At 61.6% G+C, this 56,441-nt stretch carries 53 protein-coding genes and 1 other RNA gene (2 of these 54 only partly in view); 28 read left to right on the forward strand and 26 right to left on the reverse strand.

Annotated elements, in window-relative coordinates; genetic code table 11:
* The 3 genes from V3W27_RS02130 to V3W27_RS02140 all read left to right on the forward strand — a co-directional run.
* Positions 1–933, forward strand: the 3' end of a protein-coding gene (locus V3W27_RS02130) for an ATP-binding cassette domain-containing protein (RefSeq protein WP_027610459.1). 978 nt of this gene lie to the left of the window's left edge; 933 of the gene's 1,911 nt are visible here — the last part of the coding sequence; the start codon falls outside the window, past its left edge; it ends in the stop codon at positions 931–933.
* Complete coding sequence (locus V3W27_RS02135; RefSeq protein WP_098966213.1) at positions 933–1,514, forward strand: mechanosensitive ion channel family protein; 582 nt, start codon at positions 933–935, stop codon at positions 1,512–1,514. The genes V3W27_RS02130 and V3W27_RS02135 overlap by 1 nt, the downstream gene beginning before the upstream one ends.
* A gap of 202 nt (positions 1,515–1,716) precedes the next feature.
* Positions 1,717–2,349: a LysE family transporter gene (locus tag V3W27_RS02140; protein WP_027610461.1), complete on the forward strand. Its 633-nt coding sequence runs from the start codon at positions 1,717–1,719 to the stop codon at positions 2,347–2,349.
* 188 nt (positions 2,350–2,537) lie between these two features.
* Here V3W27_RS02140 and V3W27_RS02145 read toward each other — a convergent pair whose 3' ends face one another.
* From V3W27_RS02145 to V3W27_RS02165, 5 genes are all read right to left on the reverse strand, one after another.
* Positions 2,538–3,281, reverse strand: a complete 744-nt coding sequence (locus V3W27_RS02145; protein WP_330205811.1) for a penicillin-binding protein activator LpoB — start codon at positions 3,279–3,281, stop codon at positions 2,538–2,540.
* Positions 3,282–3,284: 3 nt separating this feature from the next.
* On the reverse strand, positions 3,285–3,872 hold the full coding sequence (gene lpoB / locus V3W27_RS02150; RefSeq protein ID WP_003229365.1) for a penicillin-binding protein activator LpoB: 588 nt from the start codon (positions 3,870–3,872) through the stop codon (positions 3,285–3,287).
* A 36-nt stretch (positions 3,873–3,908) separates the two neighbouring features.
* Positions 3,909–4,283: a YcfL family protein gene (locus V3W27_RS02155; RefSeq protein ID WP_027610463.1), complete on the reverse strand. Its 375-nt coding sequence runs from the start codon at positions 4,281–4,283 to the stop codon at positions 3,909–3,911.
* A gap of 15 nt (positions 4,284–4,298) precedes the next feature.
* Positions 4,299–5,693, reverse strand: a complete 1,395-nt coding sequence (locus V3W27_RS02160; RefSeq protein ID WP_330205812.1) for a COG3014 family protein — start codon at positions 5,691–5,693, stop codon at positions 4,299–4,301.
* A gap of 241 nt (positions 5,694–5,934) precedes the next feature.
* Complete coding sequence (locus V3W27_RS02165; protein WP_330205934.1) at positions 5,935–7,314, reverse strand: COG3014 family protein; 1,380 nt, start codon at positions 7,312–7,314, stop codon at positions 5,935–5,937.
* 128 nt (positions 7,315–7,442) lie between these two features.
* On the opposite strand from V3W27_RS02165, the gene V3W27_RS02170 reads away from it, so the two are divergent.
* From V3W27_RS02170 to V3W27_RS02180, 3 genes are all read left to right on the forward strand, one after another.
* Positions 7,443–8,345 (forward strand): LysR family transcriptional regulator, encoded by a 903-nt coding sequence (locus V3W27_RS02170; protein WP_330205813.1) that lies wholly within the window; start codon positions 7,443–7,445, stop codon positions 8,343–8,345.
* Between the two features lie 86 nt (positions 8,346–8,431).
* Positions 8,432–10,327, forward strand: coding sequence for an FTR1 family protein (locus V3W27_RS02175; protein WP_330205814.1), 1,896 nt, complete (start codon positions 8,432–8,434; stop codon positions 10,325–10,327).
* Between the two features lie 108 nt (positions 10,328–10,435).
* On the forward strand, positions 10,436–10,891 hold the full coding sequence (locus tag V3W27_RS02180) for a YaiI/YqxD family protein (RefSeq protein ID WP_098966204.1): 456 nt from the start codon (positions 10,436–10,438) through the stop codon (positions 10,889–10,891).
* A 130-nt stretch (positions 10,892–11,021) separates the two neighbouring features.
* Here the strand turns inward: V3W27_RS02180 and elbB are convergent, their stop codons facing one another.
* Together elbB and V3W27_RS02190 are read right to left on the reverse strand one after the other, a co-directional pair.
* Positions 11,022–11,690, reverse strand: coding sequence for an isoprenoid biosynthesis glyoxalase ElbB (elbB, locus tag V3W27_RS02185; protein WP_330205815.1), 669 nt, complete (start codon positions 11,688–11,690; stop codon positions 11,022–11,024).
* A 279-nt stretch (positions 11,691–11,969) separates the two neighbouring features.
* Positions 11,970–12,620, reverse strand: a complete 651-nt coding sequence (locus tag V3W27_RS02190; RefSeq protein WP_027610469.1) for a DedA family protein — start codon at positions 12,618–12,620, stop codon at positions 11,970–11,972.
* A gap of 207 nt (positions 12,621–12,827) precedes the next feature.
* On the opposite strand from V3W27_RS02190, the gene hemB reads away from it, so the two are divergent.
* Both hemB and ppk1 read left to right on the forward strand, forming a co-directional pair.
* Entirely contained in the window at positions 12,828–13,841 is a 1,014-nt protein-coding gene (hemB, locus tag V3W27_RS02195) for a porphobilinogen synthase (protein ID WP_007968446.1), read from the forward strand.
* A gap of 18 nt (positions 13,842–13,859) precedes the next feature.
* Complete coding sequence (gene ppk1, locus V3W27_RS02200; protein ID WP_041072035.1) at positions 13,860–16,085, forward strand: polyphosphate kinase 1; 2,226 nt, start codon at positions 13,860–13,862, stop codon at positions 16,083–16,085.
* Between the two features lie 170 nt (positions 16,086–16,255).
* Here the strand turns inward: ppk1 and ppx are convergent, their stop codons facing one another.
* The 5 genes from ppx to V3W27_RS02225 form a co-directional block, all read right to left on the reverse strand.
* A complete protein-coding gene (ppx, locus tag V3W27_RS02205; protein ID WP_027610472.1) occupies positions 16,256–17,758 on the reverse strand; it encodes an exopolyphosphatase in 1,503 nt (500 codons plus the stop codon).
* 235 nt (positions 17,759–17,993) lie between these two features.
* Positions 17,994–18,731: an amino acid ABC transporter ATP-binding protein gene (locus V3W27_RS02210; protein WP_095137640.1), complete on the reverse strand. Its 738-nt coding sequence runs from the start codon at positions 18,729–18,731 to the stop codon at positions 17,994–17,996.
* Complete coding sequence (locus V3W27_RS02215) at positions 18,718–19,368, reverse strand: amino acid ABC transporter permease (RefSeq protein WP_095137639.1); 651 nt, start codon at positions 19,366–19,368, stop codon at positions 18,718–18,720. Before V3W27_RS02215 ends, V3W27_RS02210 begins: the two co-directional genes overlap by 14 nt.
* Positions 19,365–20,033, reverse strand: coding sequence for an amino acid ABC transporter permease (locus V3W27_RS02220; protein ID WP_027610474.1), 669 nt, complete (start codon positions 20,031–20,033; stop codon positions 19,365–19,367). Before V3W27_RS02220 ends, V3W27_RS02215 begins: the two co-directional genes overlap by 4 nt.
* A 22-nt stretch (positions 20,034–20,055) precedes the next feature.
* Positions 20,056–20,841 (reverse strand): transporter substrate-binding domain-containing protein, encoded by a 786-nt coding sequence (locus tag V3W27_RS02225; protein ID WP_134784931.1) that lies wholly within the window; start codon positions 20,839–20,841, stop codon positions 20,056–20,058.
* A 256-nt stretch (positions 20,842–21,097) separates the two neighbouring features.
* On the opposite strand from V3W27_RS02225, the gene V3W27_RS02230 reads away from it, so the two are divergent.
* The 6 genes from V3W27_RS02230 (at position 21,098) to V3W27_RS02255 (ending at position 28,462) form a co-directional block, all read left to right on the forward strand.
* A complete protein-coding gene (locus V3W27_RS02230; RefSeq protein ID WP_027610476.1) occupies positions 21,098–21,805 on the forward strand; it encodes a FadR/GntR family transcriptional regulator in 708 nt (235 codons plus the stop codon).
* 120 nt (positions 21,806–21,925) lie between these two features.
* Positions 21,926–22,255: a thioredoxin TrxA gene (gene trxA / locus V3W27_RS02235; protein WP_003177349.1), complete on the forward strand. Its 330-nt coding sequence runs from the start codon at positions 21,926–21,928 to the stop codon at positions 22,253–22,255.
* A gap of 247 nt (positions 22,256–22,502) precedes the next feature.
* On the forward strand, positions 22,503–23,762 hold the full coding sequence (gene rho / locus V3W27_RS02240) for a transcription termination factor Rho (RefSeq protein ID WP_003229334.1): 1,260 nt from the start codon (positions 22,503–22,505) through the stop codon (positions 23,760–23,762).
* 195 nt (positions 23,763–23,957) lie between these two features.
* Positions 23,958–25,958 carry an acyltransferase family protein gene (locus V3W27_RS02245; RefSeq protein ID WP_330205816.1) on the forward strand — a complete coding sequence of 667 codons (2,001 nt, stop codon included), beginning with the start codon at positions 23,958–23,960 and terminating at the stop codon, positions 25,956–25,958.
* A gap of 69 nt (positions 25,959–26,027) precedes the next feature.
* Positions 26,028–27,494, forward strand: a complete 1,467-nt coding sequence (gene ubiD, locus V3W27_RS02250) for a 4-hydroxy-3-polyprenylbenzoate decarboxylase (RefSeq protein WP_330205817.1) — start codon at positions 26,028–26,030, stop codon at positions 27,492–27,494.
* Entirely contained in the window at positions 27,494–28,462 is a 969-nt protein-coding gene (locus tag V3W27_RS02255) for a CDP-6-deoxy-delta-3,4-glucoseen reductase (RefSeq protein WP_330205818.1), read from the forward strand. Before ubiD ends, V3W27_RS02255 begins: the two co-directional genes overlap by 1 nt.
* Before the next feature lie 49 nt (positions 28,463–28,511).
* Here the strand turns inward: V3W27_RS02255 and V3W27_RS02260 are convergent, their stop codons facing one another.
* Positions 28,512–28,985, reverse strand: a complete 474-nt coding sequence (locus V3W27_RS02260) for a sn-glycerol-3-phosphate transporter (RefSeq protein WP_330205819.1) — start codon at positions 28,983–28,985, stop codon at positions 28,512–28,514.
* A gap of 354 nt (positions 28,986–29,339) precedes the next feature.
* On the opposite strand from V3W27_RS02260, the gene V3W27_RS02265 reads away from it, so the two are divergent.
* Positions 29,340–30,008 carry a gamma-glutamylcyclotransferase gene (locus V3W27_RS02265; protein WP_047596692.1) on the forward strand — a complete coding sequence of 223 codons (669 nt, stop codon included), beginning with the start codon at positions 29,340–29,342 and terminating at the stop codon, positions 30,006–30,008.
* Here the strand turns inward: V3W27_RS02265 and glpT are convergent.
* Positions 29,984–31,333 (reverse strand): glycerol-3-phosphate transporter, encoded by a 1,350-nt coding sequence (gene glpT / locus V3W27_RS02270; protein WP_330205820.1) that lies wholly within the window; start codon positions 31,331–31,333, stop codon positions 29,984–29,986. The genes V3W27_RS02265 and glpT overlap by 25 nt on opposite strands.
* 225 nt (positions 31,334–31,558) lie before the next feature.
* Between glpT and V3W27_RS02275 the strand changes: the two genes are divergently transcribed.
* Together V3W27_RS02275 and V3W27_RS02280 are read left to right on the forward strand one after the other, a co-directional pair.
* Entirely contained in the window at positions 31,559–32,188 is a 630-nt protein-coding gene (locus tag V3W27_RS02275) for a flagellar basal body-associated protein FliL (protein WP_330205821.1), read from the forward strand.
* 177 nt (positions 32,189–32,365) lie between these two features.
* Positions 32,366–32,980, forward strand: coding sequence for an energy transducer TonB (locus V3W27_RS02280; protein WP_330205822.1), 615 nt, complete (start codon positions 32,366–32,368; stop codon positions 32,978–32,980).
* Positions 32,981–33,050: 70 nt separating this feature from the next.
* Here the strand turns inward: V3W27_RS02280 and V3W27_RS02285 are convergent, their stop codons facing one another.
* Entirely contained in the window at positions 33,051–34,028 is a 978-nt protein-coding gene (locus tag V3W27_RS02285) for an NADPH:quinone oxidoreductase family protein (protein WP_330205823.1), read from the reverse strand.
* Between the two features lie 150 nt (positions 34,029–34,178).
* Between V3W27_RS02285 and V3W27_RS02290 the strand changes: the two genes are divergently transcribed.
* Positions 34,179–34,586: a flagellar basal body-associated protein FliL gene (locus V3W27_RS02290; RefSeq protein ID WP_027610485.1), complete on the forward strand. Its 408-nt coding sequence runs from the start codon at positions 34,179–34,181 to the stop codon at positions 34,584–34,586.
* Between the two features lie 16 nt (positions 34,587–34,602).
* Here the strand turns inward: V3W27_RS02290 and V3W27_RS02295 are convergent, their stop codons facing one another.
* From V3W27_RS02295 to V3W27_RS02310, 4 genes are all read right to left on the reverse strand, one after another.
* The gene (locus V3W27_RS02295) at positions 34,603–35,721 is read right to left on the reverse strand and encodes an ABC transporter permease (protein ID WP_330205824.1); all 1,119 of its coding nucleotides are present in this window, start codon (positions 35,719–35,721) and stop codon (positions 34,603–34,605) included.
* Positions 35,721–38,447: a ribosome-associated ATPase/putative transporter RbbA gene (gene rbbA, locus V3W27_RS02300; protein WP_330205825.1), complete on the reverse strand. Its 2,727-nt coding sequence runs from the start codon at positions 38,445–38,447 to the stop codon at positions 35,721–35,723. The genes V3W27_RS02295 and rbbA overlap by 1 nt, the downstream gene beginning before the upstream one ends.
* Positions 38,444–39,409, reverse strand: coding sequence for an HlyD family secretion protein (locus tag V3W27_RS02305; RefSeq protein WP_330205826.1), 966 nt, complete (start codon positions 39,407–39,409; stop codon positions 38,444–38,446). The genes rbbA and V3W27_RS02305 overlap by 4 nt, the downstream gene beginning before the upstream one ends.
* A 121-nt stretch (positions 39,410–39,530) precedes the next feature.
* Entirely contained in the window at positions 39,531–39,980 is a 450-nt protein-coding gene (locus V3W27_RS02310) for an EVE domain-containing protein (protein WP_003229310.1), read from the reverse strand.
* Positions 39,981–40,177: 197 nt separating this feature from the next.
* On the opposite strand from V3W27_RS02310, the gene V3W27_RS02315 reads away from it, so the two are divergent.
* Positions 40,178–40,333 carry a hypothetical protein gene (locus V3W27_RS02315; RefSeq protein WP_003229308.1) on the forward strand — a complete coding sequence of 52 codons (156 nt, stop codon included), beginning with the start codon at positions 40,178–40,180 and terminating at the stop codon, positions 40,331–40,333.
* Between the two features lie 35 nt (positions 40,334–40,368).
* Here V3W27_RS02315 and V3W27_RS02320 read toward each other — a convergent pair whose 3' ends face one another.
* The 4 genes from V3W27_RS02320 to V3W27_RS02335 all read right to left on the reverse strand — a co-directional run bounded on the left by V3W27_RS02320 (position 40,369) and on the right by V3W27_RS02335 (position 41,787).
* The gene (locus tag V3W27_RS02320; RefSeq protein ID WP_330205827.1) at positions 40,369–40,974 is read right to left on the reverse strand and encodes a 5-formyltetrahydrofolate cyclo-ligase; all 606 of its coding nucleotides are present in this window, start codon (positions 40,972–40,974) and stop codon (positions 40,369–40,371) included.
* An 80-nt stretch (positions 40,975–41,054) separates the two neighbouring features.
* A non-coding RNA gene (gene ssrS, locus V3W27_RS02325) (6S RNA) lies at positions 41,055–41,233 on the reverse strand.
* Between the two features lie 30 nt (positions 41,234–41,263).
* The gene (locus V3W27_RS02330; protein WP_007967943.1) at positions 41,264–41,581 is read right to left on the reverse strand and encodes a cell division protein ZapA; all 318 of its coding nucleotides are present in this window, start codon (positions 41,579–41,581) and stop codon (positions 41,264–41,266) included.
* Positions 41,578–41,787: a TIGR02449 family protein gene (locus V3W27_RS02335; protein ID WP_047597101.1), complete on the reverse strand. Its 210-nt coding sequence runs from the start codon at positions 41,785–41,787 to the stop codon at positions 41,578–41,580. Before V3W27_RS02335 ends, V3W27_RS02330 begins: the two co-directional genes overlap by 4 nt.
* A gap of 130 nt (positions 41,788–41,917) precedes the next feature.
* Here V3W27_RS02335 and V3W27_RS02340 point away from each other — a divergent pair, with 130 nt between their 5' ends.
* From V3W27_RS02340 to gcvH, 8 genes are all read left to right on the forward strand, one after another.
* Positions 41,918–42,478 carry a YecA/YgfB family protein gene (locus V3W27_RS02340; RefSeq protein WP_330205828.1) on the forward strand — a complete coding sequence of 187 codons (561 nt, stop codon included), beginning with the start codon at positions 41,918–41,920 and terminating at the stop codon, positions 42,476–42,478.
* Positions 42,479–42,505: 27 nt separating this feature from the next.
* A complete protein-coding gene (gene pepP, locus V3W27_RS02345; RefSeq protein WP_330205829.1) occupies positions 42,506–43,840 on the forward strand; it encodes a Xaa-Pro aminopeptidase in 1,335 nt (444 codons plus the stop codon).
* Positions 43,837–45,024: a 2-octaprenyl-6-methoxyphenyl hydroxylase gene (ubiH, locus tag V3W27_RS02350; protein WP_103368194.1), complete on the forward strand. Its 1,188-nt coding sequence runs from the start codon at positions 43,837–43,839 to the stop codon at positions 45,022–45,024. The genes pepP and ubiH overlap by 4 nt, the downstream gene beginning before the upstream one ends.
* Positions 45,025–45,133: 109 nt before the next feature.
* Positions 45,134–46,351: a 2-octaprenyl-3-methyl-6-methoxy-1,4-benzoquinol hydroxylase gene (locus V3W27_RS02355; RefSeq protein ID WP_330205935.1), complete on the forward strand. Its 1,218-nt coding sequence runs from the start codon at positions 45,134–45,136 to the stop codon at positions 46,349–46,351.
* A gap of 220 nt (positions 46,352–46,571) precedes the next feature.
* A complete protein-coding gene (locus V3W27_RS02360) occupies positions 46,572–47,576 on the forward strand; it encodes an extracellular solute-binding protein (RefSeq protein WP_330205830.1) in 1,005 nt (334 codons plus the stop codon).
* Between the two features lie 201 nt (positions 47,577–47,777).
* Complete coding sequence (locus V3W27_RS02365; RefSeq protein ID WP_330205831.1) at positions 47,778–49,394, forward strand: ABC transporter permease; 1,617 nt, start codon at positions 47,778–47,780, stop codon at positions 49,392–49,394.
* Positions 49,395–49,550: 156 nt separating this feature from the next.
* Positions 49,551–50,633, forward strand: a complete 1,083-nt coding sequence (gcvT, locus tag V3W27_RS02370; protein WP_027610497.1) for a glycine cleavage system aminomethyltransferase GcvT — start codon at positions 49,551–49,553, stop codon at positions 50,631–50,633.
* A 49-nt stretch (positions 50,634–50,682) separates the two neighbouring features.
* Positions 50,683–51,066 carry a glycine cleavage system protein GcvH gene (gene gcvH / locus V3W27_RS02375; RefSeq protein WP_330205832.1) on the forward strand — a complete coding sequence of 128 codons (384 nt, stop codon included), beginning with the start codon at positions 50,683–50,685 and terminating at the stop codon, positions 51,064–51,066.
* A gap of 56 nt (positions 51,067–51,122) precedes the next feature.
* On the opposite strand, the gene V3W27_RS02380 is transcribed toward gcvH, so the two are convergent.
* On the reverse strand, positions 51,123–52,265 hold the full coding sequence (locus V3W27_RS02380) for a DegT/DnrJ/EryC1/StrS family aminotransferase (RefSeq protein ID WP_330205833.1): 1,143 nt from the start codon (positions 52,263–52,265) through the stop codon (positions 51,123–51,125).
* A gap of 156 nt (positions 52,266–52,421) precedes the next feature.
* Here V3W27_RS02380 and gcvP point away from each other — a divergent pair, with 156 nt between their 5' ends.
* Positions 52,422–55,295 carry an aminomethyl-transferring glycine dehydrogenase gene (gene gcvP / locus V3W27_RS02385; RefSeq protein WP_330205834.1) on the forward strand — a complete coding sequence of 958 codons (2,874 nt, stop codon included), beginning with the start codon at positions 52,422–52,424 and terminating at the stop codon, positions 55,293–55,295.
* Between the two features lie 194 nt (positions 55,296–55,489).
* Here the strand turns inward: gcvP and V3W27_RS02390 are convergent, their stop codons facing one another.
* Positions 55,490–55,810: a DUF2388 domain-containing protein gene (locus tag V3W27_RS02390; RefSeq protein ID WP_169843014.1), complete on the reverse strand. Its 321-nt coding sequence runs from the start codon at positions 55,808–55,810 to the stop codon at positions 55,490–55,492.
* 65 nt (positions 55,811–55,875) lie between these two features.
* Positions 55,876–56,441 carry the end of a GspE/PulE family protein gene (locus V3W27_RS02395; RefSeq protein WP_330205835.1) on the reverse strand. 1,219 nt of this gene lie beyond the right edge of the window, so only the last 566 of its 1,785 coding nucleotides appear in the window; its start codon lies off the right edge, out of view; the stop codon is at positions 55,876–55,878.

The raw sequence follows: 56,441 nt of genomic DNA on the forward strand, positions 1-56,441 counted from the left end.
ATCCTGGAGAAGGTCAAGCTGCAACTGACCCCGGGTGCGCGGATCGGTCTGCTCGGGCCGAACGGTGCCGGTAAATCGACCCTGATCAAGAACCTCGCCGGTGAGCTCGAGCCGCTGGCCGGGCGTCTGACCCGTGGCGAAAACACCGTGGTTGGCTACTTCGCCCAGCATCAGCTCGACTCGCTGGATGCCAAGGCCAGCCCGCTGCTGCACTTGCAGCGTCTGGCGCCGACCGAACGCGAGCAGACCCTGCGCGACTTCCTCGGCGGTTTCGATTTCCGTGGCGCACGCATTGACGAGCCAGTGCTGAATTTCTCCGGTGGCGAGAAAGCGCGTCTGGCGCTGGCATTGATCGCCTGGGAACGGCCGAATCTGTTGCTGCTCGACGAACCGACCAACCACCTCGACCTGGAAATGCGCCTGGCGCTGACCATGGCGCTGCAGGAATTCAGCGGCGCGGTATTGGTGGTGTCTCACGATCGGCACTTGCTCAAGAGCACCACCGACAACTTCTACCTGGTCGCGGACGGCAAGGTAGAAGAGTTCGATGGCGACCTCGAAGACTACGCGCGCTGGCTGGTGGAATACCGTCAACGCAATGCGCCGGTCAGCAACACCCCGGTGAACCCGGACAAGACCGACAAAAAGGCCCAGCGCCAGGCCGCTGCTGCATTGCGTCAGCAACTGGCACCGCACAAGCGCGAGGCCGACAAGCTCGAAGCCGAACTGGGCAAGCTCCACGAAAAACTCGCCAAGGTCGATGCCAGCCTCGGTGACAGCGACATCTACGAGCCGGCGCGCAAGAACGAGTTGCGTGATCTGCTGGCAGAGCAGGCCAAGCTGAAAGTGCGCGAAGCCGAGCTGGAAGAAGCGTGGATGGAGGCACTCGAAACGCTGGAAAGCATGCAGGCGGAGCTGGAGGCGCTGTCCTGATGGAAGCGTTCAAGCTGCCGCTGCCGGCGGTGTGGGTCGAGCCGATCTGGCTCGGCGTGCAGATTCTGCTGATCCTGCTGGCCGGCTACTTCGCTCAACGTGTCGTCGCTCGATTCCTCACCCGCCTGGGCGAGCGCTATCCGTTTCCGCCGCAGTTGCTGATGCCCCTGCGGGGCGGTCTGCGCTGGCTGATCATGGGCAGCGCGCTGATCTTTGTGCTGGAACGCCTCGGGGTGTCGGCCACGGTGCTGTGGACGGCGCTGTCGGGTTTCGTCGCGGTGGCGGCGGTGGCGTTCTTCGCGATGTGGAGTGTGCTGTCGAACCTGCTTTGCGCGATTCTGATCTTCACCGTCGGCCCGTTCCGCCTGGGCGATGTGGTCGAGCTGGTGGACACCACCGACAAGCCGGGTGTCAAAGGCCGGGTGGTGGCGATCAATCTGCTCTACACCACGTTGATCGAAGCCGAGGAGCTCGGGACGGGCAGCGCCATGGTGCAAGTGCCGAACAGCCTGTTCTTCCAGCGTTCGGTGCGGCGCTGGCGTGGCAGCGATGTGTTTCCTTCCAGCGGTTTCGAGAAGTAGTCCTCGGGCGTCTGATCTGACGCCTTCGCGAGCAAGCCCGCTCCCACATTGGATCTGTGATTGACACAAATCCAATGTGGGAGCGGGCTTGCTCGCGAAGAGGCCATCAGCCGCGCCCGAACCCTCCAGCAAAAATCGGTAGTCATCCGCGCCAAAGCGCATTAGCTTTGACGTCTGTCACGATTCAGAGTCGAGGTGTGCGATGGAGCTTCAAACATGGCTGGCATTCTTTGCCGCCTGCTGGGTGATCAGTCTGTCCCCGGGCGCGGGCGCCATTGCGTCGATGTCCAGCGGTCTGCAATACGGTTTCTGGCGCGGTTACTGGAACGCCCTCGGCCTGCAGATCGGCCTGGCGGTACAGATTGCGATTGTCGGCGCCGGTGTCGGCGCGATCCTCACCGCCTCGGCCACCGCATTCCACGCGATCAAATGGTTCGGTGTGGCGTATCTGGTCTATCTGGCGATCAAGCAATGGCGTGCGCTGCCCATGGACATGAGCGATGACGCGGCGGTACGGCCGATCGGCAAACCGCTGGCGCTGGTGTTTCGCGGCTTCCTGGTCAACATCAGCAACCCCAAGGCACTGGTGTTCATGCTGGCGGTGCTGCCGCAGTTCATCAATCCCCACGCACCGTTGCTGATTCAGTATGTGGTGATCGGTGCGACCATGATCTGCGTGGATCTGATTGTCATGGCCGGCTACACCGGACTGGCGTCCAAGGTGCTGCGTCTGTTGCGTACACCGCAGCAGCAGAAACGCATGAACCGCACGTTTGCCGGGCTGTTCATTGGTGCGGCGGCATTTATGGCGACGTTGCGTAAAGCGGCGGTGTAAAACCTGCCGGCACAAAAAAGGCGACCTGATGAGGTCGCCTTTTTTATCCGCCAAGACTTTGGAGTGACGCGCAATTGTGGCGAGGGAGCTTGCTCCCGCTTGAGTGCGTAGCGCTCACAAGCTTTTGGGTCTGCTTCGCAGCCCAGCGGGAGCAAGCTCCCTCGCCACAGAACGCGTTCAGCCAAGAGTCAGTGCAAAATCACCGGCGCGGTATCACGCGGCAAGTTGTTGCGCTGCGGCGCTTCGCGCGGCTGCTCGTAACCAGCGCCACCGAGCTGCATGCTCAGTTGCCCGGCCACGTCCTCACCCAGCGCTTTCGATACCTCACGCACCACCCGTGGGCGGTTCAACGAAATCTTGATGTCGCGGCCATTCACCAGTTTGGTGTCCTGCGCTTCGCCCATCGCCGTGAAGGCCGAGGTGATTTCGTAGGTCTTGGTGTTGATCAGGCTGAAATCCGCCACCAGCGTCAGGCCCAGCACCGCCGAATAGCTGTCGGTGTGCGCCAGCTCGTTCATGTCCTGGGTGAAGTCGATGTCCGACACGGTGCCGAACAGCACGTAGTCGGCACCCTTGAAGCTGCCGGCCTTGATGCGCTTGATCACGTCGTACACGTCACCCTTGGACGACGCGGTGTACGGCGTGCCCTGCACCAGCTGGAACATCCCGGTGCGGAGGATCTCGCCCTTGATGTCGCCGGTGAATTTACGCAGCTCACCTTGTTCGATGTAGCTGGTGGTCGCTTCCAGCTCGTTGTAGTTCGACGAACCACTGGAGCTGTAGTAACCCTCGCGGTAATTGTTCTGCGCCGAAACGATGTGGATGTACTGCTCCACGCGCTCCTGATACGCCAGATCCGTTACCGCCACTTTCGGGGCCGCTTGCACGCTGAACGCGCAAGCCAGGGCCATCATGCCAATCCATGCGCGCATCAATTAACGCTCCGTGGTTTTGCGGATCTCTTTTTCGTCCATCCACTCGGCCAGACCGCTTTCGACGTCGATCAGTTGCAGGCTGAATTTGTAGAAGACGTCCTTGTAGTCGCTGCTGCGCTTGACGATCGAGCTGATCGAGCCTTCCAGACGGTACTTGGCGGCGATCATGTTGCCGGTCTTGGCCACGGTGCTCTTCTTGTACAGGCCGCTCTGGTTCTGCAGCTTGAGCTGATCGACCTGGCTCTGCATCGCGGTGTTGTCGCTGGCGAAACGGGCGGTGCCGGACTTCATCAGCTGAGTCTTGATGCTGGTGGTGATTTCGCGGGTATCGATGTATTCGCTGGTCTTGTTCTTCACGTCGTAGACCTGCACCACTGGGCGGCCCTGCAGAATGCCGGACTGGGCCAGCGAGCGGGTCATCGATTCGGCGATCATTTGCAGGTCGGTCGAACCGAATTCGTTGGTCACGGTTTCAACCGCTTTGGTGTCGCCGTAGCTGATGTTTTTGCTGCCCAGGGTCGGCGAGGTGTTGGCGCAACCGGAAGCCAGCAGGGCGAGGACAGCGATCAGGGAAAAGCGTGCAAACATGGGAATGCTCTCTAAAACAGGAATAGGGTGGCGGACTTAAGGCGTCTTGAGTTCGAGACGGAAATCCACGGCTTTCGGGGTCGGGGCGATGCCCTGGATGAAGCTGGTCTGAGCGCCGTACATCATCTGGCTCTTCCAGACTTCTTCCTCGGCGATCGGGAAACCTTCCGGGCCGAGCCAGGCGAAGCGGTAGTAGAACGTCTTGTTGCTGTTGAGGGTGTTGGTCAACTGCACATTGACGGTCATGAAGCCGTTCTCTCGGGCGACGCGCATGGCGCCGACCGCAATGTGCTTCTGCGGGCCCATGGCCACGACCTTGCTCGCGGCGCTGCCCGGCTCCGGTGGTGGCGGGGTGGCGCAGCCGCTGGCCAGGATGGCGAGAGCGGCGACGGCGAAGAGTTTCAAGCGCATGCAAAGACTCCGTTCTTAAGGTTGTTTGAGGCTGGCGACGTTGGTCGCGCCGGCGCTCGGGATGACATGGGCGGCGACGCCGCCGGCAAATACCTGATTGCCCACGGCACGCAGGCTGATCACTTGATAACGCTGATCGACGGTGACCTTGACCAGCGAACCGCCGACGGCGCTCGGCAGACTGACTTGGTGCTCGCCTTTCTTCAAGCGCAGACGCACCACTTGGGTGTTGTCCGGCAGGGTGCGCCACGTACGGGTATCGGCACCTTCCAGCACAGCTGAAGAAATACCCACGGCCAGACCGGCCAGCGGGTTGGTTTCGTTGATCTTCTTCTGCGCCACGCCTTTGGTGATTGCGCGCACGGTGGTGCGCACGATGATCCCTGGCATGTCATCGCGCAGGGCGCGACGGGACATGGCGGTGGTGCTGTTGAGGGCGGTCAGGCTGACTTGCTGGCCATCGACGCCAATCTGCGTGAACGGTGCGGTAGAGGTGTCAGGCTTGATGATCGGGAACGACAGCGGGGTGATCACCACGTTGTTGGAGATCGGCAATGGCAGCGGCACGCGGATCGAATCACGCGAGGGTGCCAGACCACTTTGCACCACGATCAGGATGTCGCTGTCGTCGGACTTGCTCGGCTTGTCGAGGTTGACCAGCGCCTGCTCCAGCAGCGGCGTGTTCGGGCGCAGTTCGGCCGCCTTGCGGTAGCCCGGCGCAGCCAGGTCTTTCTCGCCCAGGGCTTCGTAGACGAAACCGGCCAGGTAATGGCTGAACGCACTCTGGTAGCTGTTTTTCAGACTGACCACTTCTGGCGCATCGAGGCTGGCGACCGGGTAGCCTTGCAGATCCTTGTACTGAGTCTTGATGCCTTCTTTCTCGGCCTCTTCCTCACTCTTGAAGTATTCCTTGTCGCGCAGGTCGGCGATCACCGCTTCACGTTCGTGAGTCTTCTTGATCGCGGTGCGGGCGCCGTCGAAGTCATTGACCGCCAGCAGGTTGAGGGCCATCTGCGTGGTCAACATGACTTTTTCGTAGTCGTAGCCTTCGTAGCGACGCACCTTGTCGTTGACCAGGAAGCTGCCGAACTGAGCCAGGTATTTACCGGTGTCGAGCTTGACCGAATCTTCCCACTGGCCAACCACCTGATCGGCGCTGGTCCAGGCGTTCTGGCTGCCGGACAGGTCGCCCTTGGCGCGCAGCAACTCACCTTTCTCGAAGTAATAGAGCAGGTCTTTGTCCGGACCGGTGTTGTTCTTTTCCAGCAGGCTCAGCGCGGCGTCGACGTTGCCGGTGGCCAGTTGCTGGTTGGTCTGGGCCAGTTCCGAATCGTAGTTGCGAAACGCTGAACAGCCGGACAGCAGAGTAACCGCGCTGAGCGCGATCAAGGTGGGAGTGCGCAATGCCATGGGGGTACTTCTTCCCTGAGCTAGTAACTGCATCAGCCGCCGGTGCTGGTCGGGCTGGTGTGACCCATCGACAGTGGCGCTGGCCTCCTGCCAATTCCTCATAACCAGAGGAGCTTTTATGCCGCGTTGCTATAGCGCGGGCGCGGCATTATAAGCGGGCGATGCTGGCCATGTAATAGCTTTTTAATTGCACTTGTTAGTTTGGTGCCATTACTCCTCTGCTTTATCTGACACCTTTCGTTCATGGCGTTTCGGGCAGGACCAATGCGGATCCGACGTAATAGTTCTGGCCCATGAATACCCGCAGGTTGAACACTTGATGGCTGTGGTCGACGCGTACCGTGAACCCGTCTTCTGCACGAAAATACGGAAAGCGCACGCGGTGCAGGCCTTTTTTCAGGCGCAGACGGGCGACCAGGGTTTTGTCCGGCAGCGTGCGCCAGGTTCTAGTGTCAGCCTCTTCAAAAGGATCAGGATCGGTCACCACCAACGACGCCTTGGACGGATCGCGCTCGTTCTTTTGCGCCTGGCTGATGGCGGCCATGTTGGCGCGGAACATGGCGCGAGAGATGATCGCCGGCATGTCATCGCGCAAGGTGCGAATGGCCATGTCCGACACGCTGTTAATCATGGTCAATGGGTGCTTTTTACCGTCGACGAGGACCTGGGTCACGCCAGGTGTGAGGGTGTCGGGCACCATCACCGGGAACGAGATCGGTGCAACAATCGTCAGGTTTTCGTTCAGCCGCACCGGGATCGGCACTTGCACCGAGCTGCGTGCCGGGGCGAAACCGGCCTGGACCACGATCAGAATCTCGCTTTCATCGGCTGCCGGTCCGGGCTTGTCCAGGTTGCGCAAAGCGTTTTCGAGCAGCGGCACGCCCGGGCGCAATTCGATCGCCTGTCGATACCCCGGCGCTGCGAGCGCGCGTTCGCCCAGCGCTTCATAAGTGAAGCCGGCCAGATAATGGCTGAATGCACTCTGGTAGCCGTTCTTCAGCTCAAGCACTTGCGGGGCATCGAGGATGGCCACCGGATAGCCTTCCAGATCCTTGTAGTGCAAGGTGATGCCCTGTTGCGTAGCTTGCTCTTGCGCCTCTTCGTATTGCCGCTCCCGCTGGCGGGCGATCAGGGTTTCGCGCTCGTGGGTTTTCTTGATGTCGGCGCGGGCCCCGTCGAAATCGTTTTCCGCCAGTTGGTTGAGGGCCATTTCGGTGGTCAGCATGACTTTTTCGTAGTCGTAGCCTTCGTAACGCTGCAGCTTGTCATTGACCAGCATGGTGCCCATTTCATTACCGAAACGGGTCAGCAACTTCATGCCTGCGGAAGGCACGGCTTCTTCGCGCTGAAAAATCATCCGGTCAGCACTGCGCCACGCTTCCTGGCTTTTTGGCAGGTTGGTGCCGGCGCTGAGGATCGCGCCGCGTTCCATGAAATACAGCAGATCCTTGTCTTCCCAAGGATTGTGCAGCTCCATCAGATAAAGCGCTTCGTTGAGATTGCCCTGCGCCATCTGATCGATGGTCTGCTGCATTTCCTGATCGTAATTGCGGTAAGCGGCGCACCCACTCAGTTGCATGATGAGGCTAAGCAGCAGGTAGAGCGGCAGGCAATGGCGCATGGAGACGGGTTCTTCCTTGAACGGCAAAAGCACGGAGGTGACGCATTATAGGGGCGCTTTGCTGCTGCCGGGTGGACAAGGATTGCGCTAGGCTTGCGCGCTCAGCGCTCAACAGATCCGGGGCTTTAATGAATCAACTGCAAGCCATGCGCGCGTTTCGTTGCATCGTCGAGTGTCGCGGGTTCAGCGCCGCTGCCGAGCGCCTCGACACCACTCACTCGACCATCTCCCGGCAGTTGCAGCAACTGGAAAGCGAGCTGGGCACGCGGCTGATCAATCGCAACACCCGAGGTTTCAGCCTGACCACGGCAGGGCAGCAGTATTACGCGGCGTGCGTGGACATTCTCGATCGCCTCGATCAAGCCGCACTGGCGGTGGGGCAGGCACATGAAAGCCCCAGCGGTGTGCTGCGCATCAGTGCACCGATGGTCATCGGTACGCTGGAACTGGCGAGCTGGTTGCCGGCGTTTCAGCAGCGCTATCCCGAGATTGAAGTGGACCTGTCCTGCGATGACCGTTTCGTCGATCTGATCGCCGAGGGTTTCGATGTGGCTCTGCGCATCTGCGGACCCTTGGCCGATTCATCCATGGTGGCGCGGTTGCTGACTGTCTCGGACATGTTGCTGGTGGCTTCGCCTGTGTATGTGGCGCGCAATGGTCTGGTGCGCCAGGTGCGCGAACTCGCCGAGCAGCAGTTGCTGGCGTTTGCCGGTGGCAGTGACTGGGTGCTGACCGATACGCGTGGACTCACCACCACCAGCGTGCGCGTGCAGGGCCGGTTCAAGGCCGATTCGATCAGTTCGCTGCACGCCGCCGCGTTGGCCGGGGTTGGCATCGCCGCGTTCACCCGGGCCACGGTGCAGGACGATCTGTTCAGCGGCCGGCTGGTACAAATCCTGCCCAACTACAGCCTTGGGCGGCGCCACTATTACGCGCTCTATCCGCATGCCCGGCACGTCGCGCTGAAGGTGCAGGTGTTCGTCGAATTCATGCTTGAGCACTACCGCAACAGCGCCGCAGCGCTGCGTTAAAACGCCACGAGACGTCGACAAAGCTTGAGTGAAAGGCGTTCGAAGTGAACAATATGTAACTTCGCATTTCCATTTGAGACTCATTCATGACTGCCGCGTCCCGATTCCTGGCCTGGCTGGTGTTCCCGCTGTTTGCCCTGAGCAGTTTCAACCTGCTGGCCGACACCGTGGAAGGCGCCCCGCAGGCGCTGCACCTGCTCGATTACATCAGCGCCGACTATCCGCCGACGGTCGAGGCGGGCAAGGTCGTCGACGACGGCGAATACCGCGAGCAACTGGAATTCACCCAGGTGCTGCAAGGGCTGATCGGCGGTCTGCCGGCCAAACCGGAGAAGGCTGAGCTGGAGCAGGGTGTCGAGGCTCTGCACGCCGCCATCACCGCGAAACAGGACGGCGCCGAGGTCGCGCGTCAGGCCCGACAACTGGGGGCGAAACTGGCGGTAGCATATGAAGTCAGCCAAGCGCCGATCATCACTCCCGATCCGACCCGGGGCGCGCCGCTGTACGCGCAGAACTGCTCGGTATGCCACGGTGAAACCGGCGCCGGTGACGGCCCGGCGGGGCTCGGCATGACGCCGCCACCGGCCAATCTGCGCGATGCCGCACGCATCGATCACCTGAGCCTGTACGCGATCTACAGCACCCTCGGCCAAGGCGTCGAAGGCACCGACATGCCGGCCTTCGCCGATCAACTGGACGACCGTCAGCGTTGGGATCTGGCGACCTACATTGCCGGTTTCAGTGCCGACCCGGCTGCGGCCAAGTCTGACAAGACCTTCAACATCGCCGATCTGGCGCGCCAGACCCCGGCCGAGGTGCAGGCCGCCGAAGGCCCGCAGGTCGCCGCAAGCTTCCGTGCCCAGCGCGCGCAACCGCCGCAGGTCAAACGCGGCCCGGCGCAATTGCTCGATTACACCGCCGCCACGCTGGACAAGAGCCTGGCGGCGTACCGCGCCGGCGAGCACGATCAGGCCTACGACCTGTCGGTGGCGGCGTATCTGGAAGGTTTCGAGCTGGTCGAAAGCTCGCTGGACAACGTCGACGCCAACGTGCGCAAGGACACCGAAAAATCGCTGATGGCCTACCGTCAATCGTTGCAGGACGGTTTGCCGGTGGCGCAAGCCGAACAGCGCCTGGACGCGGCCAAGGGCAAGTTGAAAGAGTCTGCTGAACTGCTCGGCAGCGATGGTCTGAGCTGGTCGCTGAGCTTTATCTCCGGCCTGCTGATTCTGCTGCGCGAAGGTCTCGAAGCGATTCTGGTGCTGGCGGCGATCCTCGCGTTTCTGCGCAACACCGGCCAGCAGTCGGCAGTGCGTAGCGTCAACATCGGTTGGGGCCTGGCGCTGCTCGCCGGTCTTGGCACCTGGGCGCTGGCGGCGTACGTGATCGACGTCAGCGGCTCGCAGCGTGAACTGCTCGAAGGCGCCACGGCGCTGTTCGCCAGCGTCATGGTGCTGTGGCTCGGCGTGTGGATGCACGACCGGCGCCACGCAGCGGCCTGGCAGGATTACATCAAGCAGAGTCTGGTGGGCGGCGGCGGGCGCTTTGGTTTTGCGATCCTCGCGTTCTTCTCGGTGTACCGCGAGCTGTTCGAAGTGATCCTGTTCTACGAAACCCTGTGGCTGCAGGCCGGCCCCGCCGGGCATGACGCGGTGCTGGCCGGTGGTGCGACCGCACTGGTGCTGCTGATCGGTCTGGCCTGGGTGATCCTGCGCGGTTCGGCGAAACTGCCGCTGGCGCTGTTCTTCAGCATCAACGCCGGTCTGCTCTGTGCCTTGTCGGTGGTGTTCGCCGGGCATGGCGTGAAAGCGCTGCAGGAAGCCGGGATCTTCGGCACGCGACCGGTGGCGTTCTTTGAATTCGACTGGCTGGGGATTCACGCCGACGCCTATTCGCTGACGGCTCAGGCCGTGGCGATTCTGGCGATTGTTGTGCTGTACGGGCGGAGTCGGATCGCGGAGAAGAAGCGGGTCACTGCTTAACAGCATTCGCTGCGCTCACATTCGCGGGCAAGCCACGCTCCCACAGGTTTAGCGTTAACCTTGTGGGAGCGGGCTTGCCCGCGATGCTTTTTTGAAGAGGAAAAAATCATGCGTGTATGGATCGATGCCGACGCCTGCCCTCGGGCCGCCAAGGATCTGGTGGTGAAGTTCGCCCTCAAGCGCCAGTTCGAAGTGGTGCTGGTGGCCGGGCAGCCGCAGACCAAGCCGGGGCTGGCCATCGTCAAACTGATCGTGGTGCCCAGCGGTCCGGATGCGGCGGACGATTATCTGGTCGAGCACGCGGTGCCTGGTGAACTGGTGATCTGCAGCGATATTCCGCTAGCCGATCGTCTGGTGAAGAAGGGGGTGGCAGCGCTGGACCCGCGCGGCAAGGAGTTCGATGCGCAGAACATGGGCGAGCGGCTGGCGGTGCGCAACCTGTTCACCGACCTGCGTGAGCAGGGCCAGATCAGCGGCGGTCCGGCACCTTTTGGCGAGCGCGAGAAGCAGGCGTTTGCCAATGCGCTGGACCGCATCCTGACGCGCCTGACCCGCAAACCCTGAAATAATCACCATTCCCTTGTGGGAGCGGGCTTGCTCGCGAAGGCGTCGAATCAGACAACATTGATTTGAATGACACACCGCTTTCGCGAGCAAGCCCGCTCCCACATCTCGCTCCGCATGCGGTCAGAGATCAAACATCGTTCTCGTGAGTCAGTTCGAGAACGCGATCCACCAGTTTGTTGATCCCCGAAGCCGCTTCACTGATGTTCTGCGCCAGCATGTAAGCCGGGGTCGTCACCAGTTTGCGTGCCTTGTCTTCGATGATGTCGGTCACCGCGCAGTCTTCGTGGCTGGCGCCCATCTTGTTCATCGCGGTGGCGGTGTCGGCATCGTTGCCGATGGTGCAGGTCACGCCCGGGCCGTAGATCTTCGCTGCCAGCGCCGGCGAGATGCACATCAGACCCACCGGTTTGCCCGCTTCGGCAAATGCTTCCGCCAAGGCCAGCACTTCAGGCTGCACCGTGCAGCCGGCGCCTTCAACGGCGAAGTTCGAGAGGTTTTTCGCGGCACCAAAACCGCCAGGTACGATCAGCGCGTCGAAGTCATCGACGTCGGCCTCGCGGATGTCCTTGATGTTGCCGCGGGCAATGCGCGCCGACTCCACCAGCACGTTGCGCGTTTCGGGCATTTCTTCACCGGTCAGGTGATTGATCACATGCAATTGCGCGATGTTCGGCGCGAAGCATTGCACCTGTGCGCCGCGTTGATCCAGGCGCAGGAGGGTGATGACGCTTTCATGGATTTCGGCGCCGTCGTACACGCCGCTGCCGGACAGGATCACTGCAACTTTTTTGCTCATGGGTTTCTCTCCAGATTCATGGCGCTAAATGTCCACTAATTTATCGCGCGTTGCCATAGGCTGAAGTGGCGGCGGCACCTGCATGGAGCGCTTTCTAAATGGATCGCAACAACGGCGGGGTGTTCATTATTTGCGGTTGCCTGCCTCGTGACGAGCAGGAGATTTTTGGCGTGAGAACGCCGCTGGCGAACGGGAGTCCGCTGGCGCAGAGGGGATAAATGACTAAAAGAGCCGGCCAGCCCGGGCTTTGCGCAGGGCTGTACGCCAGGCGCCAGCGCGTTATTCGGCTGGCGTCTTCGGTTCGGCAGGTTTGGCCACTTCGGCTTGATTCAGCAGTGCCGCTTTTGCGGCTTGCTCATCGGCGTAAACCTGCTTGGCCAGACGCGCATTCTTGAAGCGGCGACGCAGCCACAGACCAACGCCAAGAATCAGCAGCGCACCGAGCACCCACAGCTCGTACTTCTTGATGCTGCCGAGCATGCCTTCGAGCACCGCGCCGAAGTGGTAGGCGGCGGCTGCCAGAGCGGTGGCCCAGATCGCTGCGCCGATGCCGTTCAGCAGCAGATAACGTCCCGGCGGATAACCCGACAGGCCGATCGCCACCGGCATCACCGTGCGCAGGCCGTAAACGAAGCGGAAGCTCAGAACCCAGATGTCCGGATGCTTGCGAATATGTTCCAGCGCGCGGTCGCCCATCATCTGCCAGCGCGGTTTGCGCGCGAGCAATTTGCGCCCGTGCTTGCGCCCCAGGAAGTACCACAGCTGATCGCCGGCATAGCTGCCGAAGAACGCCACGACCACCACCAGGTTGATGTCCATGTATCCACGGAACGCGAGGAAGCCTGCGAGCACCAGGATGGTTTCGCCTTCGAAGAACGTGCCGAGGAACAAGGCAAAGTAGCCAAAGTCATGCAGAAATTGTTGGAGCATTGTCTGGGTGCTGGCGAAATGAACGCGCAGCCTAACCCTTCGGACACATTCATGAAAGTGTCCAAATGTGTCTCGACGTGAACAATTCCTACGCTAACAATGGAATGCGGCTACATGTCACGGGGTACGCACAACTGTAATCTGTTGGTCATAATGGCCGTCTATAACTGTCACGCTCGCCCGTTTGCGCGGGCTCAGGAGTCCGCCGTGAGCTTTACCCCTGCCAATCGTCTGTTCCCAGCCACTCGCCTGCGTCGCAATCGTCGTGATGATTTTTCGCGTCGGCTGGTGCGGGAAAACGTGCTGACGGTCGATGACCTGATCCTGCCGGTGTTCGTGCTTGAGGGTGAAAACCGTCGCGAAGCCGTGGCCTCGATGCCCGGTGTCGAGCGCCTGACCATCGACCTGCTGCTTGAAGAAGCGGCGCAATGGGTCGAACTGGGGATCCCGGCGCTGGCGCTGTTCCCGGTCACGCCTGTCGAACTGAAATCCCTTGATGCTGCCGAAGCCTGGAACCCCGAGGGTATTGCCCAACGTGCTACTCGCGCGTTGCGTGAGCGTTTCCCGGAATTGGGCGTGATCACTGACGTCGCCCTTGATCCGTTCACCACCCACGGTCAGGACGGCATTCTCGATGAAGAAGGCTACGTGCAGAACGACATCACCGTCGACGCACTGGTCAAGCAGGCACTGTCCCACGCCGAAGCCGGCGCTCAGGTCGTGGCGCCGTCGGACATGATGGACGGTCGGATTCAGGCGATCCGCGAGGCGCTGGAGCTGGCCGGTCACGTCAACGTGCGGATCATGGCCTACTCGGCCAAGTACGCCAGCGCCTATTACGGGCCGTTCCGCGATGCCGTGGGGTCGGCGGCGAATCTGGGCAAGGCCAACAAGGCCTCCTATCAGATGGACCCGGCCAACAGCGACGAAGCGCTGCACGAAGTCGGCGCGGACTTGTCTGAAGGCGCGGACATGGTCATGGTCAAACCCGGCATGCCGTACCTGGACATACTTTTCCGGGTAAAAGATGCCTTCAAAGTGCCGACCTTCGTCTATCAGGTTAGCGGCGAATACGCCATGCACATGGCGGCGATCCAGAATGGCTGGTTGAGCGAGGCGGTAATTCTTGAATCACTGACCGCCTTTAAACGTGCCGGCGCTGATGGCATCCTGACTTACTTTGCTGTCCGCGCCGCTCAATTGTTACGAGAGCAGAAATAGCCCTCCCAGGAACATTCGATGAATACCGAAGGACTCACTGAAGTTGCAGTAAAAGAAGCTCAACCGGTGGTGGAGCAAATCACCGAAACCCCGCCGGAACTCGAGCCTGCGCCACCCGCGCCGGTTACCGAAGCCGTCGCGGCGGCGCCAGTGATTGCGATCCCGGGCCTGGATGACAGCAGCCTGTATATCCATCGCGAGCTCTCGCAACTGCAGTTCAACATCCGCGTGCTGGAACAGGCGCTGGACGAGTCCTATCCGTTGCTGGAGCGGCTGAAGTTCCTGCTGATCTTCTCCAGCAACCTCGACGAATTCTTTGAAATCCGCGTCGCCGGCCTGAAAAAGCAGATCACCTTCGCCCGGGAACAGGCCGGTGCCGACGGTTTGCAACCGCATCAGGCGCTGGCGCGGATCAGCGAGCTGGTGCACGGTCACGTTGACCGCCAGTACGCGATCCTCAACGACATCCTGCTGCCGGAGCTGGAAAAGCATCAGGTGCGCTTCATCCGTCGCCGTCACTGGACGACCAAGATCAAGACCTGGGTGCGCCGCTACTTCCGCGACGAGATCGCGCCGATCATCACCCCGATCGGCCTCGACCCGACGCACCCGTTCCCGTTGCTGGTGAACAAGAGCCTGAACTTCATCGTCGAACTGGAAGGCATCGACGCCTTCGGTCGCGATTCCGGTCTGGCGATCATCCCGGCACCGCGCCTGCTGCCACGGATCATCAAGGTTCCGGAAGAAGTCGGCGGCCCGGGCGACAACTATGTGTTCCTGTCGTCGATGATCCACGCCCACGCCGATGACCTGTTCCAGGGCATGAAGGTCAAGGGCTGCTACCAGTTCCGCCTGACCCGAAACGCCGACCTGGCGCTCGACTCCGAAGATGTCGAAGACCTGGCGCGCGCCCTGCGTGGCGAGCTGTTCTCGCGGCGCTACGGTGATGCGGTGCGCCTGGAAGTCGCCGACACCTGCCCGAAACACCTCTCGGACTATCTGCTCAAGCAGTTCAACCTGAGCGAGACCGAGCTGTATCAGGTCAACGGCCCGGTCAACCTGACCCGTCTGTTCAGCATCACCGGTCTGGACAGCCACCCGGAGCTGCAATACACGCCGTTCACCCCGCAGATCCCGAAACTGCTGCAGAACAGCGAGAACATTTTCAGCGTGGTGAGCAAGCAGGACATCCTGCTGCTGCACCCGTTCGAGTCGTTTACCCCGGTGGTCGACCTGCTGCGCCAAGCGGCGAAAGACCCGCATGTATTGGCTGTGCGCCAGACCCTGTACCGCTCCGGTGCCAACTCCGAGATCGTCGATGCGCTGGTGGACGCCGCGCGTAACGGCAAGGAAGTGACCGCGGTTATCGAACTGCGCGCACGCTTCGACGAAGAGTCCAACCTGCAACTGGCCAGCCGTCTGCAAGCGGCCGGTGCGGTGGTGATCTACGGCGTGGTCGGCTTCAAGACCCACGCCAAGATGATGCTGATCCTGCGTCGCGAGGCCGGCGAGATCGTGCGTTACGCGCACCTCGGCACCGGTAACTACCACGCCGGCAACGCCCGTCTGTACACCGACTACAGCCTGCTGACTTCCGACGACGCCTTGTGCGAAGACGTCGGCAAACTGTTCAGTCAGTTGATCGGCATGGGTAAAACCCTGCGCATGAAGAAGCTGCTGCATGCGCCGTTCACTCTGAAGAAGGGCATGCTCGACATGATTGCCCGGGAAACCCAGTTCGCCGTCGAAGGCAAACCGGCGCACATCATCGCCAAGTTCAACTCGCTGACCGATCCGAAGATCATTCGTGCGCTGTACAAGGCCAGCCAGTCCGGCGTGCGCATTGATCTGGTGGTGCGTGGCATGTGCTGCCTGCGTCCGGGCATCGCCGGGGTTTCGCACAACATCCATGTGCGCTCGATCATCGGTCGCTTCCTTGAACACACCCGAGTGTTCTACTTCCTCAACGGCGGCGAGGAGCAGATGTTCCTCTCCAGCGCCGACTGGATGGAGCGCAACCTCGACAAGCGCGTCGAGACTTGCTTCCCGGTAGAAGGCAAGAAGCTGCTGACTCGCGTGAAGAAAGAGCTGGAGCTGTACCTGACTGACAACACCCACAGCTGGAGCCTGCAGTCGGATGGCCGTTACATCCGCAACACGCCAACCGGCAACCAGAACCCGCGCAGCGCGCAGGCGACCTTGCTGGAACGCCTGGGCAGCCCGATTCTGCCGGTGAGCAGCTGACCTTCAGCCCAATAAAAAGGCGATCCTTGCGGATCGCCTTTTTTGTGCCTGTCGTTCACCCACCTGTGGCGAGGGAGCTTGCTCCCGCTGGACTGCGCAGCAGGCCTATGCTTTCAAAGGAAGGGCCGCTTCGCGCCCCAGCGGGAGCAAGCTCCCTCGCCACAAGGTTATCAGTGGACTGTTAGCACGATGCCCACCCGCGTCAGCCAGTCGGCTTCGAGGCCAAAGTCGGCCTGAGTCAGCTGATTCTCATCCAGCCAGTTCTCCGGGAATTCCACGTCGAGGGTGTTGCCTTTGGCATGCAGCGTCACTTGTGGCATCGCCTGGGTGCCACGGATGTGGTGGAACAGGATCGCGAAGCGCAGCAGCACGCACAGGCGGATCAGCTTGTCGCCGTCGTCACCGAATTCGGCGAACTTGTCCTTGGGAATGTTGCGGCGGTGGCCGCGCACCAGCAGGGCGAGCATTTGCTGGTCTTCGCGGGAGAACCCGGCAAGGTCCGAGTGCTCGATCAGGTAGGCGCCGTGCTTGTGGTAGTGGTAGTGCGCGATGTCGAGGCCGACTTCGTGGACTTTCGCCGCCCAGCCCAGCAGTTCACGCCAGATGCCGTCATCCAGCTCCCAGTCCGCGGCGACCTGATCGAAGGCGTGCAGTGCCTTGCGTTCAACTCGCGCGGCTTGTTCCAGATCGACGTGATAGCGCTCCATCAGCGAAGTCAGGGTGCGTTCGCGCACGTCTTCGTGGTGATGGCGCCCGAGCAGATCGTAGAGCACGCCTTCACGCAGCGCGCCTTCGCAATGATCCATGCGTTGCAGTTCGAGGGCGTCGAAGATCGCTTCGAGAATCGCCAGGCCAGCCGGGAAGATTGCCCGACGGTCAGGCTTGATGCCTTCGAAGTCGATCTTGTCGACGTCACCCAGTTTGAACAGACGACGCTTGAGCCAGGCCAGGCCTTCGGCATTCACTTCGCCGGTGCCATGCCCGCCGGCCTTCAGCGCCAGGCCGATGGCGCGGATGGTGCCCGAGGAGCCGATGGCTTCATCCCAGGTCAGGCGGTGCAGGGCGTGCTCGATGCTCATGATCTCCAGCCGCGCCGCGGTGTACGCCTGGGCGTAACGGGCCGGGGTGATCTTGCCGTCCTTGAAGTAACGCTGGGTGAAGCTGACGCAGCCCATTTGCAGGCTTTCGCGCAGCAGCGGTTCAAAACGCTGGCCGATGATGAATTCGGTACTGCCGCCGCCGATGTCGGCCACCAGACGCTTGCCCGGGGTGTCGGCGAGGGTGTGCGAAACGCCCAGATAAATCAGCCGCGCTTCTTCACGGCCGGAGATGACTTCCACCGGGTGGCCGAGGATCTCTTCGGCGCGGTGGATGAATTCCAGGCGATTGCGCGCTTCGCGCAGGGCGTTGGTGCCGACGATCCGCACGGCGCCCAGTGGCATGCCGTTGATCAGTTGGGCAAAGCGCTTGAGGCAGTCGAGGCCGCGCTGCATCGATTCTTCGTTGAGATGGCGCTCATCGTCGATACCGGCGGCGAGCTGCACTTTCTCTCCGAGGCGCTCCAGGATGCGGATTTCACCGTTCTGGGCCTTGGCCACGACCATGTGGAAGCTGTTGGAGCCCAGGTCGATTGCGGCGATCAGGGACAGATTCTTGGCTTTGGATTGCGGCATGGTCAGGGGGTCTCGGTCGATAACCCCGCCATCGTGCCACGATCAAACGCTGACGCCAACGCGCATGGTTCAAACCGTTGATCCTGCGCATAAAAGCTTGAGACCGCGGCGCGGCCATTCGCGAGCAAGCCCGCTCCCACAGGTTTTTGTGTCGAACACACAATCGTGTTCCGCCGCAGAACCCTGTGGGAGCGGGCTTGCCCGCGAAGGCGTCCGCTCAGGTGCTGAAGCGTTATCAGGCTGTCGCTTCCACGGTACCAATGAAATTCGCCAGCTCCGCTGTCTGCGGATTGGCAAACAACACCTTCGGATCCCCCACCTCATGCACCTTGCCATGGTGCATGAACACCAGTTTGTCGCCGACTTCCCGGGCAAAGCGCATTTCGTGGGTGACCATGATCAGCGTCATGCCTTCCTTGGCCAGTTGCCTGACCACGGCGAGCACTTCATTGACCAGCTCCGGGTCCAGCGCCGAGGTGATCTCGTCGCACAGCAACACTTTCGGCGACATCGCCAGCGCCCGGGCAATCGCCACGCGCTGTTGCTGTCCGCCGGACAACCGATCCGGGAAGGCGTCGAACTTCTCCCCCAGCCCGACGCGTTCGAGCATCTTGCGCGCCAGTTCGGCCGCCTTGGCCTTCGGTACTTTCTGCACCACTTGCGGCGCGAGCATCACGTTCTCGCCCACGGTCAGGTGCGGGAACAGGTTGAACTGCTGGAATACCATGCCGACTTTCTGCCGCAGACTGCGCAGGTCGGCGCGGGCTGCGTCGAGGTATTCGCCGTCGACTTCGATCACCCCGTCGTTGATCGACTCCAGACCATTGAGGGTGCGCAGCAGGGTCGATTTGCCCGAGCCGCTGCGGCCGATGATCGCCACCACCTGGCCTTCCTCGACGCTCAGGTCGATGCCTTTGAGCACGTGGTGATCGCCGTAGTATTTATGCAGGGCGGAAATTCTAAGCAGAGGCATGCAGTCTCCTTTCCAGGTAGCGCGCGCTGAGCGACAAGGGGTAGCAGAGCAGGAAGTAGCCGAGGGCGACGAGGCCGTAGACCATGAACGGTTCGAAAGTGGCGTTGGCGAGCATGCCGCCGGTCTTGGTCAGCTCGGTGAAGCCGATGATCGAGGTCACCGCAGTGCCTTTGACCACTTGCACCGAGAAGCCCACGGTCGGCGCCACGGCGATGCGCAGCGCTTGCGGCAGGATCACGTAGCGCAGTTGCTCCAGCGGATTCAGCGCCAGACTCGACGAGGCTTCCCATTGGCCATTGGGGATCGCTTCGACGCAACCGCGCCAGATCTCCGCCAGATAGGCGCTGGTGAACAATGTCAGGGCAATGGCTGCCGCCATCCACGGCGAGATCTCGATCCCGGCCAGCGCCACGCCGAAAAACACCAGAAACAGCTGCATCAGCAGCGGTGTGCCCTGGAACAGCTCGATCCAGGTGCGGGCGATATTGCTCGGCAACGGGTTTTTCGAGATGCGCATGATCAGAATCAGCAGCCCGACGATCCCGCCGCCAATGAACGCCACCAGCGACAACGCCAGCGTCCATTGCAGGCCGGTGAGCAGGTTGCGCAGGATGTCCCAGAAGGTGAAGTCGCTCATTGGCTGCTCCTCGCGATATAGCGGCGGCCGATCCAGTTCAGCAATTGGCGGATCAGCAGCGCCATGCACAGGTAGATCAGCGTGGTCAGCGCATAGGTTTCAAAGGCGCGGAAGTTGCGCGACTGAATGAAGTTGGCGGCGAAGCTCAGCTCCTCGGTGGCGATCTGCGAACACACCGCCGAACCGAGCATGACGATGATGATCTGGCTGCTCAGGGCCGGCCAGACCTTGCCCAGCGCCGGCAGCAGGACCACATGGCGGAACGCTTCGAAACGGCTCATCGCCAGTGCGGCAGCGGCTTCCAGTTGTCCGCGCGGAATCGCCTGGATGCCGGCGCGGATGATCTCGGTCGAATAAGCACCGAGGTTGATCACCATCGCCAGCACCGCCGCCTGCCACTCGGAAATCTGCACCCCGAGGGATGGCAGGCCGAAGAAGATGAAGAACAGTTGCACCAGAAATGGCGTGTTGCGGATCAACTCGACGTAGACGCCGAAGAGTGCCGAGAACGGGCGGATGTTCCACGCCCGCACCAGCGCGCCGACGATGCCCACGCCGACCCCGAACAGCGCGCCAATCGCCGTCAGCTCCAGGGTGAACAGGGCGCCGCGCAGCAGCAGGTCGGTGTTTTGCACCACCGGCATGAAATCGAACTGATAAGCCATCGATTGTCTCCCGCGCGACCGATCAGAGGTCGGCCGGCAGGGGCTCTTTGAGCCAGGTCTGCGAGTTTTTCTCCAGCGCGCCGTCAGCCTTGGCGGTGGCGAGGATCTCGTTGACCTTGCCCAGCAGCGCGGGCTCGTTCTTGTTCACGCCGACGTAGACCGGCGAATCCTTGAGCTTCACTTTCAGCGCCGGCACGCGTTTCGGGTTCTTCTCGCTGATCGCCACCATCACCACGTTGCCGCTGGCGATCAGATCGACCTGGCCGGCGAGGTAGGCGGCGATGGTCGAGTTATTGTCCTCGAAGCGCTTGATGGTCACGCCTTCGGGGGCGACCTTGGTCAGCTCGATGTCTTCGATGGCGCCACGGGTGACGCTGATGGTTTTGCCCTTAAGGTCGTCAAGGCCGCTGATCGCTGCCTCAGGCGGGCCGAATACCGCGAGGTAGAACGGCGCGTAGGCGTGGGAGAAGTCGATGACTTTCTCGCGCTCCGGGTTCTTGCCGAGGCTGGAGATCACCAGGTCGACCTTGCCGGTGGTGAGGAACGGGATGCGGTTGGTGCTGTTGACCGGGGTCAGTTCGAGTTTGACCTTGAGTTGATCAGCCAGCAGCTTCGCCGTGTCGATATCCAGGCCACGGGGTTTCATGTCCGGGCCGACCGAGCCGAATGGCGGGAAGTCCTGAGGCACGGCAACTTTCAGTGTGCCGCGTTTGACCACGTCTTCCAGGCCATCGGCGTGGGCGGGGATCTGGCTCAGCATCAAGCTGGAAAACAGAGCGGCGAGGAGGGCTCGGTAACGCAGGGTCATGGCAAATCTCCGGATCGACGGGAAGTGATTTCTGCGATCGGACAGAGCACGGGCCGTGCCAATACCCGGATTTATCCCCGGCAGGCCGCGGGTTTGCCGGGTTTGTTCGGTCTTACTGGTCTGAACAGTCAGGTTGTTTTTCGCACCCCGATGGCGCACCGGCAGCGGGCGCCGAACCCCGCTGGGGCACGACTTGCCGGATCCCGCGAATAGCTTTACAACTAGCCGCACCTTGGCCTGGCTCGTCTGAAAAACCATGAACTCGATCTCCCGCGCCGTACCCGAAGTGGCGCTGCAAGCCATACGCAAACTGATCACCGAGCAGGGTTTTGGTGCGGGCGATGCGTTGCCGTCGCAACGGGATCTGGCGGTGCAACTGGGAGTCAGCCGGGCGTCGTTGCGTGAGGCACTGTCGTCGCTCAGCGCGCTCGGCGTGGTCAGCATCCAGCCGGGCAAAGGCGTGTTCGTGCAGGCACCGGTGGAGATTGCGCAGGGTGACAATGCGCCGGGCTGGCCGTTCGCAGCGCAGGCCTCGCCGCTCGACATCTTTCAGTTGCGCTATGCGCTGGAGGGTTTTGCCGCCGGGCTGGCGGCGGTGACCTTGAGCACCTTCGATCTGGATGCGCTGGAGGACAACGTTGCGGCGATGCGCGAGCAATTGAAGGCTGGGGACTTCGAGGCTGCGGCGAAACTCGACTTCGAATTCCACCGGCGCATTCTGCTGGCCAGCGGCAATCAGGCGATGCTGAGCATCCTCACTGCGAGCGCCGAGATCTTTCTGGAGAGCCAGAAGCTACCGTTCATCCGCGCCGAACGGGCGATGGAAACCTGGCAGGAGCACCGCAAGATCCTTCGTGCGCTGGCGCGCCGGGCATCCGCTGCGGCCCAGAAGGCCATGCAGGAGCACGTGCGCAATGCGGCCCTGCGCACCGGAATTTCCTTCATTGCCCCCGCCACGGCGTGACTTGGGCTATACCCAAACTCATCGAGTGCCATAGCAAGACTCAATCAACTGCGGCTTCCTGAAGAGGGGAAGGGCGGCTATGATGGGCCACGTTTTTTTGCTTACAACCTGGAGAATTCCATGAGCAGCGATCTTATCAAACACGTTAGCGACGCCAGCTTCGAAGCCGACGTACTCAAGGCCGAAGGCGCTGTACTGGTCGACTACTGGGCTGAATGGTGCGGCCCTTGCAAAATGATCGCTCCGGTTCTGGACGAGATTGCCGAGACTTACAAAGGCAAGCTGACCATCGCCAAACTGAACATCGACGAAAACCAGGAAACCCCGGCCAAGCACGGCGTGCGTGGTATCCCGACGCTGATGCTGTTCAAGAACGGCAACGTTGAAGCGACCAAAGTCGGCGCCCTGTCGAAGTCGCAACTGGCTGCTTTCCTCGACGCCAACATCTAAGCGTCGCAGTAAATCGCCGAAAAAAAGCCTCGCAATTTGCGGGGCTTTTTGCGTATTCAGGGCTAGACGCTCCGAAACTCAGGTGGTACATTCGGCCCCGCACTGGTTTCTCCACTGCCCCCTGCTAGCCGTCGCCGACGCACTCCTTTTCGAACAAGTTCGCGATCCTGTCGCCTTCTCCGCGGCGCGGCCTCATTAAGCCAAAAGCTTAATTTCCCCCCTCCATAAATGATTACGTCATTCCTATATGAATCTGACTGAACTCAAGCAAAAGCCGATTACCGAACTGCTCGAATTGGCCGAACAGATGGGCATAGAAAATATGGCCCGTTCGCGCAAGCAGGACGTGATTTTCTCCCTGCTGAAAAAGCACGCGAAAAGCGGCGAGGAAATCTCCGGTGATGGCGTGCTGGAGATTCTCCAGGACGGCTTCGGCTTCCTGCGCTCCGCTGACGCTTCCTACCTCGCCGGCCCGGACGATATCTACGTCTCGCCGAGCCAGATCCGTCGTTTCAACTTGCGCACCGGTGACACCATCGTTGGCAAGATCCGCCCTCCGAAGGAAGGCGAGCGTTACTTCGCTCTGCTCAAGGTCGACACGATCAACTTCGATCGTCCGGAGAACGCGAAGAACAAGATTCTCTTCGAGAACCTGACCCCGCTGTTCCCGACCGTGCGCATGAAGATGGAAGCCGGCAACGGTTCCACCGAAGACTTGACCGGTCGTGTGATCGACCTGTGCGCCCCGATCGGCAAAGGCCAGCGTGGTCTGATCGTTGCACCGCCGAAAGCCGGTAAGACGATCATGCTGCAGAACATCGCGGCGAACATCGCCCGTAACAACCCTGAAGTTCACCTGATCGTGCTGTTGATCGACGAACGTCCGGAAGAAGTAACCGAAATGCAGCGCACCGTGCGCGGCGAAGTGGTTGCCTCGACCTTCGACGAACCGCCGACCCGTCACGTGCAGGTTGCCGAAATGGTGATCGAGAAGGCCAAGCGCCTGGTCGAACACAAGAAGGATGTGGTGATCCTGCTCGACTCCATCACCCGTCTGGCCCGTGCCTACAACACCGTGATCCCGAGCTCCGGCAAGGTGCTGACCGGTGGTGTCGATGCTCACGCCCTGGAGAAACCGAAGCGTTTCTTCGGTGCTGCGCGCAACATCGAAGAAGGCGGCTCGCTGACCATTATCGCCACCGCGCTGGTTGAAACCGGCTCGAAGATGGACGAAGTGATCTACGAAGAGTTCAAGGGTACCGGCAACATGGAACTGCCTCTGGATCGCAAGATCGCCGAGAAGCGTGTGTTCCCGGCCATCAACATCAACCGTTCCGGCACCCGCCGCGAAGAGTTGCTGACCGCCGACGACGAACTGCAGCGCATGTGGATCCTGCGCAAGCTGCTGCACCCGATGGACGAAGTGGCTGCCATCGAGTTCCTGGTCGACAAGCTGAAAACGACCAAGACCAACGACGAGTTCTTCCTGTCGATGAAGCGCAAGTAACATCGCCGGTTGAACCGATAAAAAGGGCGCCCCTTTGGGGGGCGCCTTTTTTTTGCATGAAATTTACCCCGGCAATGGGAGGTTCCTGATCTGGTAAGGTCTGTGATCGGGCAACCCACAAACAGCGCTCGGAGCCTCTGTGATTAAGGCTCGTGCTGTACAAAAAACAACCACCTGATTGGCATTAAAGATTTTATGAGCACACTCGCTTATCGAAGGGATATCGACGGCCTGCGAGCAGTCGCGGTGATCGCCGTGGTGCTGTTCCATTTTGGCGTCCCGGGGTTTACCGGCGGTTTTGTCGGCGTGGACGTGTTCTTCGTGATTTCCGGCTACCTCATCACCTCGATCATCTGGAATCAGCGTCAGGCTGGCCGTTTCAGCTTCGTCGAGTTCTGGGCGCGGCGTGCGCGGCGGATTCTGCCGGCGCTGTTCGCGATGATCATTGCGGTGCTGGCGGTGGGCTGGTTCCTGCTGGCGCCCAAGGACTACGAAGAGCTGGGGCGTTCGGTGCGCTATCAGGTGACGTTCGTCTCGAACATCCTGTTCATGCGTCAGGACGGCTACTTCGACGTTGCCTCTGACCTGAAACCGCTGTTGCACACGTGGTCACTGGCGGTGGAGGAGCAGTTCTACATCTTCTTCCCGCTGCTGCTGACGTTGCTCTCGAGCCGCCTGAAACACTGGCGGCTGGCGCTGTGCGGCGTGCTGCTGGTGTCGTTCGGGCTGAGTGTGTGGGCGATCCAGCATCATCCGGAGAAAGCCTTCTTCCTGCTGCCGATGCGCGCCTGGGAGTTGCTGGCCGGGGCGATGCTGGCGGTTGCGCCGAAACACGCCTGGCGCTTGAAGCCGCTGGCCGCCCAGGCCTTGAGCCTGCTCGGCATGGGGTTGATCCTGCTGGCGGTGTTTGCCTATGACAAGTCGACGCCGTTCCCGGGTGTCACCGCGTTGCTGCCAGTACTGGGCGTGGTGCTGCTGATTCTGGCCAACGGTCATCGCGAAACGCTGGTTGGTCAATTGTTGAGCAGTCGGGTGATGGTCGGCCTCGGGCTGATCTCCTATTCCTGGTATTTGTGGCACTGGCCGGTATTCGTGTTTTCCAGCTACGCCAGTGTCGATGAGCCGGGCGCGCTCGACACGGCCGGGTTGATTCTGCTGACCCTGGTGCTGGGTTATCTGTCATGGAAGTTCGTCGAAACGCCGTTCCGTGAACGGCGCCTGCTCGCCGGTCGTCGGCAGATTCTGCTGGCCGGTTTCTGCGGGATCCTGGTGCTCGGTCTGGCCGGGCAATCACTGCGCTGGACCGATGGCTTGCCATGGCGCCTGTCCGAGCAGGCGCTGCAATACGCCAAAGGCCGCGAATGGCGGCCTGAGCTGATGGCTTGTCTGGCGGATGACAAGACCCCGGACGACAAGCTGTTCTGCCATTACGGCGTGGCGGATCTGCCGACCCGCGCGCTGGTCTGGGGCGACAGCCATGCCACGGCGCTGATCCCGGTGTTCGATGACGGTGCCAAAGCTCACGGTGTCAGCGTGATTCTGACCAGTTCTCCAGGGTGCATTCCGGTCGATGGGCTGGAGCATGACGGGGTTTGTGCACGCTTCAACAAGCGGGTCGAGCAGGGGCTGAAAACCCAGGCGATCAGCGATGTGGTGCTGGTCGCCCGCTGGAGCCTGTACCTGTACGGCGATGCCAAGGGTGATCTCGGGCATGTCTTGAGAACGCCAGACGGTCGTTACGATCGCGCCGAGGCCGAGCAGCGTTTTGCCGAAGGCCTGCGCACTCGCGTCGCACAATTGCGGGCAGCCGGGCATCGCGTATGGCTGGTGAAAGAGGCGCCGTTGCAGGCATTCAGCCCGCCGTATCGGCTGACGCGACTGGCGATGCTCGATCGTCCGGTGGATGACGTCGGACTGGCCGTCGAGGCGCACCACAAGCGTCAGGTGTTCATCAGTCAGTTGTTCGCGCAGTTGGCGCAGAATGATCCGGCGGTGCGCGTGGTCGATCCGGCGCCGCGACTGTGTGATGAAAACGGCCTGTGTCACGCCGAACTCGGCGGCTACTCGCTGTACACCGATGACAACCACCTGTCCGAAGTCGGTGCGCGGTTTGTGGCGCCGATCCTCGAGCCGCTGTTTATCGGACTGCAAGCCCGGGAAAACCTTGGCAAAGCGCAGACGAATGCAGCCAAGTAAGCAGCGACAGGCTGCCACAGGGCTGCATAGCAGGTAGGATGTACGCCTATTTTGAGGGTGCCATCGTCAATGAAATTCAAGGATCTTCGGGATTTCGTGCAGCAGCTTGAGCAGCGCGGAGAGTTGAAACGCATCCAGATTCCCGTCTCGCCGGTGCTGGAGATGACCGAGGTGTGCGACCGCACACTGCGGGCCAAGGGCCCGGCGCTGCTGTTCGAGAAGCCGACCGGCTACGACATCCCGGTGCTCGGCAACCTGTTTGGCACCCCGGAGCGGGTGGCCATGGGCATGGGCGCCGAGTCGGTCAGCGAACTGCGCGAGATCGGCAAGCTGCTGGCTTTCCTCAAGGAGCCGGAGCCACCGAAGGGCTTGAAGGACGCGTGGTCGAAACTGCCGATCTTCCGCAAGATCATCTCGATGGCGCCCAAAGTCGTCAAAGACGCGGTGTGCCAGGAAGTGGTCATCGAAGGCGACGACGTCGACCTGGCGATGCTGCCGGTGCAGACCTGCTGGCCCGGCGACGTCGGCCCGCTGATCACCTGGGGCCTGACTGTCACCAAAGGCCCGAACAAGGACCGCCAGAACCTCGGTATCTACCGTCAGCAAGTGATCGGCCGCAACAAGGTGATCATGCGCTGGCTCAGCCACCGTGGCGGTGCGCTGGACTTCCGTGAGTGGTGCGAGAAGCATCCGGGCCAGCCATTCCCGGTCTCCGTGGCGCTGGGCGCCGACCCTGCGACCATCCTCGGCGCCGTGACGCCGGTGCCGGACAGTCTCTCCGAATACGCTTTCGCCGGCCTGTTGCGCGGTAACCGCACCGAGCTGGTCAAGTGCCGTGCCAACGACCTGCAAGTGCCGGCCACTGCCGAGATCATCCTCGAAGGGGTGATTCATCCGGGCGAAATGGCCGACGAAGGCCCGTACGGCGACCACACCGGTTACTACAACGAAGTCGACAGCTTCCCGGTGTTCACCGTCGAACGCATCACCCATCGGATCAAGCCGATCTATCACAGCACCTACACCGGCCGTCCACCGGATGAGCCGGCGATCCTTGGTGTGGCGCTGAACGAAGTGTTCGTGCCGATCCTGCAGAAGCAGTTCCCGGAGATCACCGATTTCTATCTGCCGCCCGAAGGCTGCTCGTACCGCATGGCCGTGGTGACGATGAAGAAGTCGTATCCGGGGCATGCCAAGCGCGTGATGCTCGGTGTCTGGTCGTTTTTGCGACAGTTCATGTACACCAAGTTCGTTATCGTCACTGACGACGATATCAACGCCCGGGACTGGAACGACGTGATCTGGGCCATCACCACGCGCATGGACCCCAAGCGCGACACGGTGATGATCGACAACACGCCGATCGACTACCTCGACTTCGCCTCGCCGGTGTCCGGCCTGGGCTCGAAAATGGGCCTGGATGCCACCCACAAGTGGCCGGGCGAAACCACTCGCGAGTGGGGCCGCGTAATCGTCAAGGACGACGCCGTCACCCAGCGGATCGATGCCATCTGGAATCAGTTAGGAATAGATTGATGCGTGTAACCCTGCAGCCCTCCGGAGCGGTGCTTGAGATACAGCCCGGCGAGCGGATTCTCGATGGTGCGCGGCGCCTGGGCTACGACTGCCCGCAAAGCTGCCGCAACGGCAATTGCCACGTGTGTGCGGCGCTGTTGGTGGAAGGCCGGGTCGAGCAGGCCGGCAAGGTGCACGACCACGGCGAGTTCTACACTTGCATAGCCGAGCCGCTGGAAGACTGCGTCCTGCTGTGGGATGGCGTGCTCGCGCTGGGAGAACTGCCGGTGCGCAGCCTGTCGTGTCAGGTCATCGAATGCCGGGATGTCGGCGGCGACACCTGGCGCGTGCGTCTGCGTGCGCCGGCCGGCAAGCCGCCGCGTTATCACGCCGGGCAGTACCTGATGATCGAGCGTGAAAACGGCGAGAAGTCGGCGTTCTCCATGGCCTCGGCGCCGCACGGTGGGCGCGATCTGGAAATCCACGTACTGGCCCGCGAAGCCAGTGCCCTGAGTCTGATAGAACAACTGCAGCGCAACCCGATGGTGCGCGTCGAGCTGCCATTCGGCGACACCCACCTCGCCGAGTTGCCTGACGGGCCGCTGGTACTGATCGCCGCCGGTACCGGCATGGGCCAGATCCACAGCCTGATCGAACACTGCCGCGCCAACGGCTTCAAACACCCGGTGCATCTGTATTGGGGTGTACGCCGTCCGGAAGATTTCTACGAGATCGAACATTGGGACGAATGGTTGAAGCTGCCCAATCTGTTCCTGCACAAAGTCGTCAGCGACCAGTGCGGTTGGGAAGGGCGCTGCGGGATGTTGCACCAGGCCGTGTGTGAAGACTTCGCCGATCTGAAGTCCCTGCACGTCTACGCCAGCGGCTCGCCGGCGATGGTCTACGGCACGCTGGATGCGCTGGTGGAAGCCGGGATGGATGCGCACCAGATGCGCGCCGATGTATTTGCGTATGCGCCGCGCTCTTGAGCAGCGCGAATTGAGCCGAGCTCTTGCGTCCCGCGCCTGAGCCGCGCTTCTAGAAACGCACGCCGCTAGTCACCATCGCCGCATTGGCGCCGAGAAATACCAGCTCGGCGGCCAATGGGCCGTAGTGAGTCCCGACGGACGGAATGATCACCGGCGCAACGCCGTAGCGGTTCAAAGGAATCTTGTCCTTGTAATCACCGTGATAACCCTGCAACAGCCCACCCGTGAGTTTCAGATACAGCGGATATTCGCTGCTGTCATAGCGCTTGCCGACATAGGCGTAGTTCGAGCGCTGGCGGAACGAGTTGCGGAAAGTTGCCCCGCCAAATACCCAGCCGGAAGCCTGATTGCGTTCGATGCCGATCAAGTCCTGATGATTATTGTGTTCGGGGTCGGGCGAGTAATGTCGGGTATAGACACTGGTCTGGGCATACCAGAAGCCTTTGCCTTGCGCATCGTCCTCGGCCAATGCATGGCCGGCCTGAGCCATCAGCAATGCGGCCAGAAGTCTTGGGATTTTCATAGTGAAGCCTCGGTTAAACGGGATGGCTTGCGCCAGAGGAAGGCCGTTATACGCAGGCGTTCAGCGACGGAGAGGAAAGAAAGTCCGACATTTTAGTCGGAAGTTTCCTGCGCCTTCATGAACGAAACCTGAACAAGCGAAGGCTTATGCATATTTCATTCGGGTATTTAAGATATTTCTGCAATGGTATTAGGCTATATAAAACCGCATAGCCGAGGCTGATAATCGCCAATTAGCGCTATGGGACAGGTCATACATCCTTTAGCACTTTTCGTTTTAGAGTTACTGCTATATGTTCTATCAAGCGAATTGTGCTTACATCTTGTAATACTTGCGGGGCCGAACACTTCCGTCATGACAGCCATTGAATCTGCTTTTGTGAATCTGGCTTACCCTCCGCGGCTCGATCTGGGGCCGCAGTTGACCCACGAACAACTTCTCGTCTCGATGCAATCGACCATGGCGCGCCACAAGGGCGGCCCGGTGTGGCTGTTCGCCTACGGTTCGCTGATCTGGCGCCCGGAATGTACGGCGGTGGAGCGGGTGCGCGGACGAGTCCATGGCTACCATCGGGGCTTGTACCTGTGGTCGCATGAGCATCGCGGAACGCCGGAAATGCCCGGGCTGGTATTTGGTCTGGATCGCGGCGGTTCATGCAGCGGCTTCGCCTATCGGCTGCCGGAAGAGAACCTCGACGCTGCGCTGTACGCGCTGTGGAAACGCGAGATGCCGTTCCCGTCCTATCGCCCGCACTGGCTGAACTGCCGGCTCGAAGATGGCAGTCAGGTTCAGGCGTTAGGGTTTGTTTTGGAGCGACACCTGCCCAGCTATGCCGGCAACTTGCCGGATCATGTGCTGAGCCAGGTGTTCGAAAGCGCTTGCGGGCGTTACGGCACCACTCGTGATTATGTCGAGCAGACCGCCCACGCCCTGCGCAGCCACGCCATGCCGGATCGAAATCTGGAGGCGCGGCTCAAGCGCTGTCAGTCAAAAGCCGATCAGGCGACGGCTTCGCGGCTCTGACTGGCGCCTTGCTTGTGCCACAGGGTCGGGGCCAGGAAGGCCATCGACAGCAGGCAAGCGCCCACCAGCAGGACAAAACCACCGTTCCAGCCGAAGTGGTCAACGGTGTAGCCCATCGCCGCACTCGCCGCGACCGAACCACCCAGGTAACCGAACAGACCGGTGAAGCCCGCAGCCGTGCCGGCGGCTTTCTTCGGTGCCAGTTCCAGCGCCTGCAGGCCGATCAGCATCACCGGGCCATAGATCAGGAAGCCGATCGAGAACAGCGCGATCATGTCCACCGTCGGGTTGCCGGCCGGGTTCAGCCAGTACACCAGCGTCGCCACGGTCACCAGCGCCATGAACACCATGCCGGTCAGGCCACGATTGCCACGGAAGATCTTGTCCGACATCCAGCCGCACAGCAGCGTGCCCGGAATGCCCGCCCACTCGTAGAAGAAATAGGCCCACGAGGTTTTATCCACGGTGAAACCTTTGGCTTCTTTCAGGTAGGTCGGCGCCCAATCCAGTACGCCGTAGCGCAGCAGGTAAACGAACACGTTGGCCATGGCGATGTACCAGAGCATTTTGTTGCGCAGCACGTATTTGACGAAGATTTCCTTGGCGCTGAATTCGTCTTCGTGGCTGGCGTCGTAGCCTTCCGGGTAATCGTTCTTGTACTTCTCGATCGGCGGCAGGCCGACCGATTGCGGGGTGTCGCGCATGGTGATGAAGGCAAACACCGCCACGCCCAGCGCCACCGCTGCCGGAACGTAGAAGGCTGCGTGCCAGTCATTGAACAGGCCCATGCCGAGCAGGAACAGCGGGCCGATCAGACCGCCACCGACGTTATGCGCCACGTTCCACACCGAAACCACGCCGCCGCGTTCCTTCTGCGACCACCAGTGCACCATGGTGCGTCCGCTCGGCGGCCAGCCCATGCCCTGGGCCCAGCCGTTGATGAACAGCAGGATGAACATCATGGTCACGCTGGAAGTCGCCCACGGCGCGAAACCGAAAATGAACATCACCCCGGCCGACACCAGCAGGCCGAACGGCAGGAAGTAACGCGGGTTGGAACGGTCGGACACCAGGCCCATCAGGAACTTCGACAGACCGTAGGCAATGGCGATGGCCGACATCGCCAGACCCAGATCGCCACGGCTGTAGCCTTCGTCGATCAGGTACGGCATGGCCAGCGAGAAGTTTTTGCGCAGCAGGTAGTAACCCGCGTAGCCAAAGAAGATACCGGCGAAGATCTGCCAGCGCAGGCGTCGGTAAGTACTGTCTATTTTTTCTTCAGGCAATGGAGCCTGATGTGCGGCAGGACGAAAGAAAGCAAACATTCAAGAGCTCCAGATTTCTTGTTTTGACTGCGGATGCGAATGTTACAGTTTCGTTACCGAAAATAGCACCGGTTCGCATTGGCAAAACAGGGGAAATGTTGGAATTCGCGCGTTCTTTTACGAACCTGTCGCTCAGCTGTAAGAACAGGGCGTTTTCACCACTTATCTACCTGGAGTGACTTAGACTCGCGGCCCGTTCAGCCGATTGATCCGCCGAGATAAGCAATGTCACTGAAGGTTCGCATGTTGGTGCCGAGATTTTTGGTGGCAGCGGGACTTGCCGTCGTGTTGCTGACATTGATCGTCACCGATCATCCTGCTCATTCCGGCCTGCGCAACGCCACGGTGCTGATCATTCGGCATGCGGAAAAACCGGATACAGGATCGGTGCTCAATGCCCGAGGTGAACAGCGCGCCGCCGCTTACGTTGACTATTTCAATCCGCTGAAACTCGACGGCCAGACGTTCACCCCCCAGCGTTTGATCGCTGCCGGCGATACCCCGGAAAGTTCGCGCTCACGCCTGACCCTGACCCCGTTGGCCCAGCGCTTGAACCTTGCGATCGAGCAGCCCTACGTCAACGGCGACCTGCATCAACTGGTCAAACTGTTGCGCAAGAGCAATCAGGCGCAGACGGTGCTGATTGCCTGGCACCACGGCCATATCAATAAACTGATCAAAGCCTTCGGCGGTGACCCCACAGCGCTGATGGGCCAGGAAAAATGGCCGGATGATGTCTTCGACTGGCTGATCGTCCTGCGCTTCGATGACAAGGGCCGGCTGATTCCGTCGCGCAGTCTGAAGGTGCAGGAGCACTTGTTGCCGGGCGACTCTGCCGGGCCGAACGGCGGGTAAACGTCCGTCAGAAAATTTACCTGCCGTCATTTGCCCAGCGGTTTCGTCGGATTTCCCATCGGGATCAGGAAATGTCCTGCATTCAATAGCGAAGCTGCGCCATTCAGTTAAAAGACAGTGCTCCTTAAACTTTCTGTTGTTGCCGGACAGGCATCTCAATAGGGAAGGGGCGCGATCATGCGGTGGTTTTTTGCAGGGCTTTTATTGACGATCTTCAGTCTTGCACTGGCGGCAGAAGGGTTACTCATACCTGAAAACAACCCGCAGCCGATTTACCCGAAGAGGTTGTCCAGGGCAGGGGTCGAAGGCGAGGTCAGGGTCAGCTTTATCGTCAAGGCGGATGGCTCGGTCAGCGCGATCGACATCGTGCAAAGTGATCACCCCGATCTGGCTGAGGCGGTCAAAGACGCCATAACACAGTGGCGCTTCAGGCCCTGGACGATTGAAGACGGTCGGCCTGCGGAACAGCCCGTCGTGGCGCCGATGCTCTTTCGATTGGCCAGGGACCAGCCGATCGACATCAACCAGTGGCTGAAGTCAGTAAAGTGTCGCGGCATCAATGACAATTTCAGGAACATGCCTGAGCATGCCTGGGTCGATGCACAAGTGTTTAATTACACCCGTGCTTACGTTTCCAACGTGATTCTCAAGAGTCAGATGGCCGATGAACAGCGTCTGGCGATCATCGCCAAGATGAACCGGCGTGTACCGATGATCGTCAGAGGCTGCCGGGAAGCCCCTATGCGTAGCTACATGAGTTTTCTGCCGGGAGAGGTTCGTGAGTTGCTTTAATAGCCAGCGACGCTGGGTTGCTGCCTGGCGCGAATCAGGCCGGCGCCGAGAGTCACCGGCCTGCAAAAACTCAGCGCACCTGCACCACCACCTTGCCCACCGCCTTGCGCTGCCCCAGATCGTTGATCGCCTGCGCCGCATTACTCAGCGGATACACCTGCGACACCAGCGGTTTCAACTTGCCCTCGGCGAACCAGTCGAACAGTTGCTGGAAGTTCGCCGCGTTGTCCTGCGGCTGGCGCTGGGCGAAGGAGCCCCAGAACACGCCGAGTACCGCGGCGCCCTTGAGCAGCGTGAGGTTGACCGGCAGCTCGGGGATGCGTCCGCTGGCGAAGCCGACCACCAGCAGGCGGCCGTTCCAGGCGATGGCGCGGATGGCCTGGTCAAACAGGTCGCCGCCGACCGGGTCGTAGATCACGTCGGCGCCCTGGCCGTCGGTGAGGCGTTTGATTTCGTCCTTGAGGCTGGTTTCGCTGTAGTTGATCAGTTCATCGGCACCGGCGGCCTTGGCCACGGCGAGTTTCTCTGCACTGCTGGCGGCGGCAATGACCCGGGCACCCATGGCTTTACCGATTTCCACCGCCGCCAGACCGACGCCACCGGAAGCGCCGAGCACCAGCAGGGTCTCGCCCGGTTGCAGGTTGGCCCGTTGCTTGAGGGCGTGCATCGAAGTGCCGTAGGTCATGCTGAACGCGGCGGCGGTGTTGAAATCCATCGACGGCGGGATCGGCAGCACGTTGTAACCCGGCACCGCGACCTGTTCGGCGAAGCTGCCCCAACCGGTCAGGGCCATGACCCGGTCGCCGACTTTCAGGTGGCTGACTTTCTCACCGACGGCGCTGACCACGCCGGCCGCTTCGCCCCCCGGCGAAAACGGGAAGGGCGGCTTGAACTGATACTTGCCCTCGATGATCAGCGTGTCCGGGAAGTTGACCCCGGCGGCGTGCACCTCCAGCAGGATTTCGTTCTTCTTCGCGACAGGACTGGCGACGTCTTCCAGCACCAGCGATTCGGCAGGGCCGAAGGCTTTGCACAGCACGGCTTTCATCAGGGCTATTCCTTTGGGAGTGATGGCCGATAAGTGTAGGTGTGTCAGTCAACGGGTCAACGAGCATGCCCGGCCCTGATAGTCAGCCATAAGCTTGTGCTTGCGCGGCGGGTCGTTATGCTAGGCCGCAAACCGGATAAGGAGCGAATTGTGAAAGCGTGGATCATGTTGTTGCTGGCCCTGTCTCTGCCTGTGGCAGCGCTGGCCGAAGAAGCCAAAGAAGGCGAGGCGCCGAAGGTCAACTACATCACCCTGAGCCCGCCGTTCGTGGGCAACTACGGGCTGGACGGCACACCGAAGCTGAAGGTCTACAAGGCCGATGTGGCGCTGCGTGTGACGGGCGAAGAGGCGACCAAACTGGTCAAGGCCAACGAGCCGCTGATCCGCAATCAACTGGTGGCGCTGTTCACTCAGCAGACCACCGAGGCGATGGGCAGCATCGAAGGCAAGGAAAAGCTGCGTCAGGAAGCCCTGAAGCAGACCCAGCAAGTGATGAATGACGAGACCGGCAAGCCGGTGGTTGAAGATCTGTTGTTCAACAACCTGATCATTCAGTAACCACGTTGGCCGCTGTTCAGGACGCCAGGCTCTTGCGAAAGCGCGCGAGCGCGATGAGAAAGAACAGCAGGCCGATGGCCGTCAGCGCCAGCAAGTCCGGCCAGACCACGTTCAGCCCGGCGTCGCGAAACAGAATCGCGGCGCTGAGGCTGACAAAGTGCGTGGACGGCGAGCCCTGCATGACCCACTGCAGCCACTGCGGCATGCTGTCCAATGGCGTGCTGCCGCCCGACAGCAGCAACATCGGGATGATCACCGGAATCGCCAGCAGACCGAACTGCGGCGTCGAGCGCGCCAGCGTCGCCAGAAAGATGCCCAGCGCGGTACTGGCAAACAGATAAACCGCAGTCACCAGCAAAAACAGACTCATCGAGCCGGCCAACGGCACACCCAACAGGCCTTTGACCACCACTTCCAGCGACAGCCAGGTGCACAACACCACCACCAGCAGGTTGCTCCAGATTTTCGCCAGCATGATTTCCAGCGCCGTCAGCGGCAGCACCAGCAAATGGTCGAGCGTGCCGTGTTCGCGTTCGCGCAGCAGCGCCGTGCCGGTGAGGATGATCGCCAGAATAGTGATGTTGTTGACGATCTGAATCACCGCCAGAAACCAGCCACCCTCCAGATTGGTGTTGAACAGGGCGCGAGTAGTCAGTTGCACGGGTGCCTTGGCCGCTGCACCGCCCTGACCGGCATAGTCGAGCAATTCGCGCTGGAAGATCCGGCCGATGTAGCCGGCGCCCATGAACGCTTGGCTCATGGCTGTGGCATCGACGTTGACCTGAATCGCCGGTTGCCGCGCCGCCAGCAGGTCGGTTTGAAAGCCCGCCGGAATATTGATCACGAAGGTGTACTGGCCGCTGTCCATCACTTGGTCCAGCTGCGCATAAGGCAACAGCACCGGATTCTGGAATTCCGGCGGCTGCAGGGCCTGGGCCAATTGGCGTGAGAGGGCGCTGTGGTCTTCGTCAACGATCGCCACGCTGGCGTTGTGCACGCCGATCACCGAACCGGCGGCGGGCATGTAAATCGCCACGGTGAAGGCGTAGAACAGGAACAGCAGCAACACGCTGTCATGGCGCAGGCTGGTCAGTTCCTTAAGTCCCAGGCGCAGGATGTGCGCGAACTTGTGCATCAGGCCTCCTGCTTTTTCAGCATGATCAGGCTCAGCCCGGTGAACCCGACAAAGAACCCGAACAGCGCCAGGCACTGTGGCCACAGCTGACGCAAGTCCAGCGCCTTGGTGAACGTACCCACCGCGATGTCGAGGAAGTGCCCCGCCGGAAACAGCATGCCCATAATCGCTGCCGCGCCCTCCAGTGAAGAGCGCGGCACGATCAGCCCGGAGAACTGGATGGTCGGCAGGCTGGTGATGATCATGGTGCCGAGGATCGCGGCAATTTGCGTGCGGGTGAACGCCGAGATCAGCAGGCCCATGCTGGTGGTCGCCAGCACGTACAGCAGGCCGCCGAATGCCAGCGTCAGCAGGCTGCCCTTGAACGGCACGCCGAACAGCCAGCGATTCATCGCCACCAGCAGCGCCAGGTTGACCAGACTGACCAGCAGGTACGGCGCCTGTTTGCCCAGCAGAAATTCGAGGCGGGTCAGGGGCGTGGCGTAGAAATTGGTGATCGAGCCCAACTCCTTTTCGCGGACGATGCCCAGCGCCGTGAGCATCGCCGGAATGAAGGCGAGGATCAGCGCCATGACCCCGGGGCCAATAGCGTTGACGCTGACCACGTCCTGGTTGTAGCGAAAGCGGGTTTCCAGGCTGGCGGCCGCCGGGTGGGCCAGCGCGGGGCTGCTCTGCTCGGCCAGCTGTTGCAGATTGCCCAGGTGCACGGCTTCAACATAGTTACGACTGGTTTCGGCGCGAAACGGCATGCCGCCATCCAGCCACGCCGCCACAGCGGGTTGGCGCCCGGCGTACAGATCGCGGCCGAATCCGGGGGGAATCTCCAGCGCCAGTTTGATTTCCGAGCGTTGCAGGCGCCGGTGCAGTTCCTGCGGGTCATGAATGGCCGGCTGTTCGTCAAAGTACCGGGAGCCGCGAAACGCCTCCAGATAAGCTCGGCTCTGCGGCGTCTGATCCTGGTCGTACACGGCAAACGCGAGGTTTTCCACGTCCAGCGAGATGCCGAAACCGAAGATCACCATCATGAAAATCGCCCCGGCCAAGGCGAACGCCATGCGCACCTTGTCGCGCAGCAGCTCCTTGCCTTCGCGACTGGCCACGGCCAACAGGCGACCGAGGCTGAAACCGTGACGGGGCAGCGGTGTTGTCGCTGCGCTCGGCGACGCCATTTGCGGTTCGGCCACAGGCGCTGATGGCTGAGCGCCCTGAGCCTGTTCCAGGCAAGTGACGAAGGCCGCTTCCAGCGTCTCTCCCGCAAACTGGCGTTGCAGCGCCGCCGGGGTGTCGCAGGCGAGGACCTTGCCCGCGTGCATCAGCGAGATGCGGTCGCAGCGCTGCGCTTCGTTCATGAAATGCGTGGAGAGGAAGATCGTCACGCCCTGTTCGCGGGACAACTCGATCAACAGCCGCCAGAAGTCATCGCGAGCTGCTGGGTCGACGCCGGAAGTCGGCTCATCGAGAATCAGCACCTCCGGGCGGTGCAGCACCGCCACCGCCAGTGACAGACGCTGGCGCAGCCCCAATGGCAATGCCCCGGATGGCTGGTCGGCGACCGCGAGCAGATTGAAGCGCTGAATCAACGCCTCGATGCGTTGTGCGCTCTCGGTTTTGGGCAGGTCGAACAGCCGCGCGTGCAGCTCGAGGTTCTGCCGCACACTCAGTTCGCCATACAGCGAAAAACTCTGCGACATGAAGCCGACCCGCTTGCGCGTGGCCAGATCCTTGGCGTTCACCGGGTTGCCGAGCAGCGTCGCACTGCCTTCGCTGGCCGGCATCAGCCCGGTCAGGACTTTCATGGTGGTGGTCTTGCCGCAGCCGTTGGAGCCAAGAAAGCCGAAAATCTCGCCACGGCCAATGGCAAAACTGACGTGATCCACAGCGGTGAAGTCGCCGAAGCGCAGCGTCAGGTCGTGGGCTTCGATGGCGATGTCGCTGCTGTTGCCGGTGCGCGGTGGAATCACCAGCGGCTGAGCGTCATGCTGGCTGTCACCCTGAAAATGGGTGAAGGCGTCATCGAGTTTGCCGCTGGGGGTGACGTTCGCCAGTTCGCGGCTCAGGCCGGTGGCGATCAACTTGCCGGCATCGAGCATCAGGCAATGCTCGAACTGCTCGGCTTCTTCCATATAGGCCGTGGCGACCAGCAGCGTCAGTTGCGGGCGCTGGCGTCGCACATCGTCGACCAACTCCCAGAAGCGCCGGCGCGAGAGTGGGTCGACGCCGGTGGTCGGCTCATCGAGGATCAGCAGATCCGGTTCATGGATCAGCGCGCAACACAGCCCGAGTTTCTGCTTCATGCCGCCGGACAACTTGCCGGCAGGGCGCTCGGCGAACTTCAGCAGATCCGTGGCGAGCAGCAGGCTGTGCATGCGTTGCTCGCTTTCAGCCTTCGACAGGCCGAACAGCGTCGAAAAGAACTGGATGTTCTCGCGGATCGACAGCTCCGGGTACAAGTTGCCGCCCAGTCCCTGCGGCATGAAGGCGATGCGCGCATAGAGTGTGTCGCGATGCCGGCGATCCTCGATCGCGCCACCGAGCACGTCCAGTTGCCCTTGCTGCAAGGTCTTCACGCCGGCAATCAACCCCAGCAGGCTGGATTTGCCCGCGCCATCGGGGCCGATCAGCCCGCAGCGGGTACCGGCGGGCAGGCTGAAGCTGATATCGCTTAGCGCTTGCTGTTTGCCGTAGCGGTGCGCGATACCGTTCGCTTGAACCGCAAGGCCGCTCATTGCAGATTGGCCGGCCATTCGACGGGCGCGATCCGCACGTAGCCGGCCCCGGGCATGCCGGGTTTGGCCTGCGGCACGGCGCTGGGCTGAACCAGGCGCAGCTTGACGCGGAACACCAGTTTTTGCCGCTCGTCGCGGGTCTCGACCTCTTTGGGAGTGAACTGCGATTTGGCTGCGACGAAGCTGATTTTTGCCGGCAGCGGGTTATCGGGCAAGGCATCGAGCAGCACGCGAGCGTCTTCGCCCACCGCCAGGCGCCCAGCCACCGCGGCTGACAGATAGAGGTTCATGTACTGGTCGTTGGGATCGATCAGCAACAGCACGCGACCACCGGCCCCCAGCACTTCGCCGGGTTCGGCCATGCGCAGCTGAATCACGCCATCAATCGGCGTGCGCAGACTGCTGTCGTCAATTTCACTGGTCAACTGCGCGACTTGAGCCTGTGCCGCGCCAATCGCCGCACTGACAGCAGACACTTGGGCCCGGGCGGCGACAACGGCAGCGTTGCCAGTGCCGATGCGTGACTGCAGCTGATCGATGATCTGCGCGCTGACATAACCGTGCTTGAACAGTGATTGCGAACGCCCGAGCTCTTGCTGGGCCAGCAGCAGTTCACTCTGGCGCAATTGCACGTTGGCCTGAGCGGCGTTGAGATTCTCCCGGGCGCGCAACACTTCGGCTTCGGCCTGATTACGCTGGGCTTCAAGGGTGCGGGTGTCCATGCGTGCCAGCAATTGCCCTTTGCTGACCTTGTCGCCTTCGTCGACCAGTACTTCGGCGAGGCGCCCAGAAGTCTTGCTGGCGATCTGCACTTCGGTGGCTTCCAGCCGCCCGTTGCCCATCGACAGTCCTTCGACCAGGCGGCTGCTAATGGACATCCAGTAACCGAGGCCGCCAGCGACGGCGAGTAATACCAAGAGCGAACCGGCGTATAGAAGTGAAGAACGGCTGTGCGTCGACATGGGGGCATCCTGCGGCAGTGGCTTGCAGTCTGACTGTTCAAGCGTTCCATTCGCTTGATGTCAGTCAAATGAGCGCCAAGCCTAGCCCCTTTTGTCGGTAAAAACCGTGACCGGCGAGTTCTCAGCGCAAACCGAGTACGGCGGCCCACTGTTCGGCCGTCACCGGCATGACCGACAGGCGACTGCCTTTCTGCACCAGCGGCATTTCGGCCAGCGCAGTCTGCTGTTTCAGGTAATCGAGCTTCAGCACCCGGGCAAACGTCTCGACGTGTGCCACATCAATCGCACTCCAGGCGTTTTTCTCGGGTGTGGCCTTCGGGTCGAAGTAATGGCTCTCGGGTTCCAGTGCGGTGGGATCCGGGTACGCCGCCTCGATTATTTTGCCGATTCCGGCGATACCCGGCTCCGGGCAACTGGAGTGGTAGAAAAAGAACTCATCGCCCACCGCCATCGCCCGCAGGAAGTTACGCGCCTGATAGTTGCGAACCCCGTCCCAGCGCGCTTTGCCGAGTTTCTCCAGATCCTTGATCGAGAGTTCGTCAGGCTCGGATTTCATCAGCCAATAGGCCATGTCTTTTGCTCCTCAAGCGGTGATTGGGCAGGTTGTCGGGCAATTTTATGACAAACCGACGGTCGGTTGACGTCAGCATTTGCGCCCGGGTTCACGTTGTCGCAAAATGCCGGCCTTTAAAGCTTGACGCTGCTGCACGGCCTACGAACGGAAACCGCTGCTGTCATCGTGATGATGTGCCTTGAGGGGGGCAATCGATGAAACGCAAACCGGATTTGCTATGGACTTTGGTTATTTTGTTCGGCCTTGGCGTCGTAACCACCGGTTATGCGCAAAGTCTGTGGACGAGCAAGACCGATGCTCCGGTTGAAGTCGCGCAACAGGTTCAACAGTCGACCGCTTTCAAACGCTGAAACTGCCTTCCCGACGCCGCTGATCTGCGCGGCGTCTATCCTGCGAAATACCACGCCTTATCGGTGACCGTGCCCTGCAACGGTACATCCCAGCTGGCCTGCGCCAGGCGTTCGACCTTCTGACATTCATGGGCCAGGCCCAGCAACGTCGGCTTGCGCCAGTTTTTGCGCCGGGCCAGGTACGCCAGGCTGCGATCATAGAAACCGCCGCCCATCCCCAGACGTCCGCCAACATCGTCAAACCCCACCAGTGGCAACAGCACCAGATCCAGGGTCCAGATCTTGCGCTGACGAGCCAGATTGGCCCGAGGCTCAAGAATACGGAAGCGATTGGGCTTGAGCTTTTCTCCGGGGCGAATCCGCTGGAACACCATTTTGGTTCGCGGCCAGGCGCTGAGCACCGGCAGATACGTGGCTTTGCCGCGACGCTGGGCTTCGCGCAGGAGCAGGCGCGGGTCGATTTCACCGTCGGTGGGCAGGTACAGAGAGATATGTTTGGCCCGGCGAAAGTGCGGGTCTTGCGCCAGTTGGCGGAACAGGCCTTTGGCGGCCTGCCGCTGTTCACCGGGAGTCAGTGAGCGGCGCGCCTTGCGCAGCAGGCGGCGGAGTTGCGGGCGGGGCAGCAGCGCAGGTTCGGTCATGGTTCGGCTTCGGCAGGTGAGGGCGAAAACGCACGCATAAAAAATCCGATGCCGGCAAAAACCAGCATCGGATTCGAATCAGGCTCCCCGGATGAACCGCTGTCAACTTAGCCCTTGAACCCGAAAGTTCAAGGTGGAGGATGCAGTAGACTTTAAGGCTTTCCGTCTGGCGGACATGCACACCAGCCCAACGTGCAACCTCCAGGGTAGTGCAAATCGGCTCAGGGACATCGTCAACTGGCAAGCACCCCAGGGAGTGCCGCGAGTATACCTCAAGCGGCCTGGCGAATCAGCCCTTGCTGATGTCCGGATCGTCGGCCAGCACCAGATCGACACGATCGAGCAAGTCGCGCACCTGTTCACGGGTCGAGCCGCTGGCCTGGATGTCCGGGCGCTCTTCTTTGTGCAAGAGGTCGTGGGTGATGTTCAGCGCGGCCATTACCGCAATACGGTCGGCGCCGATGACTTTGCCGCTGCTGCGGATCTCGCGCATCTTGCCGTCCAGGTAGCGGGCGGCGCTGACCAGATTGCTGCGTTCTTCCTGGGGGCAGATGATCGAATATTCTTTGTCGAGGATCTGCACGGTAACGCTATTGCTTGAACTCATGAGTCTTGCTCCAGGGCCTTGAGGCGCGAAATCATCGATTCGACCTTACGCCGGGCGATTTCGTTTTTTTCAATGAGGTGAGCGCGTTCCTCGCGCCAGGTCTTTTCCTGAGCTAGTAAGAGTGCGTTTTGACTCTTTAGTTGCTCGACTCGGCTAATCAGCTTTTCGAGTCTGGCCATCAGCGCTTGCAGGTCGGTGTCTTCCATTGTGTCCACTGGGTCGGAGTCTGTCTGATGGGATAGCTGGCGGACAGCCTTTAATAGTCTTGGCGAGTCTGTCGATGTAGGATACAAGGCCTTCATTCTAGACATAGCGCCGTCTGGCGCCTAGCTGCCCATGACCATTGCGAATTCCCCGTACCAAGCCTTTGCCACCCTGCTGACCACCAGCGGCCACAACGTCTCGCCTGCCGAACTGCACGGCCTGCTGCTCGGCCGCAGCTGCGCCGGTGCCGGCTTCAACGCCGACGAGTGGCTGATCGATGCCGCCGAAATTCTGGAAAACGAGCCACAGGACAACGTCCGCAACGCCCTGATCGGCCTGCAAGAGATGGTCAAGGGTGAGTTGACCGGTGACGACGTCACCGTCGTTCTGCTGCTGCCGACCGATGACGCGCCCCTGGCCGACCGCGCCGCCGCACTGGGCCAATGGTGCCAGGGCTTCCTCAGCGGTTTCGGCCTGAACTGCCGCGACAGCAGCATGCTCAGCACTGAAGCCACCGAAGTGCTGCAGGATCTGGCTGCGATCTCTCAAGTGCAAGACGCCCTGGAAGAATCCGAAGACGGCGAAAGCGACTACATGGAAGTCATGGAATACCTGCGCGTCGCGCCACTGCTGCTGTTCTCGGAAACCAGGAAAGCCGACGTGCCGCCAGCCGCCAAGCCGTCGTTGCATTAATCGCGTGCCAGGGAAAGCCATCTGCCCATGACCCATATCCCCAAAGCGGAATACAGCCGTCGCCGCAAGGCCCTGATGGCGCAGATGGAACCCAACAGCATCGCGATCCTGCCTGCCGCCGCAGTGGCGATCCGCAACCGCGACGTCGAGCATGTCTACCGTCAGGACAGCGACTTTCAGTACCTCAGCGGTTTCCCCGAGCCGCAAGCCGTCATCGTCCTGATGCCCGGCCGCGAGCACGGCGAGTACGTACTGTTCTGCCGTGAGCGCAACGCCGAACGCGAGTTATGGGACGGCCTGCGCGCCGGCCAGGAAGGCGCGATCCGTGATTACGGCGCCGACGACGCGTTCCCGATTACCGACATCGACGACATCCTGCCGGGCCTGATCGAAGGCCGCGACCGGGTGTATTCGGCGATGGGCAGCAACCCGGAGTTCGACCGCCATCTGATGGACTGGATCAACGTGATCCGCTCCAAGGCGCACCTCGGCGCCCAGCCACCGAACGAATTCGTTGCCCTGGATCATCTGCTGCACGACATGCGCCTGTATAAATCGGCGGCAGAAGTGAAGGTGATGCGCGAAGCCGCACGGATTTCCGCTCAGGCGCATATCCGGGCGATGCAGGCCAGCCGGCCGGGACTGTACGAATACAGCCTCGAAGCCGAACTGGATTACGAATTCCGCAAGGGCGGGGCGAAGATGCCGGCCTACGGTTCCATCGTCGCCGCCGGGCGCAACAGTTGCATCCTGCATTACCAGCAGAATGACGCGCTGCTCAAGGACGGTGATCTGGTGTTGATCGACGCCGGTTGCGAAATCGACTGCTACGCCAGCGACATCACCCGCACCTGGCCGGTCAACGGCAAGTTTTCCGCCGAGCAGAAAGCGATCTACGAACTGGTGCTGGCTTCGCAGGAAGCCGCGTTCGCTGAAATCGCCCCGAACAAAAACTGGAATCAGGCGCACGAAGCCACGGTGCGGGTGATTACCGCAGGCCTGGTCAAGCTCGGAATCCTGCAAGGCGAGGTCGATGAGTTGATCGCGACTGAAGCCTATAAAGCGTTTTACATGCACCGTGCCGGCCACTGGCTGGGCATGGATGTACACGACGTTGGCGAGTACAAGGTCGGCGGCGAATGGCGGGTGCTGGAGGTCGGCATGGCGCTGACCGTGGAACCGGGCATTTATATTTCCCCGGACAACCAGCACGTAGCGAAGAAATGGCGCGGCATTGGCGTGCGCATCGAGGATGACGTGGTAGTGACCAAGACCGGTTGTGAAATATTGACCAGCGGCGTACCGAAAACCGTTGCCGAAATCGAAGCGCTTATGGCGCAAGCACGGACACACGCGGCATGAGTCGAGTCAATCTGGCAATCATCGGTGGCGGCCTGGTCGGCGCCAGTCTGGCGCTGGCCTTGCAGGCCGGGGCCAAGGCCCGCGGCTGGAAAATCGTCCTGATCGAACCGTTCGCCCCCGGCGACAGCTGGCAGCCGAGCTACGACGCACGTTCGTCGGCGCTGTCCTTCGGTTCCCGGCAGATCTATCAACGGCTGGGCGTGTGGCAGGAGATTTCCCGCCGCGCCGAGCCGATCAAACAGATTCACGTGTCCGACCGTGGTCGCTTCTCCACCGCTCGTCTGTCGGCGATGGAGGAGGGCGTGCCGGCCTTGGGCTACGTGGTGGAAAACGCCTGGCTCGGCCAGTGCCTGTGGCAGCACCTGGACAAAGACGTTATCAGCTGGCGCTGCCCGGCGGAAGTCACGCGCATGGAGCCGCTGCCCGACGGCTATCGCCTGACCCTCAATGATGAAACCACCGTCGAGTGCGATCTGGCGGTGCTCGCCGATGGCGGCCGTTCCGGTTTGCGCGAGCAACTGGGCATCAACGTGCGCAAGCGTCCGTACAACCAGAGCGCGCTGATCGCCAACATCACCCCGAGCGAATCACACAACGGCATGGCCTTCGAGCGTTTCACCGACGAAGGGCCGATGGCCTTGTTGCCGCTGCCGGACAACCGTTGCGCACTGGTCTGGACCCGCCTGGGCATGGATGCGCAACGCCTGGCAGACCTCAGCGAGCGTGATTTCCTCAGCGAACTGCAAGGCGTGTTCGGCTACCGCCTCGGCACCTTGAAACAGGTCGGCGCGCGGCATCTGTATCCGTTGTCGCTGGTCGAGGCCGAGGAGCAAGTACGCTCGCATCTGGCCGTACTCGGCAATGCCGCGCACAGCCTGCACCCGATTGCCGGGCAGGGTTTCAACCTGTCCCTGCGGGATGCTGATGCGCTGGCTGCCGCACTGCTCGCCAGCGACAAACCGCTGGGCGACTTCGCCACCTTGCAGGCCTATCGCGAGCGGCAGCGTCTGGATCAGGAGCTCACCGTGGGCTTCTCCGATCAGGTCACCCGACTGTTCGGCAGCACCCAGCCGCTGGTCTCGCTGGGCCGCAACATCGGCCTGCTCGGTCTCGATCTGTTGCCACCGGCCAAGCGCTGGTTTGCTCGTCAGGCCATGGGGCTGGGGACGCGGCCGGATGCTTGAGCGGCGGGTCGGCACTTTCACTTTCAGCAGCGCGCCGCTAACTGGCGCGCTCGCTAAAACCTTTTACGAGCGGCGCATGCCGCCAGCGAGACAGGCTTAAAGCATGGAAATGCGCGCAGATCTGCTGATTGTCGGAGCCGGAATGGTCGGCAGCGCCCTCGCGTTGGCGTTGCAGGACAGCGGCCTGGAAGTGTTGCTGCTCGACGGCAGCCCGCTGAGCGTCAAACCGTTCGACGCCGCCGCGCCGTTCGAACCTCGAGTGAGCGCCTTGTCGGCGGCCAGCCAGCGGATACTCGAACGCCTTGGCGTCTGGGACGGCATCGCCAAGCGCCGCAGCAGCCCGTACACCGACATGCACGTGTGGGACGGCAGCGGCACCGGGCAGATTCACTTCTCGGCGAGCAGTGTGCATGCCGAAGTGCTCGGCCATATCGTCGAAAACCGCGTGGTGCAGGATGCCTTGCTCGATCGTTTGCACGACTGCGGTCTGGGCATGCTGGCCAACGCACGGCTGGAACAGATGCGCCGCTCCGGCGACGACTGGCTGCTGACCCTGGCCGACGGTCGCCAGTTGCGCGCGCCGCTGGTGATTGCGGCGGATGGCGCCAATTCGGCGGTGCGCCGTCTGACCGGTGTCGCTACCCGCGAGTGGGATTATCTGCACCACGCCATCGTCACCAGCGTGCGCAGCAGCAGGCCGCACCGGATGACCGCCTGGCAGCGTTTCACCGATCACGGGCCGCTGGCGTTTCTGCCGCTGGAGCGTGACGGGCAGCAGGACTGGTGCTCGATCGTCTGGTCGACCACACCGAGTGAAGCCGAGCGCCTGATGGCGCTGGATGAAGCGGCATTCTGCCGTGAGCTGGAGCGAGCCTTCGAAGGTTGCCTGGGCGAAGTCGTCAGTGCTGATCCACGGCTGTGCGTGCCCTTGCGTCAACGCCACGCCAAACGCTATGTGGCCGAAGGCCTGGCACTGATCGGCGATGCGGCGCACACCATTCACCCGTTGGCCGGGCAGGGGGTGAACCTCGGTTTCCTCGATGCGGCGGTGCTGGCTGAAGTGCTGTTGCAAGCCGCGGAACGCGGCGAACGGCTGGCGGACGTGAAAGTGCTGAGTCGTTACGAGCGTCGGCGCATGCCGCACAACCTGGCATTGATGGCGGCGATGGAGGGCTTCGAGCGCTTGTTCCAGGCTGACCCGTTGCCGCTGCGCTGGTTGCGCAATGCCGGGTTGAAGCTGGTGGAGCAGATGCCGGAGGCCAAGGCGTTGTTTGTGCGTGAGGCGCTGGGGTTGACCGGGGATCTGCCGGTACTGGCCAAACCCTGAGATCTGTTTGAGGCTGATGGCCCCTTCGCGAGCAAGCCCGCTCCCACATTGGAATGCATTTCAAGGGTGGGAGCGGGCTTGCTCGCGAAGGGGCCAGAGCCGACGCCATGAATTTCAGCTTGTGCAACATCTGGTAACTCCTTGCCCAAGTGTTCGATTGAGCTGGTAAATGTGAGTCCTTATCATTTGGCCCACATTTTCCGACCGAGAGATCACTCCCATGTTGGCACCCAAGCGTCTCCTGACCGCACTGGCCCTGACCCTGATCGGCAGCACCACCGCCCAGGCCGCCGACGAGGTGGTGGTCTACTCCTCGCGTATCGATGAACTGATCAAACCGGTGTTCGACGCCTACACCGCGAAAACCGGGGTGAAGATCAAGTTCATCACCGACAAGGAAGCGCCGCTGATGCAGCGGATCAAGGCCGAAGGCGAAAACGCCACCGCCGACCTGCTGCTCACCGTCGATGCGGGTAACCTCTGGCAGGCCGAACAGATGGGCATCCTGCAGCCGTTTACCTCGAAGACCATCGACGCCAACATTCCCGCGCAATACCGTTCGTCCACCCATGCCTGGACTGGCCTGAGCCTGCGCGCGCGGACCATCGCTTACTCCACCGAGCGCGTTAAGCCGGGCGAGTTGACCACCTACGAAGCGCTGGCCGACAAGGACTGGGAAGGGCGTCTTTGCCTGCGCACGGCGAAGAAGGTCTACAACCAGTCGCTGACCGCGACCATGATTGAAGTGCACGGCGCCGAGAAGACCGAGAAGATCCTCAAGGGCTGGGTCAACAACCTGTCCACCGATGTGTTCTCCGACGACGTCGCGGTGCTGGAAGCGATCAACGCCGGGCAGTGCGACGTCGGCATCGTCAACACCTACTACTACGGTCGTTTGCACAAGCAGAAGCCCGACCTGCCGGTGAAACTGTTCTGGCCGAATCAGGCCGATCGCGGCGTGCATGTAAACCTGTCCGGTATCGGCCTGACCAAGCATGCACCGCACCCGGAAGCCGCCAAGGCGCTGGTGGAGTGGATGACCACGCCTGAGGCGCAGAAAATCTTCGCCGACGTCAACCAGGAGTTTCCGGCCAACCCGGCAGTGAAACCTTCGGAAGAAGTGGCGGCGTGGGGCCAGTTCGTCGCTGACACCTTGCCGGTGGAAGTGGCGGGCAAGCGTCAGGCGGAAGCGATCCGCATGATGGATCGCGCGGGTTGGAACTGAGCCGGCCATCACGGCGAGCCCTCTGTGGCGAGGGAGCTTGCTCCCGCTGGGTCGCGAAGCGACCCCATGGCGCCCTTGCGTCTGGCGTGAATTGAACTGTTAATCTCCTGCGGCTGCTTCGCAGCCGAGCGGGAGCAAGCTCCCTCGCCACAACATGTGGTCGACGTCGAATGGGCGTTGGCCCTCTTGCAGAGAACCCCCTTGGCCCACCCCGCCCAACGCCGCTGGTACCCCATCGTCCTCGCCATTGCCGCGCTGGTGCTGTTGCCCCTGAGTGTCCTGCTGCTGTCGTGGCAGACCATCGATCAGCAGATCTGGTCGCACCTGTGGGAAACCCAGATGCCGCGCCTGCTCGGCAACACCCTGACGCTGGTGCTCGGCGTTGGCGTCGGTGTGACGCTGCTCGGTGTCAGTCTGGCGTGGCTCACCAGCCTCTGCGAATTCCCCGGACGGCGCTGGCTCGACTGGGCGCTGATGCTGCCGTTCGCCATCCCGGCCTACGTGCTGGCGTTCGTTTTCGTCGGTCTGCTGGACTTTGCCGGCACGGTGCAAACCCTGTTGCGTGAATGGTTCGGCAGCGGCTTGCGCTTGCCGCGAGTGCGCTCCACTGGTGGGGTGATTGTGGTACTGGTGCTGGTGTTTTATCCCTATGTCTATTTGCTGGCGCGCACCGCGTTTCTTGCGCAGGGCAAAGGCCTGATGGAAGCGGCGCGAGTACTCGGGCAATCGCCATGGCAGGCGTTCTGGCGGGTGGCGTTGCCGATGGCGCGTCCGGCGATTGGCGCCGGTGTGGCGCTGGCGCTGATGGAGACGCTGGCGGATTTCGGCGCGGTGTCGGTGTTCAACTTCGACACCTTCACCACCGCCATCTACAAGACCTGGTACGGCTTCTTCAGCCTGCCGAGCGCCGCGCAACTGGCGAGCCTGTTGCTGCTGGTGGTGATGCTGGTGCTCTATGGCGAGCGGCGCGCCCGTGGCGCCAACCGGGCGAGCAACGAGCGCCCCAGGGTCAAGGCGTTGTATCAGCTGCGCGGGCTAAAGGCGTTCGCGGCGACCGGCTGGTGCACGTTGGTGTTTGCCTGCGCGTTCGTGATTCCGTTGCTGCAACTGCTCGTATGGTTCTGGCAGCGCGGGCGCTTCGATCTCGATGAGCGTTATGCCGGGCTGATCCTGCACACCCTGTATCTGGGCGGCATGGCGGCGTTGATCACCGTCAGCGTCGCGCTGCTGCTGGCGTTTGCCCGACGTCTGGCGCCGACCCCGGCGATCTGCTCCGGGGTCAGTCTGGCCAATCTTGGTTATGCGCTGCCGGGTTCGGTGCTGGCGGTATCGATCATGCTGGCATTCAGTTATCTCGACCGCGAACTGATTATTCCGCTCTCGGGCTGGCTCGGCGGCGCCGGCAAGCCGCTGCTGCTGGGCAGTCTGGCGGCGTTGCTGATGGCCTATCTGGTGCGCTTTATCGCGGTGGCCTACGGACCACTGGAAAACAGTCTGGCGCGTATACGGCCTTCATTGCCCGAAGCGGCACGTAGTCTGGGTGTCAGTGGGCCGCGACTGTTTTTCAAAGTGTATCTGCCGCTGTTGCTGCCCGGCACACTGAGCGCGGCGTTGCTGGTGTTCGTCGATGTGCTCAAGGAAATGCCCGCGACCCTGCTGATGCGCCCGTTTGGCTGGGACACGCTGGCGGTGCGGATCTTCGAAATGACCAGTGAAGGGGAATGGGCGCGGGCATCGCTGCCGGCGCTGACCCTGGTGTTGGTCGGCCTGTTACCGGTCATCGGCCTGATCCGCCGCTCGGCGCACCGAAACACTTAGTCGTCAGTCCTGAATCATGCGGCTACAATGCGCGGCATTCGGTGCGGTTCGTCTGACAGACCCGTTCGCTGAAATCGGCTGAAAGCCTTCTATTTCGAGGCTTTCACCCCGTACAGCGGCTGTCCGCACCTTCGCCACGCCCGGAAGGAGAAACCCATGGGACAGCGTACGCCTCTGTATGACCTGCATCTCGCCCTCGGCGCGAAGATGGTCGATTTTGGCGGTTGGGACATGCCACTGCATTACGGCTCGCAGGTCGAGGAACACCACGAGGTGCGCCGCGATTGCGGGGTGTTCGATGTTTCCCATATGACCGTTATCGACATTGACGGCCCCCAGGCCAAGGCCTGGCTGCAGCATTTGCTGGCCAATGACGTCGAACGCCTGCATCGCCCCGGCCGCGCGCTCTACAGCACGATGCTCAACGAACGTGGCGGCATCGTCGACGACATGATCGTCTATCGCCTCGAAGACCGTTATCGTCTGGTGTTCAACGCCTCCACTCGTGACCAGGATCTGGCGTGGATGCAGGCGCAGGTCGCCGGTTACGACGTGCATCTGCACGAGCGTCAGGATCTGGCGATGCTCGCCATTCAAGGCCCGCAGGCCCGGCAGAAGATTGCCGAACTGGTGACCCAGTCCCGCGCCGCACTGATCCAGCACCTCAAACCGTTCGAAGCCGAAGTCGATGGCGACTGGTTCATCGCCCGCACCGGTTATACCGGTGAAGACGGCCTGGAAATCGCTTTGCCGGCCGAGCAGGCGCCGGGATTTTTCAACGATCTGGTCGGTGCCGGCATTTCTCCCATCGGCCTCGGCGCCCGCGACACGTTGCGGGTCGAAGCCGGGATGAACCTCTATGGCCAGGACATTCATCAGGATGTCTCGCCGCTGGCGTCCAATATGGCCTGGAGCATCGCCTGGGAACCGGCTTCGCGGCAGTTCATCGGTCGCTCGGCCCTGGAAGCGGAAAAAGCCGCCGGCGTTGCGCACAAACTGGTGGGTCTGGTGCTTGAGGAACGCGGTGTTTTGCGCGCCCATCAAGTGGTTCGTATCGCCGATGTTGGCGAAGGAGAGATCACCAGTGGTAGTTTCTCTCCTACGCTAAGCAAATCGATTGCCCTGGCGCGTGTACCGATGGCTACCGCCGACCGCGCCGAAGTGGAAATCCGTGGCAAGTGGTATCCGGTACGAGTGGTCAAACCGACCTTCGTGCGCCATGGTAAAACCTTGATCTGACCTTTTCCGGCGGGCCTGACCGCTGACAATTTTCTTGAGGACACCGAGCATGAGCAATATCCCCGCTGAACTGCGTTTTGCCGAAAGTCATGAATGGGCACGCCTGGAAGCCGACGGCACCGTTACCGTGGGCATCAGCGATCACGCGCAGGAAGCGCTGGGCGATGTGGTGTTCGTTGAGCTGGCCGAAGTCGGCAAAGTGTTTACTGCCCGTGATACAGCAGGTGTTGTCGAGTCGGTGAAGGCCGCTTCCGACATCTACTCCCCGGTCGGCGGTGAAGTGATCGCGGTCAACGAAGATCTGAGCGGCTCTCCGGAACTGCTGAACTCCGACCCGTACGGTGCGTGGATCTTCAAGCTCAAGCCAAGCGACAAGGCCGAGCTGGACAAGCTGCTGGACGCCGCTGCCTACAAGGCTGCCATCGGCGAATAAGCAGAGTGTGATACTGCAAAAGCCCCGATCTCTCGGGGCTTTTTTGTGGGCGTCGATCAGGCGTCGCGCAATACCGCTTTCACCGCCGCCACCGAACGCTCGACGTCGTCCTTGGTCATGGTGGTGAACATCGGCAATGACACGATCAAGCGTCCAACGCGCTCGGCAACTGGCAACATGCCTTCCTTGAAACCGCGCTCGCGGTACAGACTCAGCAAGTGAATCGGTGGGTAGTGATAGCCGATGCCGATGCCTTTGGCCTGCATCTGCTCCATGAACGTGGCGCGGGCCGGCAAGCCGTCCTTGCGCTCCGGCAGGACCAGTTGGAACAGGTGCCAGTTGCTCTGGGTAAAGTCCGCCGGTGGCAGTTGGGCGCCATAAGTCGCTTCAAAGTCATCGCCAAAACATTTGAAGTAGTGCCGGGCCAGTTCCTGACGATGGGCGGTCAGCGCCTCGATATGGGCGAACTGGCCGAGGCCGATGGTGGCGGCGATGTCGGTCATGTTGAACTTGCCACCCAGCACATCGACGTCCAGACCATCAAAGCCGTTGCGGGTCACGCCCTGCAGGCGGTACTTCTCCGCCATCCGCGCCTCTTCCGGGGTGTTCAGCACCAGGCAGCCGCCCTCGGAACAGGTGACGTTCTTGTTCGCCTGAAAGCTGAACGACACGAAATCGCCGGTGGCGCCGATGCGCTGGCCGTTCCAGCTCGAACCCAGGGCCTGAGCGGCGTCTTCGACGATACGCAGATTGTGTTTGCGCGCGATGGCATATAGCCGATCCATATCCACTGGCAGACCGGCGAGGTACACCGGAATCAGCGCTTTGGTGCGCGGGGTGATGGCCGCTTCCAACTGGTCCAGATCGATGTTGCGGGTCACCGGATCGATGTCGGCAAACACTGGTGTGGCGCCGACTTCGAGGATCACGTTGGCGGTGGCGACCCAGGAAATCGGCGTGGTGATCACTTCGTCACCCGGCCCGATGCCGGCGATGCGCAAGGCGATTTCCATGGTGCAGGTGCCGGAGTTGAAGGTGCGCACCGGGCGTCCGCCGAAGTATTCCGACAACTGTGCTTCAAAGGCCTGGACCTTCGGCCCGCTGGTGATCCAGCCGGAACGCAGCACATCGCCGACGGCGGCAATCGTGGCTTCATCAATGACAGGTTTGGAAAACGGCAGGAACGGCAGTTGGTTCATGAGGATTGGATCATCCGAAGGTTGGACGCCTGATGCAGGCGCTACAGCATGCCCCGGAACCCCCTCTGCCGCCAAGCCGTGCGCGTCGGGATCGGCTGCTATGCTGGTTTGACCGTGTTGCATTGACGCCGAGCGCCAGCCAAGAGAGAGCCCGTCATGTCCCAGTTGCCATCCTTGAGCCAGTTACGTGACCCCGAAGCCTTCCTGCGCCGCCATTTGGGCCCCGACGCCGCCGAGCAACAGGCGATGCTCGACAGCCTCGGTCTGGGCAGCCGGGTCGAACTGATCGAGCAGACGGTGCCGCCGGGCATTCGCCTGAATCGGGCGCTGGACTTGCCGCCGGCCCTTGATGAGCAGGCGGCACTGGCCAAGCTGCGCAGCTACGCCGAGCAGAATCAGGTCTGGACCAGCCTGATCGGCATGGGTTACCACGGCACGCTGACGCCGACGGTCATCCTGCGCAATGTGCTGGAAAATCCTGGCTGGTACACCGCCTATACACCGTATCAACCGGAGATCGCCCAAGGCCGTCTCGAAGCGCTGCTGAATTTCCAGCAACTGACCATCGACCTCACCGGGCTTGAACTGGCCAACGCCTCGTTGCTCGACGAAGCCACCGCCGCTGCAGAAGCCATGGCGCTGGCCAAGCGTGTGGCGAAGTCGAAGAGCAATCTGTTTTTCGTCGATGAGAACTGTCATCCGCAAACCATCTCCGTGGTGCAGACCCGCGCCGAAGGTTTCGGCTTCGAGCTGATCATCGACGCTGTGGATAACCTCAACCAGCATCAGGTGTTCGGCGCGTTGCTGCAGTATCCCGACACTCACGGCGAGATCCGTGATCTGCGTCCGGTCATCGATCAGTTGCACGCGCAGCAGGCGTTAGCGTGTGTCGCCACCGATCTGCTGAGCCTGTTGCTGCTGACACCGCCGGGTGAACTGGGCGCGGACGTGGTGTTCGGTTCGTCCCAGCGCTTTGGCGTACCGATGGGCTACGGTGGCCCGCATGCGGCGTTTTTTGCCAGCCGCGAGGAGTACAAACGGGCGATTCCGGGGCGGATCATCGGCGTGTCGAAAGACGCTCGTGGCAACGTCGCGTTGCGCATGGCCCTGCAAACCCGTGAGCAACATATTCGCCGCGAAAAGGCCAACTCGAACATCTGCACCGCGCAGGTGCTGCTGGCCAACATCGCCAGTTGCTACGCGGTGTATCACGGGCCGCAAGGCTTGAAACGCATCGCCCAGCGCGTGCACCGCTTGACCTGCATCCTGGCGGCGGGCCTTGAGCGCCATGGCATCCAAAGGATCAACGCACAGTTTTTCGACACCCTCACGCTGGTGGTTGGCGGCGCGCAGAGCGCGATCATCGATAGCGCCAAGGCTGCGCAGATCAACCTGCGGATTCTCGGCCGTGGCCGAGTGGGGTTGAGCCTCGACGAGACGTGCGATGAAAGCACGGTGGCGAAGCTGTTCGATGTGCTGCTCGGTGCCGATCATGGTTTGAACGTCGAGCAACTCGATGCAGAAACGCTGGTTTCCGGCATTCCCGACCACCTGCAGCGCAAGACGCCTTACTTGCGCCATCCGGTGTTCAACGCGCATCACAGTGAAACCGAGATGCTGCGCTACCTCAAGCAACTGGAGAACAAGGATCTGGCGCTCAACCAGTCGATGATCCCGCTGGGCTCCTGCACCATGAAACTCAACGCCACCAGCGAGATGATCCCGATCACCTGGCCGCAGTTCGCCAATCTGCACCCGTTCGCGCCACGGGAACAGGCGCTCGGTTACACCTTGATGATCGAAGAACTGGAGCGCTGGTTGTGCGCGATTACCGGGTTCGATGCGATCTGCATGCAGCCCAACTCCGGCGCTCAGGGCGAGTACGCCGGGCTGCTGGCGATTCGCAAATACCACGAGAGCCGGCAGCAGTGCGCGCGGGATATCTGCCTGATCCCGTCCTCGGCCCACGGCACCAACCCGGCCTCGGCGCAGATGGCCGGGATGCGCGTGGTCATCGTCGAGTGCGACGAGGCCGGCAACGTCGATCTGGACGACCTGAAAACCAAGGCTGCCGCGGCGGGGGACAAGTTGTCGTGTCTGATGGCGACCTATCCGTCGACCCATGGTGTGTACGAGGAAGGCATCAGCGAGATCTGCGAAGTTATTCACCAGCACGGCGGGCAGGTGTACATGGACGGCGCCAATCTCAATGCGCAGGTCGGGCTGGCGCGGCCGGCGGACATCGGCGCCGATGTGTCGCACATGAACCTGCACAAGACTTTCTGCATTCCCCACGGCGGTGGCGGGCCGGGCATGGGGCCGATCGGTATTCGCGCGCATCTGGCGCCGTTCGTTGCCAATCACCCGGTGGTGCCGATTGACGGCCCGCTGCCACAGAACGGCGCGGTCAGCGCGGCGCCGTGGGGCAGCGCGAGCATTTTGCCGATCAGCTGGATGTACATCGCGATGATGGGGCCGCAACTGGCGGATGCCAGCGAAGTGGCGATCCTCGCCGCGAACTATCTGGCGCAGCATTTATCCGGCGCATTCCCGGTGCTCTACACCGGGCGCAACGGGCGGGTGGCCCATGAGTGCATTCTTGATCTGCGGCCGTTGAAGGCGCAGACCGGGATCAGTGAAGAGGACGTCGCCAAGCGCCTGATGGACTATGGTTTCCATGCGCCGACCATGTCCTTCCCGGTGCCGGGTACGCTGATGGTCGAGCCGACCGAGAGCGAGTCCAAGGCCGAACTCGATCGTTTCATCGGCGCGATGCTGAGCATCCGCGCGGAAATCACCGAAGTGCAGAACGGCAACTGGCCGGCGGAAGACAACCCGCTCAAGCGCGCGCCGCATACCCTGGCGGATGTCACTGGAGTGTGGGAGCGGCCTTACAGCATCGAACAGGGCATCACCCCGGATGCGCACACCAAGGCGCACAAGTATTGGCCGGCGGTGAATCGGGTGGATAACGTCTATGGGGATCGCAATCTGTTTTGTGCCTGCGTCCCGGTAGACGATTACCGCTGATCTTCAGGCAACCCGCAGAGCCATTGTGGGAGCGGGCTTGCTCGCGAAGGCGTCGTGTCAGAGAAATACATGTGTCTGACCCACCGCCTTCGCGAGCAAGCCCGCTCCCACAGGGGGGCGGCGTGGTGAATTCGACATTACGGGCAAAAAAATGCCGCTCGATCGATCGAGCGGCATTTTTGTTGGCGCCGGGCTTACTCGGAGGCCACTGCGTTCTTCGCCAGAATCGCATTCGCCAGTTCCATGTCCGTGGCCTGCAGGCCCGGGTTGTCGGCGCGGACTTTCTGCATCGCCGCTTCAAGGTACGGCCCACGGATGCCGCCATCGCTGGCGACGAAGCTACCCGCATCGTCCTGTGCGGCAACGATCAGCTTGTGATCCTTGAAGGTCAGGTAGGTCGAACCGGTGGTGGCGCCGGACGAAATGACGTTACGCCAAAAGCTGTCGGCCATCGCTGAACCAACGGGAAGGGACAGCAAGGCAAGGGTGGCGACAGCAAGTTTGAGACGCATGATTGAGTGACTCCTGGGGGTTAACTACGGCGTTGGATAACGATTCGCCAATCCGGTTCCGTAGTGGCCTATTTCTGCTCGCTCTGCGGTGTCACCCGCAGCACTTCTTCGAGGGTGGTCAGCCCCGCCGCGACCTTCTGCGCACCCGACAGGCGCAGGCTGCGCATGCCTTCCTTGAAGGCTTGGCGACGGATGGCAGTGAGGTCGGTGTCCGGGGTGATGAGCGCTTTGAGGCTATCGCTCAACTGCATGATTTCGTAGACCCCGGCGCGCCCGCGATAACCGGTGTCGCGGCACTCCAGGCAGCCGATCGCCCATTGCGCATTGCCCGGCAGCGGCGCCTGCCATGGGCGGGTCAGGGTCTGCCAGTCTTCCTCTTCCAGCGTCAGCGGCGCCTTGCAGTGCGGGCACAGGGTGCGCACCAGACGCTGGGCCATGACCCCGAGCACCGTGGCTTTAATCAGATAGTGCGGCACGCCGAGTTCCAATAGCCGACTGATCGCGCTGGGGGCATCGTTGGTGTGCAGGGTCGACAGCACCAGGTGGCCGGTGAGTGCCGCCTGAATCGCCATTTCTGCGGTTTCCAGGTCACGGATCTCGCCGATCATGATGATGTCCGGGTCTTGCCGCATCA

This window comes from Pseudomonas sp. AM14(2022), from assembly GCF_036346455.1.
In the GTDB taxonomy this organism is placed as follows: domain Bacteria; phylum Pseudomonadota; class Gammaproteobacteria; order Pseudomonadales; family Pseudomonadaceae; genus Aquipseudomonas; species Aquipseudomonas putida_A.

Coding starts and splice junctions, on each gene's coding strand:
- V3W27_RS02135 (WP_098966213.1), top strand. CDS start 933: ATGGAAGCGTTCAAGCTGCCGCTGCCGGCGGTGTGGGTCGAGCCGATC.
- V3W27_RS02140 (WP_027610461.1), top strand. CDS start 1,717: ATGGAGCTTCAAACATGGCTGGCATTCTTTGCCGCCTGCTGGGTGATC.
- V3W27_RS02145 (WP_330205811.1), bottom strand. CDS start 3,281: ATGCGCGCATGGATTGGCATGATGGCCCTGGCTTGCGCGTTCAGCGTG.
- lpoB (WP_003229365.1), bottom strand. CDS start 3,872: ATGTTTGCACGCTTTTCCCTGATCGCTGTCCTCGCCCTGCTGGCTTCC.
- V3W27_RS02155 (WP_027610463.1), bottom strand. CDS start 4,283: ATGCGCTTGAAACTCTTCGCCGTCGCCGCTCTCGCCATCCTGGCCAGC.
- V3W27_RS02160 (WP_330205812.1), bottom strand. CDS start 5,693: ATGGCATTGCGCACTCCCACCTTGATCGCGCTCAGCGCGGTTACTCTG.
- V3W27_RS02165 (WP_330205934.1), bottom strand. CDS start 7,314: ATGCGCCATTGCCTGCCGCTCTACCTGCTGCTTAGCCTCATCATGCAA.
- V3W27_RS02170 (WP_330205813.1), top strand. CDS start 7,443: ATGAATCAACTGCAAGCCATGCGCGCGTTTCGTTGCATCGTCGAGTGT.
- V3W27_RS02175 (WP_330205814.1), top strand. CDS start 8,432: ATGACTGCCGCGTCCCGATTCCTGGCCTGGCTGGTGTTCCCGCTGTTT.
- V3W27_RS02180 (WP_098966204.1), top strand. CDS start 10,436: ATGCGTGTATGGATCGATGCCGACGCCTGCCCTCGGGCCGCCAAGGAT.
- elbB (WP_330205815.1), bottom strand. CDS start 11,690: ATGAGCAAAAAAGTTGCAGTGATCCTGTCCGGCAGCGGCGTGTACGAC.
- V3W27_RS02190 (WP_027610469.1), bottom strand. CDS start 12,620: ATGCTCCAACAATTTCTGCATGACTTTGGCTACTTTGCCTTGTTCCTC.
- ppk1 (WP_041072035.1), top strand. CDS start 13,860: ATGAATACCGAAGGACTCACTGAAGTTGCAGTAAAAGAAGCTCAACCG.
- ppx (WP_027610472.1), bottom strand. CDS start 17,758: ATGCCGCAATCCAAAGCCAAGAATCTGTCCCTGATCGCCGCAATCGAC.
- V3W27_RS02210 (WP_095137640.1), bottom strand. CDS start 18,731: ATGCCTCTGCTTAGAATTTCCGCCCTGCATAAATACTACGGCGATCAC.
- V3W27_RS02215 (WP_095137639.1), bottom strand. CDS start 19,368: ATGAGCGACTTCACCTTCTGGGACATCCTGCGCAACCTGCTCACCGGC.
- V3W27_RS02220 (WP_027610474.1), bottom strand. CDS start 20,033: ATGGCTTATCAGTTCGATTTCATGCCGGTGGTGCAAAACACCGACCTG.
- V3W27_RS02225 (WP_134784931.1), bottom strand. CDS start 20,841: ATGACCCTGCGTTACCGAGCCCTCCTCGCCGCTCTGTTTTCCAGCTTG.
- V3W27_RS02230 (WP_027610476.1), top strand. CDS start 21,098: ATGAACTCGATCTCCCGCGCCGTACCCGAAGTGGCGCTGCAAGCCATA.
- trxA (WP_003177349.1), top strand. CDS start 21,926: ATGAGCAGCGATCTTATCAAACACGTTAGCGACGCCAGCTTCGAAGCC.
- rho (WP_003229334.1), top strand. CDS start 22,503: ATGAATCTGACTGAACTCAAGCAAAAGCCGATTACCGAACTGCTCGAA.
- V3W27_RS02245 (WP_330205816.1), top strand. CDS start 23,958: ATGAGCACACTCGCTTATCGAAGGGATATCGACGGCCTGCGAGCAGTC.
- ubiD (WP_330205817.1), top strand. CDS start 26,028: ATGAAATTCAAGGATCTTCGGGATTTCGTGCAGCAGCTTGAGCAGCGC.
- V3W27_RS02255 (WP_330205818.1), top strand. CDS start 27,494: ATGCGTGTAACCCTGCAGCCCTCCGGAGCGGTGCTTGAGATACAGCCC.
- V3W27_RS02260 (WP_330205819.1), bottom strand. CDS start 28,985: ATGAAAATCCCAAGACTTCTGGCCGCATTGCTGATGGCTCAGGCCGGC.
- V3W27_RS02265 (WP_047596692.1), top strand. CDS start 29,340: ATGACAGCCATTGAATCTGCTTTTGTGAATCTGGCTTACCCTCCGCGG.
- glpT (WP_330205820.1), bottom strand. CDS start 31,333: ATGTTTGCTTTCTTTCGTCCTGCCGCACATCAGGCTCCATTGCCTGAA.
- V3W27_RS02275 (WP_330205821.1), top strand. CDS start 31,559: ATGTCACTGAAGGTTCGCATGTTGGTGCCGAGATTTTTGGTGGCAGCG.
- V3W27_RS02280 (WP_330205822.1), top strand. CDS start 32,366: ATGCGGTGGTTTTTTGCAGGGCTTTTATTGACGATCTTCAGTCTTGCA.
- V3W27_RS02285 (WP_330205823.1), bottom strand. CDS start 34,028: ATGAAAGCCGTGCTGTGCAAAGCCTTCGGCCCTGCCGAATCGCTGGTG.
- V3W27_RS02295 (WP_330205824.1), bottom strand. CDS start 35,721: ATGCACAAGTTCGCGCACATCCTGCGCCTGGGACTTAAGGAACTGACC.
- rbbA (WP_330205825.1), bottom strand. CDS start 38,447: ATGAGCGGCCTTGCGGTTCAAGCGAACGGTATCGCGCACCGCTACGGC.
- V3W27_RS02305 (WP_330205826.1), bottom strand. CDS start 39,409: ATGTCGACGCACAGCCGTTCTTCACTTCTATACGCCGGTTCGCTCTTG.
- V3W27_RS02310 (WP_003229310.1), bottom strand. CDS start 39,980: ATGGCCTATTGGCTGATGAAATCCGAGCCTGACGAACTCTCGATCAAG.
- V3W27_RS02315 (WP_003229308.1), top strand. CDS start 40,178: ATGAAACGCAAACCGGATTTGCTATGGACTTTGGTTATTTTGTTCGGC.
- V3W27_RS02320 (WP_330205827.1), bottom strand. CDS start 40,974: ATGACCGAACCTGCGCTGCTGCCCCGCCCGCAACTCCGCCGCCTGCTG.
- V3W27_RS02330 (WP_007967943.1), bottom strand. CDS start 41,581: ATGAGTTCAAGCAATAGCGTTACCGTGCAGATCCTCGACAAAGAATAT.
- V3W27_RS02335 (WP_047597101.1), bottom strand. CDS start 41,787: ATGGAAGACACCGACCTGCAAGCGCTGATGGCCAGACTCGAAAAGCTG.
- V3W27_RS02340 (WP_330205828.1), top strand. CDS start 41,918: ATGACCATTGCGAATTCCCCGTACCAAGCCTTTGCCACCCTGCTGACC.
- pepP (WP_330205829.1), top strand. CDS start 42,506: ATGACCCATATCCCCAAAGCGGAATACAGCCGTCGCCGCAAGGCCCTG.
- ubiH (WP_103368194.1), top strand. CDS start 43,837: ATGAGTCGAGTCAATCTGGCAATCATCGGTGGCGGCCTGGTCGGCGCC.
- V3W27_RS02355 (WP_330205935.1), top strand. CDS start 45,134: ATGCGCGCAGATCTGCTGATTGTCGGAGCCGGAATGGTCGGCAGCGCC.
- V3W27_RS02360 (WP_330205830.1), top strand. CDS start 46,572: ATGTTGGCACCCAAGCGTCTCCTGACCGCACTGGCCCTGACCCTGATC.
- gcvT (WP_027610497.1), top strand. CDS start 49,551: ATGGGACAGCGTACGCCTCTGTATGACCTGCATCTCGCCCTCGGCGCG.
- gcvH (WP_330205832.1), top strand. CDS start 50,683: ATGAGCAATATCCCCGCTGAACTGCGTTTTGCCGAAAGTCATGAATGG.
- V3W27_RS02380 (WP_330205833.1), bottom strand. CDS start 52,265: ATGAACCAACTGCCGTTCCTGCCGTTTTCCAAACCTGTCATTGATGAA.
- gcvP (WP_330205834.1), top strand. CDS start 52,422: ATGTCCCAGTTGCCATCCTTGAGCCAGTTACGTGACCCCGAAGCCTTC.